The organism is Microbulbifer taiwanensis (assembly GCF_014904815.1).
GTDB lineage: Bacteria > Pseudomonadota > Gammaproteobacteria > Pseudomonadales > Cellvibrionaceae > Microbulbifer > Microbulbifer taiwanensis.
Genome location: NZ_JACZFR010000035.1, coordinates 1 through 56,324, shown reverse-complemented (window position 1 = coordinate 56,324; position 56,324 = coordinate 1). Strand labels below are relative to the sequence as shown.

Genomic DNA, 56,324 nt, shown 5'->3' with positions numbered 1-56,324 from the left:
CGGAAGTTGGTCGCGTTCAGGTAGGGGAAGAGATCGCTGTAGAAATCGGCACCTGTCTGCTGGTAGAAGCGCAGCTTGCCCTCGAAAATCCACTGGTCCTTTTCCTCCAGCGGGTGGGTGTAGCGGAATTCGATATTGTCGGCGACTATGCCCCAGCTGTCGGCGTAGTGGCGGTATTCGCCCTTCAGCGCCGCCCTATAGGGCAGGCGGTATTTGGTGCGGATCGCCACGGCGTCGCTGTTGCGGGTGGTCGGGTAGAGCTCCGGCTGGTAGCTGAAGCCGCTGCCGGAGGCCGGGTCCAGGTAGCGCACGCTGCGATAGGGATTGTTGAGGAAACCCTCATCGGCAACCGTCTCCACGCTCAGCTCGGCGATCAGCTTGGTGGTCAGTATCTGGTTCCAACTGAGGGAGTAACGGCGGTGTTCCGCCTGGGCGGCGAAGTTGTCGTCGCCATTGCGGAACACATCGTCGTTACCCATGCTGACACGCAGGTCCAGGGTACTGAGATCGCCGAAGAAAGCCTGGCTGACAGCGAAGGAAACCGTCTCCGCTTCGTAATCGTTCTCGGCGCTGTTGGTGTAGCCGAGGCTGAGGGTGGTCTTGTCCACCAGGTAGTCGGCGCCCAGGGAGTATTCGTCGCGCTGTTCGGAGTAGCGACTGGCCGTGGCCTCCACATCGATGGAGGCACCGGAAATCATGTCCACGTAATAGTTGGCGGAAAGCGACAGGTTGCTGCCGACATTCTTGCGCACCAGCACTGAAGGGCCGTCGATGGTGACACCGCCGCCGCTGTAGGAGTGGTACATGGTGTCGGCGCGCTCTTCCGGCAACACAGCGGCAAGAGCGGCCAGCGGTGTCAGAAGCAGCAGGGCGCCGGCGCAGCGGCGCAGGGTGTTAGTTACAGCCACAACCGCCTCCGCTTCCGCCCTCGGCGCCGCGGGCCGCCTCGCGGGCCTCGTAGACGTGGTTCATATAGCCGGCCGCAACCGGATCCCGCTCGAAACCCATGATCGGGTCGGCCAGGTAGTGGCGCTCGTAGGGCGCGACCCAGGGTGTCGCGGTGCAGCCGGTAACGCAGAGTGCTGCGCAGAGCAGGATCAGTGCGCGGGTCATATCTTACTCCCGGATCAGTTCCTTGATGATTTTCTTGTAGGCGGCCTCGTCGCCGTCGCGGTAGCCGCGATGGATCTGGCGCACATTGCCGTCGCGGTCGATAAATACCGAGCTGGGCATGGCGTCTATGCCGTACTTCTTGCTCACTTCACCGCTGCTGTCGAACAGTATCGGGAAGTCCACTGGGATCTTGCCCAGCATTTTTTCCGCGTCGGCGCGCTCGGAATCGACGTTCACACCCCAGACCTGGAAGCCGGCGGCCTCGTAGCGCGCGTGCAGCTCGTCCAGCAGCGGCATTTCCTTGCGGCAGGGGCCGCACCAGGAAGCCCAGAAGTTCAGCATGATCACGTCACCGCGCTGTTCCGCCAGGCGCAGATTGGCGCCCTTGTTGGAGGCGAGGGAGAAATCGAACGAGGGCTCTGCGGCCAGGGCAAATTGTGAGGACAGAATCAAAGCCAGACCGGCTAACAGACGAAACATCGCAATTATCCTTTTATTGTTCATCAGAAAAAGAAGGAGACACCCAGCTGTGCGGACAGGTTATTGGTGCGCTGGACCTCGCCGAAAATCTCGTGCTCGAAAACGTGATCGCGGAAGTCCAGGCGCAGCGCCAGCCAGTCGTTGGCAAGCACGCGCGCGCCAACCCCGAAGTTGTAGGTAAAGTGCTCCTCGTCGGCGAAGGAGGTGTTGCCGACGCCACCGATCAGGTAGAGGCTGCTGTTCAGGGCAAAGTCGTCAAAGATAAAGTATTCACCGGGGAACAGGTTCCAACCCAGGGACAGGTTGTAATAACTCAGTTCGCGCTGTTCGTCGGTCAGCAGCGGCGCCGAGCCGCTCAGGCGCTCGAAGCTGGACTCGCCCAGTTCCGTCTCGCCATAGGCGGCCTCCATAAACACATCTTCGTTGATGTGGTAGGCCAACGCACCGCCGTAGAGTGAGTTGGAACCGAAATCCTCCACATTGATCACGCCGCCGAAAGTCGTGAACTCGATATTCTCACTATCGATCTGCGCCTCGCGGATTTCGCGCCGCTCCAGGTCCGGGGAAATGATGTCTCCAAGCACATCGTCGCCCTGCGCCGAAGCGCCGGCGGCAAACAAGAGGGCGGCTACTGTTAAAGGTAAACGTCGAATCCGAGCTTCCACTCGACTATCTCCTGGTTTTCTTCCCGCGAGGTGAGCAGGTAATGGTTGGCGTACTCCGCGCGCAGGGCAAAGCGGCGGGACAAATAGGTTTTCACCCCCAGGCCGGTCAGCATGGCGGTATCGCGGCGATCCTCGGTGGCGACTATGGTGGCGTTGGGGGTCGTGATATTGATGCCGGTACCGAGCATAAAGTAGGGCGACAGCTTCCAGCGCGGGAACGGCTGGTGCAGCACCGCCACCTGGTAGGTCTGGCTATCGGAGAAATCGCCGACAGCCTGGGTCGCGCGCAGCTCGGCGGACAGGTTGGCGGTAAAGCGGTAGCCGAGAGTCGCGCCCATGGAACTGGCGCCGGCAAAGTCGCCGTAGGAAAAACCCAGGTGGAAATGCTGCGAATCCACATCGCTGAAATCCGGCAGCGGCACCCGCACCAGCTCGCCGTCCTCGCCGTAGACTTCCTGCAGGTCGACGATGCGCACCCAGCCGCTCTTGTCCCGGTGCGCATACACCTTGACCCAGTCGGTACGGCGCTTCAGCAGCCACAGCTTTTCCCCGTACTCGGCCACATGAAAGATCGGGTAGCCGCGCCCGGGGCCCGTATAAATATTCACATAGGGGCTGCCGACGGTTATCAGCTCCGCGTCCTCCGGCAGGTTTTCCGGCGGCTCGGGGGACAGTGCCGCAGTGCCGCTGCTGACCAGCAGCAGCACAAGGGCACAGAACGAATAAATACAGGAACGAAAACTAAACATGCATCAATCAACCGGTGCGGCGAAGGGATCGTTGTAGTACTGCGCACCGATATCCAGCCATTCGGAGATCAGCCTCAGCTCCGCCGGCTCCAGGTAGTCCCCGTGGTCCGCCCCCGTTTCAAACAGGTCAAAAAAGCGGCTGCCGTTGGCGGAGTTGCCCATCAGGCGGTCGATGTCGACGGTAACCATAACCGGAATCGGGTTGCCATCGCTATCCAGAATCAGGTTGCCGTCCTCGTCCGTCTCGAAGACGGGATTACCGTTATCGTCCCTCTCCTGCACCAGCACCGGAGTCAGAGCGCCGTCCACCAGCTCCTGCGTAGGGTTGTCGAACAGCAGCTCGACATAGGAGGTTATCCAGTCCGCATTGACCGGCGACGCCGCCGAGGTCAGGTCCAGCTGGCCCGCCGGTACCCGCAGCACACCGTCGGCATCGCGGGTAGAGTGGCAGACAGTACAGGTGCGATCCTCGATTACCGCGCCGCCAGCGTCGGTGATCTCGCGCACTTTTTCCCAGATCGGCTGAACATGTGCAGGGTAGTGGATAACGCTGCGGCAGCTGCCACTCCAGTCGTCCAGGCAGGTGGCGGGAACCGGAATCGGCGTGGTCAGGTCCGCGTAGGGAATACTGCTGCTCGGATCCTTGGCGCGCAGGGCCGGATCCGTCCACAGGTCGCTGAAATTGATATCGCCCTCGAGGCCCGCCTCGCCGGCGATGCGCGCCAGCAGCTGCGCCATGGTCTCGCCCATCTCGGCCACCAGCGCCGGTTCTGTATTCGGGAAGGGAACGCCTGAGGTGGGACTGCCTTCCCAGGCGGAGGCGGGTTCCCTGTCCGGGCGGCGGTGGGGCCCTTCGCTGTCCCCGGTGAGCCACCCATTGCAGTTGCGTACTCCACCGGCGCGCAGCTGCAGCCAGCTGCGAGGGCGGCCGACGATGCGGCGGCCGTCGGCATCGACAACGGAGATGGCCAGCGGTATATCCGCCGGCAGTTTTACCCGCACAGAGCCGTCCGGCTGAATCGGCGTATAGCCGAGAATCTCGCGCATACCATTGGCGCGATTGCGACCAAAGGCAGAGCGATCGAAATCCAGTGTGTCGTCGTCGGGAATTCCCGCCGCCTTGACCACGCGCAGGTAGCGCGCCGGACGGAATTCGGCACTGGTGATACCCGGGTCGGCGATGCTCGCGATATCGGCCCCGTCCTCTCCAACAAGAATGTCCTCGCCGTCGAAATCGTAGACGCTGCGGATATCGAGAATACCCGCGCCCTCCTGCACCAGCTTATCGTCCAGGTCTACGCCCGGTACCGGCTCGGGGATATAGGTTGGCTCGGTGCGCGGCTCCAGGGTGACACCCTCGGAGATCATCTCGCCCTCGTCGGCGACGACAATCGGCAGTTGGGTACCCTCTTGATAGTCGTAAATCCACAGGCCGTAGAGCGGGTCCGCCGGCACCACTTCTTCCTGGTTCAGCCACTCCTCGGTACAGGGACGCGGCAACTCTGTCTCCATCTCCAGCACCCGGCACTCGCTCCAGCTGACCAGCAGGCGGCTGGTGCCGTCGTAAAAGGGCCAGGCGAAAGCGAAGAGTCCGTGGGGGGACAGGCTGCCGTCGGTGATCACTTCCTCTACCGAGATGGAGGCCTGGCCCACCAGCTCGCCTTCGCCCTCCGGCTCGCTGAAAGCCTCGGTAAAATTGGCGCTGTCGATGGTCACCAGGTCACCGCCGTAACTGATGCCCTCCGGTGAGCGCAGGGTGATGAGCAGGCGGCCATCGGGCATCTCGCGGGGTTTGACGAAAGCGGCACTCGCCCTTTCGCCGTCGGCATTTTCCGTGCCCGTCTGCTGGCTGTGGTAGCCGTAGTGGAAGGCCAGGTCGGTGCCGTCCGGCTCTATGGTGTAGAGACTCAGGTTGTCCACACCGCCCATATTGTCCCAGCGGTTGAACAGTATGCGGCCGTCGTTCAGCACCGTCGGCTGCAGGTCGTGGCTCTGGTTGAAGGAGATCTGCTGTATATCGCTGCCGTCCGCTTCCATCACGTGCAGCACAAAGGCCTCGCTCTGCAGGTCTTCGCTCAGCGAGGAAAACTGCGGCTTGTTGTCGTCCAGCAGCAGTGCGCGCGAGCGGCGCTGGCGACTGGAGGAGAAGACGATGCGCCCGTCGGGCAGGAAGGCCGGCGCCACATCCTGGCCCTCTTCCGCGATCAGATCTGACTCGATAACGCGCTTCAGTTCTCTGGTTTCGCGATCGTAGAGCCAGATATTCCACGTGGGCTGCTCGTCGTCATCCGCGTCCTCGATTTCCGGCGCGCGCATCGCGAATACCAGACGCTGGCCATCGGCGGAGGTGTTCAGGTCTTTTACGTCGTAGTCACCGACAAACAGTCCCGCACTCAGCACCGTCTCCGGCGCACTGGGCGTGGCACGATCCTTCAGCACCAATTGGGCGCCGGGATTGAAATCGGCGGGGGAGTAGACATCGTCCTCCACCAGGGCGCCGTCGTCCTCGAAGGAAAGTTGTCGGCGCACGAAGGCAACGGGGTAATCGACGACGACCGGATCTTCAGCCTGGTCGCCGCCGGAGGAGGATTCGCCACCGCCGCCACTGCACGCGGACAGTAACAGCAGCGCCGGCAGTGCTCGCAAAGATTTCATTTTTATTTCTACCTGGAGTCGGCTCGACCGCGCATATGGATGCGGCTCAAAATTTCGCCACAAAACTCAATGGGTGATTTCCCTATGCGTGATATTTTTCCTGCATTGGGGGATTCTCTCAAGGCGCGCACAAAATTATTGCCAACTGCAACGCAATATTCATATGCGGTGCTGGCAATACAGGAACCAGCTTTTAGTATCTGATGTCACTACTGTTCCGCGGTGCCACCATTCAAATAATGTGATGAAAAATCAACCAATCCGACTGCGCATAGAGCGGCCCTTCGCCACCGGCGCGCTGTTCGGCGCCTGTTTCTGGGCCGCTATCGCCAGCGCCGCCCCCCAGGACCAGGCCCTGCAGATTCACAGTCGCCTGACCGGCGTCAAACCCACCGAGGGCGTGCTGCTCGACATGGCCGAGGATATCGCCAGCGGCGATCCCGATGCCGCCGCCTATACGGCGATGCAGAACGACGCCTTTTACGATGTGACGCTGAAAAACCTGGCCACCCCCTGGACCAATCGCGATCGCGATGTGTTCGCGCCGCTGAACGATTACACGGCGACGGTCATCGGCATGGTGCGCGACGATGTGGATTTTCGCGAGGTGTTATCCGGCAACATTATTTACACCGGCGATGTCTCCGGCCTGCCCGCCTACAGCAACAGCAATAACGATCACTATGAGACGCTGGAGACCGGCGGTTACTCGCTCAAGGACAATCTGGAGCGGCGCAGCCAGTCGTCGGTCACCGGCCTGCCGGCGGAGGCCACTGCCGGTGTCATGACTACCCGCGGTGCGGCCAGATCTTTCTTTATCGCCGGCACCAACAGGGCCATGTTCCGCTTCACCCTGGTGAATCACCTGTGCCGGGATATGGAACAGGTGCAGGACACTTCGAGACCACCGGACCGCATCCGCCAGGATGTGAGCCGCAGCCCCGGCGGCGACAGCCGCGTCTTCCAGAACAACTGCATCGGCTGCCACAGCGGCATGGACCCCATGGCCCAGGCGTTCGCCTATTACGACTTTACCTACGACGCGGACAACGACCCGGAGGGAGAGAACGGGCAGTTGGATTACAACAGCGCCGGCGAGACAGACCCCGCCACCGGCAGCCGCGTGAAGGCGAAGAACCATATCAACAGCGCCAACTTCCCCCACGGTTTCATACTGCCGGACGACAGCTGGGACAACTACTGGCGCCAGGGACCGAATATGCACCTGGGCTGGAGCAGCGCCCTGCCCGGCAGCGGCAATGGTGCCAAGTCGATGGGCGAGGAACTGGCCAACAGCCGTGCCTTCGCCGAGTGCCAGGTCACCAAGGTGTTCCGCCAGGTGTGCCTGCGCGACCCCGAGGATGCCACCGATCGTGCGCGCGTCGACGCTATTGCGGACGACTTCAGCAACAGCGGTTACCGGCTGAAGCAGGTCTATGCGGACGCCGCTGTTTACTGTGCGGGGGATTGATTTATGACGATTAGAAAATTCTCCGATAGATACGACTCCGTTGTTAGCTCAGTGGCGGCCCTACTGCCGGTAGCGCTTTGCGGGACACGGGCTAGGCGCCCCCCCGGTGAATCCATCCCTGGAGACTTGTCTGCGAGGTGGCCCGGCCGCTCCAAGTATTCACGGCGCCTTCGGCCCCTCTCGCAGACAGTCCCGCAAAGCGCTACCAGCATCAGCGCCTTCGCGTCAGATACTCGACTTCGCTCGAGCCTACGCAAATCCAGCCTGTTTTTCGCCGCAGCTCTTCTCGCCGCCTGCAGCGGCGGCAGCGGCCAGGACACGGAAGAGCAGCCCAATACCAATCCCGGCAGCGGCGGCGCCAACTACACAGGCCCGGCGCCGGAGACCGAGGATGTGCAGCAGTACAAGCGCTATATCTGGGACAACCTGGCGGCGAACAACCGCTGCGGCGGCTGTCATGTCGAGGGCAGCCAGAGCCCGCACTTTGTGCGCGGCGACGATATCAATGCGGCCTATGATGCCGGTCGCGCGCTGGTAAACCTGGCGCAACCGGCGGAGTCGCGCCTGGTGACCAAAGTGGGCGGTGGCCACAACTGCTGGCTGGCAAGCAGCCAAGCCTGTGCGGAGATCATCACCAACTATATCGAGGAGTGGGCCAGGGCCACCGGCAGCCTGGTCAATACCATCACCCTGACCGCACCTGTCGAGCGCACCGTCGGTGCGAGCAAGAGTTTCCCTGCGTCCAGCGGACGTTTCGCGGGTACCGTCTATCCGCTGCTGCGCACCTATTGCGCGGGCTGCCACAGCGAGGACGCCGGTACGGCGCAGCAACCCTATTTCGCCAGCGTCAATGTGGACCAGGCCTACGAGGCGGCGAAGGCCAGGATGAACCTGGACAGCCCGGTCGAGTCGCGCTTCTCCGTGCGCCTGGGCAGTGAATTCCACAACTGCTGGGACGACTGTGGGGACAACGAGGACGAGATGACCGCGGCCATCCAGGCCTTCGCCGACAGCATCCCTGTGACCCAGGTGAACCCGAATTGGGTGATCAGCAAGGCGCTGTTGCTGACCGACGGTATCGTCGCCAGCAGCGGCGGCCGGGTGGAGAACAACGCGATTGCCCTCTACGAGTTCAAGACCGGCAGCGGTACCACAGCCTACGACACCTCCGGCGTCAACCCGGCCATCGACCTGAGATTATCCGGCGACGTGGAGTGGCTGGGTTCCTGGGGCATCCAGTTGAAGGGCGGCAAGGCCCAGGGCGCGACCGCCACCAGCCGCAAGCTGTACGACACGCTGACCGCCACCGGCGAGTACACCATCGAGGCTTGGGTGGCGCCGGCGAATGTGTCCCAGGAGGGGCCGGCGCGTATCGTCACCTACTCCGGCGGCAACGATATCCGCAACTTCACCCTCGGCCAGGCGCTGTACAACTATACGCTCCAGAACCGCAGCGACAGCACCGATGCCGACGGCATGCCGGCACTGATCACCGACGATATGGCCGAGCGCGCCCAGGCCACGCTGCAGCATGTCGTCGCCACCTATGATCCGATCGACGGGCGCAAGCTGTTTGTAAACGGCGAATTCACGGGGGATGCCGATCCGGCCGCGGCAGAACTGCTCAGCACCTGGGACGACACCTTTGCGCTGGCACTGGGCAGCGAAGTATCCGGCGACAACCCATGGGAGGGGTCGGTGCGACTGCTGGCGATTCACTCCCGCGCCCTCTCAGCGGAAGATATCGCCACCAACTATGAAGTCGGTGTCGGTGAGAAGTACCTGCTGCTGTTCAAGGTGGAGGAACAGACCAATGTGCCGGACAGCTACGTGATGTTCACCGTGCAGCAGTTCGACAACTACGGCTACCTGTTCAGCGAGCCGACCTTTGTCAGCCTCGACGACAGCGCCGATCCGACCGGAATAGACATCGAGGGCATGCGCATCGGCATCAACGGCCGCGAGGCGGAAGTGGGCCAGGCCTGGGCCAATCTGTCCACAACCATCAATGGCAGTTATGTACCCGGGCAAGGACAGAAACTGTCCCGGCTCGGCACCATCATCACCCTGGACAAAGGCGCCGAGGGCGACGAGTTCTTCCTCACCTTCGAGCGCCTGGGCAGCGAGACCTTCACCCGCGTGGAGCCGACACCGGCGCCACCCGCCGAGCCGGCGGACCTGGACCCGCAACCGCGTATCGGCCTGCGCCGCTTTGAGCAGATACACGCGAGCCTGTCCCGCGCCACCGGTATCTCCAGCGCGCACCCGGATATCGTCGAGACCTGGGACAAGGTCAAGCGCCAGCTGCCGGTGGAGAGCGATATCCAGGGCTTCCTCGCCGCGCAGCAGATGGGTATTACCCAGCTGGCGGTGAAGTACTGCAGCACTCTGGTGGATTCCTCCGCGCGCGGAAGCTACTTCCCCGGTTTCAGTTTCGGCGCACCGGCGAACACCGCCTTCGACAGCGCCGCCAAGCGCGCGCAGGTGATAGATCCGCTGATCGAGAGGCTGCTCGGCCACCAGATGACCTGGCCGCACGACGGTAGCCATTTGCAGCTGGCCGCGGCGCCGGACCTGGCGGATGTGGAGACGGAGCTGAACAACCTGATCGACTCCATGACCGCCTGCGGCGGCGGCTGCGCCGGCGATCGCACCACAACCACCGTCAAGGCGGTGTGCGCGGCGGCGATGGGCAGTGCGATGATTCTGATTCACTGACAACAGACACATTGATCGCGAGAGACATCGATCGCGGCCAACGGCCGCTCCTACAGGGTATTTCGTCATTCCGGCGCAGGCCGGAATCCAGGTGCCACCAAACTGGATACCGGCCTGCGCCGGTATGACGAGCGATAGCGTTTGATTTGGAGCAGCGAATTTACAAATTGTTTTCCAGCACCTGTAGGAGCGGCCGTTGGCCGCGATTGGAATCGAAAAGAACACAGTGGCCATCGGCAGCAGGCCCGCCCGGCAACTGGAACAATCTCACCTCGGATTAAAGAAATCCGGACAGAAACTATGAGCAAGAAAAAACACTTCGACCTGGACCAGCCACTGCGCCACCCGGACCACCACCGCCCGGTAACCCGTCGCGACTTCCTCGGCCAGGGTTTCCGCGCCGGCCTGGCCACGGTGCTCGGCGGCTCCGTATTCAGCCTCTTCGCCGATCCGCGCGCCGCCCAGGCGGCACTGTCTTCTGATTTGGAGGCCCTGCGCAAGAGCAACGGCGGCCCCTGTGATGTCAGCGCCTTTGGTGCCGGCAAGATTCCGTTTATCTGTTTCGACCTGGCCGGCGGGGCCAATATTGCCGGCTCCAATGTGCTCGTCGGAAAACAGGGCGGGCAGATGGACTTCCTCAGCACTGCCGGCTACGGCAAACAGGGCCTGCCCGGCGACATGGTGCCCTCACTGACCGATGCCGCCGGCAATCCATTTATCAATACCGACCTGGGACTCGCCTTCCACAGCGACAGCGGCATGTTGCGCGGCATACTCGACAAGATTGCCACCGGCACCGCCTCGGCCACCAATGGCGCAGTGATCCCGGCGCGTTCGGAAAACGATACCGGCAACAATCCGCACAACCCCATGTACGGCATCAACAAGGCCGGAGCCAATGGCTCCCTGCTGGCGCTGATCGGTTCCAGTTCCAGTGAGTCCGGCGGCAACTCCCTGGCGCCCATGGCGATGATCAACCCGGAAGTGCGCCCGACCAAGGTGGACAGACCCACAGACGTCACCGGCCTGGTGGACGTCGGCGACCTGGTCGGCCTGCTCAGCCAGCAGGATACCGTTGCGGTGATGGAATCCATGTACCGCATTTCCAACTCAAAGCTCGGCCGCGTCGACACCCGGGTGATTGCCGACGCAACCATCAAGGACATGGTGCGCTGTGGCTATATGAAAAGCGCCGACCTGGCGGACCGCTTCGGCAATCCCGCCCAGCTGAGCCCGGAGGCCGACCCGGATATCGTCGGCCCCGGCGGTATCTTTACCAGTGCCGAATTCAATAACGACCGCGAATTCCAGAAAACCGCCTCGGTGATGAAACTGGTGATCAACGGCTACGCCGGCGCCGGCACCGTGACCATGGGCGGCTACGACTACCACACCGGCGACAGGGCCACCGGTGAGATCCGCGACCTGCGCGCCGGCCGCTGCATCGGCGCCTGCCTGGAATACGCCGCGCGCAAAAACCAGCCGCTGATGATCTATGTGTTCAGCGACGGTTCGGTGTTCTCCAACGGCATGATCGACGATTCTGCAGAGGGGCGCGGCAAGGGCGTCTGGACCGGTGACAACCAGCAGACAGCCGCCTCCTTCTTCCTGGTCTATAACCCCACCGGGCGCCCGCAGCTGCTCGGAGGCACCGCCGACGAACAGGCGCGACACCAGCAGCTCGGCTATATGCGTCCGTCCGGCGATGTGGAAACCGCGTCCAGCCCGGCGGCGAACAATGTCAATCTGCTGGTCGAAACAGTGGTGCTGAACTATATGGCGCTACACGGCGAGCAGAGCAGATTCGGTAACCCCGAGTATTTCCCCAACCACGGCCTTGGCAACGCCAGCCTGATGGACAGCATGACCGCCTTTGCACCGATTGTCTGATGAGCAGAATTTTTAAAACCTTGTTGCTGTGCTGTGCCGCTTCGCTCTATGCGACCCCGTCGCTGGCGGAATGGCACTACGAAGAGCAGGCGATCATGGGCACCGAGGTGACGGTGCAGCTGTGGCATGAAGATGGCAGCAAAGCCGCGCAGTTGATCGAACAGGTGATGGCAGAATTCCGCCGCCTCGACGACCAGCTGTCTCCCTACAAGGAGGACAGCGAGCTGTCGCAGGTCAACCGCGAGGCCGCCGTTGGCCCGGTAGCCCTGTCCGGCGAGCTGGCCGTGTTGATCGACAAGTCCCTCTGGTACAGCCAGCTGACCGATGGCGCCTTCGATATCAGCTTTGCCACCCTGGGCAAACACTATGTTTTCCGCATGAAACAACAGGCCGACGAGCAGGTGACCGAAAGCCTGCTGGAGGCGCTGAACTACCGTCACCTGCATTTCGACAAGCGCGCACAGACTCTGCGCTTCGGGCACGATAAGACCAGAGTCGATCTCGGCGGCATCGCCAAAGGCTATGCGGTGGACAAGGCGGTGGAAATCCTGCAAGAGGCCGGCGTCTGCTGCGCCAGCGTCAGTGCCGGCGGCGATGCGCGCATGCTCGGCGACAAGCGCGGCCAGCCGTGGCTGGTGGGTATCCGCCACCCGCGGGACAAAAGCAAGAACGCGGCGGTGATACCGCTGGCCGGTAGCGCCATCTCCACCTCCGGCGATTACGAGCGCTACTTTATCGACGATCGGGACGAGCGGGTGCACCATATTTTCAACCCGGCCACCGGCAAGCCGGCAGACACCACCGCCGGCGACAGCGACAAGTTGATCAGCGTCAGTATCATAGGGCCGCGCGGTTTCGATACGGATCCGCTCTCTACCAGCGTCTTCGTGCTGGGCAAGAAGAAAGGGCTGGCGCTGATAGACCGCTTGCCGGGATTCGAGGCGGTGGTGATCGACAGCAACAGGCGGCTCTACTTCAGCCGCGGCCTGGATAATCTGCAACCAGACAACTCAAAGTAGTAACTCCACTGTCATCATAGAAAAATTGCCAACCGGATCACATCAGATACATGATCCCCTGAGATAATTCATAATAATCGGCTTCCCCCGACACCAAACCCAATCGAAAGGCCGCCCCATGCGACGCTGTATTCAATTCCTGATTTTCTCTCTCGCAATTGCCGCGAATACGCCGGCACTGGCTGAGGGCGAGGCCTTCCCGGCGGACAAGCTGGAGTCACTGAAGCGCGACGTACTGAAACTGAACCGCGACCTGCTGATCCTCGAGGAGGATCTCCTCTACCCGGCGCAGAGCCAGGTGGCCTTCTATGTATCCATGGATGTGGGCGAGTACTTCAAGCTGGATGCGGTCAAGCTGCATATCGACAACAAGCTCTCTGCCAGCCACCTGTATACCGAACACCAGCGCGATGCGCTGATTCGCGGCGGCATACAGCCGCTGTTCAAGGGCAACCTCAAATCCGGCAGCTACACCATCTCCGCCTTCTTTACCGGTTTCGGTCCCCAGGGCCGCGAGTACAAGCGCGCGGCAACCCTGGAACTGGAAAAGACCGACGAGCCGGCGGTGATCGAACTGCGTATCGCCGACGCTACCGGCAAGCAGCAGCCGGAATTCGAACTGGTCGAATGGCCGGCGCCCTGATCCGCGATGCCGTACCGTCCATTGTCCTGCGCATTCTCCCTGACGGTGGCCCTGCTGGGTTCCGCCGCGGCCCCACTCGCCGCTGACGATCCAAAGGAAAATGCGCCACAGAAGTACCGCCAGGCGCAGGATATGGCCTACGGTGCCGCGCTCTATGACTATTTCCAGGGCAATTACTTCGATGCCCTCAGCACCCTGCTGGTCGCCGGGCAGCGCGACGCCATCCTGACCCACCGCGACAATGCCGCCCTGATCGAGGGCGGTATCAGTCTCGGCTTCGGCCTGCGCCGGCACGCGGCGGAGTTGTTTGAACAGCAGCTGCAGCAGAGTGACGGCGACAGTGAGGCGGAAACCAGGCATCGCAAAGTCGCCTGGCTGAAACTGGCGGAGCTGAACTACCTGCAGGGAGACTGGCCACTGGCCGCGGAGCAGCTGCAGAAGTCCGGCGCCGCCCAGGAGTCCGCCCTGGCGCTGAACCTGGCGCTGCGCAGCCAAGATTTTTCCACCGCGGCAACACTGCTGCACCGGGAGGCATTGCCGCCCGAGCAGCGCATACTCGGCTATATCAACCTGGCCGCGGCGGTGGCGCGGGAGGGGCAACTGTCCGCGGCGGCGCTGCACTACCGCAAAGCGGCCGAGCTGGCAGCGGCACAGGAAGATCCTTCAGCAGAGATACACGTGCTCGCCGACAAGGCGCATATCGGTGCCGGCTACGTCTACACCCTGCAGCAGCGCTACCACGAGGCGATGGAAGCATTCCGCCAGGTACGCCTGCAGACGCCCTGGGCCAGCAGGGCATTGCTGGGGCTCGGCTGGTCGGCCTTCAACAGCGATCAGTATCAACCGGCGATAGACGCGCTGCAGTTCCTGGTAAACAGCGATGGCGACTCGGCCGCTGCGCGCGAGGCGTTAGTGGCCCTGCCCTACGGCTACGAAAAACTGCAACGCCCGCATGCTGCGCTGGCCGCCTACCGGCGCGCCGAGGGACATTACCAGTCGGTCCTGGTCCAGCTGCAACAGCTGCAGCGGGATATCGAGGCCGAGGAATTTGCCCCCAATAGTGACGACACCGCCCAGCGCTACGGCTGGCTGCAGCTTGCGGAAGCCCCCCAACTGATGCACGACAACCGGCGCTACCTGCAACCGATACTGCAGAGCGACGACTTCCAGTTGCGCCTCTCCGAACTGCGCGACCTGCGCCAGCTGGCGCAGGTCATCGAAGACTGGCAGGGGAAACTGCCGCAGTTGGAGCAGCTGATCGACGAGCGCAAGCAGCGCCGCAGGTCGATCGTGGAAAATTACCACAGTGCCCAGTTCGACCAGCAGGTGGAGATCGCCGAGCAACAGTACCGCGAACTGGAGACATCACTGGCGCGTATCGAGCGCCAGCGCGATGCCCTGGCACTGATGGCTGCCCGTCCCGGGGATAGTGAGAGCGGCGAAATGCTGTCGCTGCTGCGGCGCGCGGAAAATCGCTACCAAATGTTGAACGATCTCGGCAGGGCCCGCGCATCGCAACGGAAAACCCTGCAGCGCGCCCGCGGCCTGCTGCTGTGGCAGGCGAGCGAGCAGTACCACGACAACCTGTGGCAACAGCGCAAACAGCTGCGAACACTCGACGAGCAGTTGCGGGAAGCAACACACCAGCGCCGCGAAACCGACCTGGTCGCCCGCCGCGCGCCGCAATTGAACCAGCTGCGTGCAAAAATAGCCGCGGCCTCGCCACAACTGGCCGCCCGGCACAGCGCCATAACCCGGGCCGGCAATCTGATTGAGGAATCCATCCGCAGGGATGTAATCGCCGAGCTGGCTCGCGAGCGCAACCGGATCCGCCAGTATGTTGCACACAGCCAGCTGGCCATGGCGCGCCTGCAGGATGCCGCCATGCAAAATGCCCTCGCGCCGGGGCAAAAGCAGGCGGCCGGCGAAGGTGAGGGCGGTGCCGATGAGTAAGCTGATCCGCCGGCAGAATTTCGCCGGGAAAAAGGCGCTGGCACTGGCAGTCTGCTGTATCGCCGCCTCCTGCAGTAATCATTCCGTACAGACGCTGGCAGACCTGCCGCCGGCAGCCCTGCCGCCGGAACCGGGCCCCGCAATCGAGGCTCCACAGCCGGATGTCACCGCACTGCAGCAGAGCTATCGACAGGCGCTGGCGAGTAACGAAAATCCGCACACCCGCCGGCAGATACGCCTGCGATTGGCCGACCTGGAAATGGAGCGGCTGGAACAGCAGCAGGCGGACAACCCCGAGACGGCCGTTTCCTATGCCAGCGCCGTGCAGCAGTACGAGCACCTGGCCGCTGAGACACCAGGGGATGACTATATTCTCTACCGGCTGGCGCGCGCGCGATCACTGGACGGCCAGCCGCAGGAATCGCTGCAGGCGCTCGAGGGCATAGCCGCCTCCGCACCGGAATCGCCGTTTCTCACCGAGGTGCTGTTCCGTCGCGGTGAGGCGGCCTTCAATCGCAGGGACTACGGGGCCGCGGCCCGCGATTTCCGCGCACTGCTACAGCAGGGCGACAGTCCTTTTGCCGACAATGCGCGCTATATGCTCGCCTGGTCCGAATTCAAGTCATCCAATTACCGCGATTCCACCCGGACCTTCCTGCAGCTGCTGGACCAGCTGCATCAACGCGCGCCCTTCGAAGAACTGCCCCAGGGGCAGAAACGCCTGGCCGACGACAGCCTGCGCGGACTGGCACTGGACTTCAGTTACCTGGGCGGCGCCGAGGTTATTGAGTCTTTCAATGCGGAGGGCGAAGCCCGCCCCTACCAGCATCATCTGTACCGCGCCCTCGGCGACTGGTACCGGGAAAAGGAGCGCTACCGGGACAGCGCCGATACCTACCTCGCTTACGTCAAACACTACCCGCAGAGTCCGGAAGCACCGGCCCTGCACCTGGGCGCGGTGGAGACGCTGCAGAGCGCCGGCCTGCACGACGAAGTGCTGCCGGCCAAGCGCGAATTTGTGCGGCGCTACGGAATCCGCAGCCAATACTGGCAGCTGGCGGATGAGGCGCAGCGGCAGAAACTCGGCGGCTGGCTGCGCCCCTGGCTGGAAGAACTGGCCAGATACGACCACGCCCGCGCCCAGGCACTGGCGGCACAATCGGGAAAAATCCCCGGGGAAAAAGTGCGCGTAAAGCGGCAGCTCACAGAGGATTCCCGCCGCGCCTACCTGGCCGCGGCGGATCTCTACCGCCAGTACGCGGATACCTTCCCCGAGGATCCAAGCACGCCGCCGCTGGTATTCCTGATGGCGGAGTGCCTGGAGCAGGCCGGCGATCACGTCGGCGCCTGGCAGGCCTACACCCAAGTGGCCTGGGAATATCAGGATAAAACCCACGGCGCCGAGGCCGGCTATGCGGCGATACTCACCTCCGACCAGGTGCACAGGCAAATGGCCGGCAGCGGGGATGTCGAGGAAAGGAACCTGTGGCAGGAACGCAATATCACCTCCAGCCTGAATTTTGCCGACGCCTGGCCCGGCGACAAGCGCGCGCTGCCCGCACAATTGACTGCCGCCGACAAACTGCTGCAGCTGTCCCGCTATCAGGAAGCGGTGGTCGCCGCGGAGCGCGCGGAAAAATGGCAGCCGCCGCCCAACCGTCGGCAGCAACTGAATATCGCCATGATCATTGGCCACAGCCAGTTCGAACTGCAGGATTACACCCTGGCCGAACAGGCCTACAGCCGCGCTATCGTCCTGGCCGGTGCGGATACTGCTATTCGAGACAGCGCGCAACAGAGACTGCAGGCGGCCATCTACCGCCAGGCGGAACTGGCGCTGGTGGAGGGCCCGAGCGAGGAGGGCCTCGCTCACCTACTGCGTATTCGCGACAGCGGCCGCACCGGGATTGCCGCCACGGCCCAGTACGATGCCATCAACTACCTGATGGAACTGCAGCAGTGGCAGAGGGCCAGCACCGAACTGGCAGATTTCCGCCGCTTCTACCCGACTCACAAACTGGCACCGACCCTGGCCGCCAAGGCGGTGGTGATCTTCCGCGCACTGGAAATGCCCGCTGCCGCTGCCGGCGAACTGCTGCAGCTGGCGCAGGGCGACCCGGACAGCGAAGTGCGCCGCCAGTCTCTGTATATGGCCGCAGAGAGCTTCCAGCAGGCCGGCGAACACCAGCGGGCCATAGACGCCTACCGCCGCTACAGCGAGCAGTGGCAGCAGCCGGCGGAGCAGCGCCTGGAGGCCCAGTACCAGCTGGTGCAGCTGTTTGCGGAGACAGAACAGCAGCGCGAGCGCAACCGCACTCTGCAGCAACTGGCCGACAATAAGGTGGACGCGCCCCGCGGTCGCTACCTGGCCGCCTATTCCCAGAGCGAACTGGCGGAACAGAGCTACCGGACATTCGCGAGCCTGCCGCTGCGCCTGCCACTGAAGAAAAGCCTGGCCACCAAGAAGCGCGCGATGGATGCGACGGTGGCGGACTACCGCAGGGTGCTGAAGTTCAATATCGCCGAATTCACCACCCAGGCAAACTTCCGCCTGGCGGAAGTCTACCGCCAGCTCAGTCGCGACCTGATGGAATCCCAGCGGCCGACAAACCTGGACGAGCTGGCGCTGGAGCAGTACGAAATCCTGCTCGAGGAGCAGGCCTACCCCTTCGAGGAAAAGGCGATAGAACTGCACGAGGCCAATATCCAGCGCACCGGTGACGGTATCTATGACGATTGGGTAAAGCGCAGCTTCGACTCCCTCGGCAAGCTGCTGCCGGCGCGCTACCAGAAACCGGAAAAGGTCCTGGCGTGGAGCGAGGCACTGCACTGACATGAATACGAAAAAAATGACAAACAGCGGCATCCGATCCCTGCTGTTGACCGCGGCCATCTCAATCCTCGCCGCCTGCTCCTCCACCGGCACCCCCGACCAGCCCGTGGAGGGAAGCGGGGGCGAGCGCCTGGTGACTGCCAATCCCTACCTGGCGCAGGCGGGCAGGGCCCCGGCGGCGGCGCGCGAGGGAATGGAAATTGCAAGACAGGCCTTCGAGGCCGGCGATGTCGCCACCGCGGAGGCGGAATTGCAGAAACTGACAGAATCCTGGCCCAAGCTGTCCGGCCCCTGGTTCAACCTGGGTATCGTGCAGAGCCGCGCCGGCAATACGGAAACAGCGGAACAGAGCCTGCGCCAGGCGATCGCCGTCAACGACAGTAATGTCTTTGCCTGGAACCAGCTGGCGGCACTGCTGCGCGATGCCGGTCGCTTTGACGAGGCCTTGCAGTGCTATCGGGAAGCACTGGCGCGCTGGCCGGACTACGGCGATGCCCACCGCAACCTGGGCATACTGTTCGATCTCTACCTGCAACAGCCGCAGAAAGCGCTGCAGCACTATCGCGCCGCACAGTCGCTGCGCCAGGAGCCGGACAAGCAACTGGCGGGCTGGATCGTCGACCTGGAGCGCAGACTGTGATGAAAAAAATTCACCGGTTGCTGGCGGCCCTGTGCATCGCTGCCCCCGCGGCGGCGGAGGAGATTGTCACCCTGGAATCCACGGTGATCGGCAGCCAGGAACAGCCCAAGGTGCTGTACATCATTCCGTGGAAGCAGGCGGACAGCCTGCAGCGGCTGGACAGCGTACTGCCGCAGACGGTTGGCGATGTGTTCAGGCACCAGGAGTATTCAGAATTGCAGCGGGAAATGAAACTGCTGCAGGAAAATAGCAAAAAACAATAACCGTAGGGTGCGCCGTGCGCACCCTACGGATTCGCACTTTTAACAGTCACAAATACCTTATTGCGGAGAATGCATTATGGAATTCACCCAGGCGCTGCTGCGCTTCTTTCAAAACGGCGGTCCTTTTATGTACCCGATCGCGCTGGTGCTGGTCATCGGCCTGGCCATGGTCGTGGAACGCTGGATCTTCCTGTCCCGCGCCAAGACCGCCAATCGCCGCGCCTACCAGCAGGTGCTGCCGATGCTGCAGAAGCGCAACTACCAGGGCGTAATGCAACTGGCACGCGAGAGCAAGGCGCCCATGGGGCGCATCGCCGCCGCCGGTATCGGCACACTGCAGTACGCCAAGCGCGACGAGAATATCGCCCTGGCGATCGAGGAGGGCATCCTCGAGGCGGTGCCGCGCCTGGAGAAGCGCACCAGCTACCTGGCCACCCTGGCGAATATCGCCACCCTGTTGGGCCTGCTCGGCACCATCATGGGCCTGATCGCCGCCTTTACCGCCGTGGCCAGCGCCGACCCGTCCGAGAAGGCGAGCATGTTGTCCACCAGTATCTCCGTGGCCATGAACACCACCGCCTTCGGCCTCATTTCCGCGATTCCACTGCTGCTCTTCTACTCCATGCTGCAGAACAAGACCAACGAGATTATCGACAGCCTGCAGATGGCCGGGGTCAAGTACCTGAACCTGCTGACCATGGGGCGCGCGCAAGCGGCGGAACAGAAAGCGGCCAGAAACTGACGGTAGCAGCATGCTCAAACTGAATATTCGCCGGCGCAGGCACCAGGAGGGCGAACTGGACATCACCTCGTTTATGAGCCTGATGACCATTCTGGTTCCGGTGCTGCTGCTCAATATGGTGTTCTCGCACATCTCGGTGCTGAAGCTGAACCTGCCCGGTCTCAGTGACGCCAGCGCCGCCAGCCAGGAGGAAAACCGCCAGCTGGAACTGGTGCTGCGCGAGACCCATATCGATATCAACTACCCGGCCGGTATGCGCGTCAAGCGCATTCCCCATGTGGAGGGCGAAGCGGATTTCGCCACAGTGTCGACAGTGCTGCAGGAAGTGAAACGACAGCTGGGGGAGAAATCCATCGACAAGAAGGACCTGGTGATCCTCTCCGAGACGGGCACTCCCTACAAGACACTGGTCACCGCGATGGACACGGCGCGCAGTTATCGCGCGGTAGTCGCCGCCTCGGTGGTGGATGCGGAACTCTTCCCGCAGATCTCCCTCGGCGACGCCCCCCGGGAACAGTTGCTGCAGACGGCAGCAGGGCAATAGTATGAATTTGAATGTAGCCGCCAAGCTGCAGGAGCGACGGCAGCGGCAGAAGCAACAGCAGTCGAAACTGAACCTGGTTTCGCTGATGGATATCTTCACCATCCTGGTGTTCTTCCTGCTGGTGAACTCCTCCGATGTGGAAGTACTGCAGACCGACAAGACCATCAAGCTGCCGGAATCCACTTCGCAGCAGAAGCCGGAAGTGACCACGGTTGTGCGCGTCAACAACGAGCAGCTGTTTGTCGGCGACCGCCTGATTGCGCGTGTCGATGAAATAGATTCCGAAGCGGACAATATCGCAGCCCTGCGGCAGGAGCTCGAGTACCGCGCCGAGCGCGCCGGTGAACTGCCCGAGAACAAAAAGGCCCTGGGTCGCCCGGTGACCATCATGGGCGATGAGCAGGTGCCCTACCAGCTGCTGAAACAGATAATGCAGACCTGCGCCGCGGCGGATTTCCGCGATATGTCCTTCGCCGTCAGCCAGTCGGCACCGGACGACGCCGGGCTGACCGGAGCGGGGGGCGACAGCTGATATGGCAACAACTGTCTACGCACCCTGGCAGCTCCAGGAAACGGTTCTGCCCTGGTCCGCCTCTGTTGAGGAGGACCAGCGCTTTGTCCGCTTTGTCCGCAACGGCCTGATCGCCTTTGCGATCCTCGGTATCGCCGTGGCATTGATCCCGGTGCCGGAACTGACCCGCGAACAGGCGGAGCGGATTCCGCCGCAGTTGGCCAAAGTCATCCTGGAAAAGAAAGAACTGCCCAAACCGGAACCCAAACCGGCGAAAAAGAAAAAAGCGGAGAAAAAGAAACCCGAGGAAAAAAAGCCGGAGCCGAAGAAGCCGGAACCCAAACCCGTGGTCAAGGAGAAGCCGCCGGCGGCCAAGGTGGAGCTGGCGCGGGAAAAGGCCGCCAACAGCGGCCTGATGCAGATGCAGGACGACCTGCTGGCCATGCGCGACAGTTTCGATGTGGCTGAAGTCAGCAGTGGCCAGCTGGCGGCAAGCACCGCCGCCGCCAACGATATCGATCGCAACCTGATCAGCGACAGGTCCAGGACCGCCAGCGGCGGCGTCAATACCGGCAATACGAGTCGCGACACCGGCGGTATCGCACTGGCGGCGCGGGAGACCACCCGGGTGAAGAGTACCCAGGCCAGCGGCGCGGCGCGCGAAGTGGCGAAAAAGGTGCAGCGGGAGAAAACCGCGCGCGCGGAAGCGTCCATCCGCAGTGTCATGGAGGCCAACAAGGGCGCCATCTATGCGATCTACAACCGCGCCCTGCGCCGCGACCCGACCCTCCAGGGCAAGGTCACGGTGCAGCTGGTGATAGAGCCCAACGGCAGTGTTTCCGGTATCAAGCTGGTGGGCAGCGAGCTGGCAAACCCGGCCCTGGAACGCAAACTGCTGGCGCGTATCCGGTTGATCAATTTCGGCGCCGACAATGTGGAAAAAACCACTCTGAACTATTCCATCGACTTCCTGCCCTCCTGAAATGGTCGGGCCGGACATTTCGATGTCCGGCCCGAATGACGCCACCAAGCCCGGAAAGCGCCCGCCCAGGCGTTGAACTAATCTAAGCGGGAACCCACTGGAGAACTCCATGGCGGTCCTGGCTTTAATCAGAAACCCCGACGAAATTGCACCGGTCATCTCCTGGTCTGCAGAGATAGCACTGGCACGGAATCTGCCACTGGTCGTCCTGTGTTGGCACCATGCGCCGGTGGCAATCTCCCACGAAGATTTTTCCAGCCGGGAACTGACCGCGGCGGCAAAACGCTTTCTGCGCGAGCAGGATCAAGAGCAAGAAAAGGACAGGGAATCGCCATACATCCACCTGGCGGACAGCAATAACCTCGAGATACTGGAAACCGGGCACCCCGATGCCTCGGAATGCACCATCGGGCTGGCCCGCAGCCGCGAAGCGGAATTGATCGTCGCGGCCGCCGAAGACCAGGCGGGCAAGCTCGATGCCACCTATGCCGACAACCCACTGCTGCGCAACGCCCCCTGTAATACGGTCATCCTGTTCGGCGGACCGCAGCGCTGCCGCAGGCCGCAGAAAATTTTTGTTGCCGCCACCGACAGCCCCCACGACGGCGCCGCCCTTTTCCTGGCAAACCAGCTGGCGGAATCCAGGGGTGGGAGAATCACCCTGGCGCGCGCCGAAGCGGATTATGAAGAGGTCAATATTGAAGTCGGCCGGCGCGAACTGGTGCAACTGATGCGCGACACCGGCGTCGATGCCGGCGGACAGATCGACTGCCGCGTCTTCAACAAAAGGGAATACAGAAAGATCGCCGCCGCCATGGACGGCTACGACCTGGTATTGATCGGCGCCAACAGCGGGGACCTGGGCACACTGGTCGAGTTGACCGGGCACCCCACCTTCGCCGTGGTCAAACGCGGTCCGGCCCTGCGCCCCTGGCGGCATCGCAAGTCCGGCGAAGACTGGAACCCGCTGCTCAGCCCGTCGGACTACGCGGACCTGCTCGAGGGATTGCGGCGCGGATCGCAGCTGAGCCTGGACTTCCTCATCATGCTCGGGCTGGCAGCGGTGGTTGCCTCCATGGGTCTGTTACAGGATTCGACCGCCGTGGTGATTGGCTCAATGTTGCTGGCCCCGCTGATGACCCCCATGCTCGGTTGCGGGCTGGCACTGGCACAGGCGAATCCGAAACTGGGCAACGCCGCGCTGCGCTCGGTGGGGATTGGGCTGGCCCTGACCCTGGTCATCAGCCTGCTGATGGGCTTTTTAACTCCCGGCGCCGAACTGACTCCGGAAATTTTTGCCCGCGGCGACCCGAATATCCTCGATCTGGTGGTTGCGGCGGCCTCGGGTGCCGCGGCCGCCTACGCCTCGGCGCGCCCCAACCTGATCGGCTCCATCGCCGGTGTCGCCGTCGCCACCGCCCTCGTGCCGCCGCTGTGCTCCGCCGGCATTTCCCTGGCCTATTTCGATATCACCAACGCGCGCGGCGCGGCACTGCTGTTTACCACCAACTTTGTGGCCATTGTGCTGTGTGCGGCGGCGACCTTCCGCATCCTGGGTATCAGGACGGCCCGCACCGGCTCCAGGCAGCGCCGCTGGGTGGTCGGCACCGTTGCCGCCATGGCCATCGCCGGGCTGGTGTTGCTGGTGCCACTGCAGCTGGCGCTGCTGAAAGGGCTGCTGCAGGGCAAGCCACAACCGAATTACTACCCGCTGTCCCGCGCCGTCATGAATGCGCTGGAAGACTATGTCGAGGATGATCCGGATGTGGAGATTTTCGATGCGGGCCGCCCGTCGTCACCATTCCACCCCGCGGATGTGGTCCTGGTGCTGGGGGCGCCACACGATCTGGACAAGGACTATGCGGATGCGCTGATCAAAATCGTGCGGCGGGAGATGCGCAACCAGAAACTCAAGGTGGAAGTCCACCTTATCCGGGAAATGTGGCAGGTCACCAGCCCATAGCCGGTATCCTGTTTGCGGCGCTTGCCCGGCAGGGTCAATTGAGATCCACAGCGTACGCGCGCAGAATTCTCAGCGGCACAATTTCCAGGGCTTTGACATGGGTGCGCTGCAAATAGACACGCGGCGCCATATCCAGTTGCTGGGCTTCCAGCCAGCGGGCGGCGCACAGGCACCAGCGATCGCCGGGATTCAGGCCGGGAAAGCCGAACTCCTCCACCGGGGTGCTGAGATCGTTGCCGCGGCTGCGGGAGAAAGACAGAAAATCTTCCGTCACCTCGATACAGACGGTGTGGGAGCCGGCGTCCTGCTCACTGGTATTGCAGCAGCCGTCGCGAAAAAAACCGGTCACCGGATCCAGGCTGCAGGCCAGCAGCGGATCGCCGAATACATTTACCGAAGCTTCCATTTGCATCTTTTCGCTCACCCTTCATTACCGGTTTGAAACAATTCCAGATCGACCAGCTGCCAGCGCAGCCCGCGCCGCTCGAGTATCAGGCGCAGCTCAGCCGCACCGGCTTCGCCATAGTCGGCAGTCACGCGGCTGGCGCCGGTAAAGCGCCAGCCATGTAATTGCCAATCGGCTCCATCATCGAGTTCCACTTGCGGCTGTTGCCGGGTCGAGGGGGAAGACTGCCGGTAGAGTTCGCGCTCGAACTCACGCAGCTCCCGGCCGCCGCGCAGCAGCTCGCCGATACCCTCGGGGGTCACCAGCTGCTGCAGCAGTGGCGCGATAAGCAGGTTGGCGCCGGCGGCCAGAAAATCGCCAAGTTCCGCCGGAACCTCTTCGCCCATGGATTCGCGCAGCTGTCGCTGCAGCCCCTGCTGCAGATTGTCACGCAGGGCGGGAAAGTCGATATGGCGCTGCAGCTGCTCGCTGTCCTCATTGCGCGCGGCCTGCTCCAGCTGTCCGATGGTGTAGCGCGGCAGGGCGATATAGCCCGCCGCCAGCAGCGCCAATGAAATCAGGACGACGCACAGCCATTTCTTCATAGTTTCACTTTCCCGCTATTTCGCGCGGATTTTATCCCCTGGCAGGAACATCGCCTAATTTGCCTGCACTTCGGTTGGCGCGGGATTGTCCGTCGGCGGCGCCTGTGAGATAGTCCCCGGTCAAGGCTCTGTATTCAAAACAAACAAGGAACTGCGGAAGGACATCTGACGATGAGCGATATTTACAAGGCCCCGGAAGCGCAACTGACGACCGGGGAGGAGAGCGGCAGTTACGGCTCTCTGGAAAAGGGACTGGCGGGGGACTACGCCATCAACATCGGCGAGATACTCAGCGAGGCCTGGCGCCGCACCAAGGGCAATAAGGGCACAATCTGGCTGGCATTGCTCCTGTACTTCGTCGCCTATATGGCGATCAGTTTCGTCGCCGGCATCATTACCGGCTACTCTGCCTTCGACCTGGAACAGCAGGCCAATGCCTCCGCAGGCTCCGCTTTGCTGTACAGCCTGTTGGTCAATATCGTCGTGGCGCCGATGATGGCTGGCATGTTGATGATCGGCATTAAAATCGCCCGCGACGAGAAGACCTCCGCTACCGAGATTTTCTCCTACTTCGACAAGCTGTTGCCGATCGTCGTGGCTTACATCCTGATGACCATCCTGATAATGATCGGCTTCGTGCTGCTGGTACTGCCGGGCATCTATCTGGCGGTGGCCTACATGCTGGTCCTGCCACTGATCGTGGACAAGGGCCTGGGGCCCTGGCAGGCACTGGAGACCTCGCGCAAGGCCATCACCAAACACTGGTTCCCCTTCTTCGGCTTCCTGATCGTCGCCATACTGCTGTACATTGCCGGCGCCCTGCCGCTGCTGATCGGCCTGATCTGGGTGCTGCCACTGCTGACCATTGCCTACGGTGTGATCTACCGCACCATCTTCGGCGGCGCGGAAGACTGATTGACCTGACCTGATGGGAGTGGTGGTTTGCTGGACACCACCTATAACGTCGAGACCCCTGAGGGGATAGATCTGCGCGCACAGGCCGCCGGGCCTGTGCCGCGCGTGCTCGCCTACGCTGTCGATGTTTTCTACCGCACGCTGATTCTCGCCGCCCTGGGTATCGCGCTGGCATTCGCCGATCGCGCGGGCATGGGCATCTGGCTGCTCTGTTCCTTTCTGCTGGAATGGTTCTACCCGGTCTTTTTCGAGGTGATGCGCGGCGGCCAGACACCGGGCAAGAAGGCCTTCGGCCTGATGGTGGTCAACGACAACCTCACTCCCGTTTCCTGGGGCGCATCGCTGCTGCGCAACCTGCTGCGCTTCGCCGACTTCCTGCCCTTCGCCTATGCGACAGGGGTTATCTCCATGACGCTGAGCCGCCACTTCCAGCGGCTCGGTGACTTTGCCGCGGGCACAATGGTCGTCTACCGCCAGGCGGAGAAGACGGCGACCTCACTGCCCGAGATCGCGCCGCTGGCGCCGCCCCGCGGGCTGCAGCTGCAGGACCAACAGGCGCTGATCAGCCTGGCCGAGCGTCACGAGGCGCTGAGCGAGGCGCGCCAGCGCGAGCTGGCGAACCTGCTGGAACCCATCACCGGAAAGAAGGACGGGGCCGCGCTCGACTATCTGCGCTCGGTCGGTAACTGGCTGCTGGGCAAATGAAACAGATTGACTTCGAGAATCGCTACCGCGACGGCTGGGAACAGCTGGAACAGTGGTTAAAGAGCGGCGATACCGATGGAACCGCGGCGCTGGACCTGCCCGCGGCCTACCGCGGCCTGTGCCAGCAGCTGGCAGTGGCCAAGGAGCGCCAGTACACCAATCAACTGATCGACCGCCTGAACCAGCTGGTAATGGCCGCGCATCACCGCGTCTACCAGCAGCAGACGCTGCGTAGGAATACCTGGCTCTGGTATCTGCTGGCCGGCTTTCCGCAGGCGGTGCGCGCGCAGATGCGCACGGTACTGTTGGCGACGGCACTGTTCCTGTTGCCGGCGCTGGTACTCGGTATCGGCAGCTACCACAACGATGCCCTGATCTACTCGGTGATGGCGCCGGACCAGGTGCTGCAATTCGAGTCCATGTACGACCCGCGCAACCGGGTGCTGGGGCGCGAGCGCGGCTCCGACTCGGACCTGATGATGTTCGGCTTCTATATCAAGAACAATATCGGCATCGCCTTCCGCACCTTCGCCGGCGGCCTGCTGTTCGGCCTGGGATCCATCTTCTTCCTGGTCTTCAACGGCCTGGTCTTGGGGGCAGTATTCGGACATATCACCCGGGTCGGCTTCGTGACGACCTTCTACCCGTTTGTGATAGGCCACGGCGCCTTCGAGTTGACCGCCATAGTGCTGGCCGGCGCCGCCGGGCTGCGCCTCGGGCAGTCGCTGGTGGATCCGGGCCGACTCCGGCGCCGGGTGGCATTGCGCCTCGCCAGCGTCGAGGCGATGAAGATCATGTACGGCACCTTTTTGATGCTGGTGATCGCCGCCTTCCTCGAGGCTTTCTGGTCATCGAGCACGGCACTGCCCATCGCGCTAAAACTCGGCGTCGGCGCGCTGCTGTGGCTGCTGGTTATCGCCTATTTCGCCCTGGCCGGGCGCGGAGCGCCGCGGCCTGATGGAGCGGCGCACCCTGAAAATAGAGGTGCAGCGTGAATCTCGAACGACTGGCCGTGCGTGCGCGCCTGCGGTCGCCGTGGGAATCCATCGACCTGGGCATAGCGCTGGCGCGGCAGCAGTGGTGGCCGCTGTTTCTGGTGTGGCTGCTGCCGGCGGCACTGCTGTTCGGCGCCTGCTATCTGCTGATTCCGGAATCCCCCAACCTTTCGCTGCTGCTGGTCTGGTGGCTGAAGCCGGTGTTCGACCGGCTGCCGCTGTTTCTGGCCAGCCGCAGCCTGTTCGGTGAAAGCGTTTCCGCACTCGCCGCACTGCGACAGTTCTTTGCCCAGAACCGCCGCGACTGGTTTGCCTGGATCAGTTGGCGGCGCCTGAGCCCGACCCGCGCCTTCGATATGCCGGTCACCCTGCTGGAACAGAGCAGTGGCGCCGCCCGCGCTGCGCGTATCGGTGTGCTGCACCGCAAGCACGCCAGCGCCGCCACCTGGCTGACCCTGACCGGCTTCCACCTGGAAACCTTTTTGCTGATCGCCCTGGTCGCCCTGATCTACCTGTTTATTCCCGAGCAGGTGCAGATCGACTGGATGCCGCTGTTTGGCGGCGACACCCAGTGGTTCGAGTGGACCGTCAACGCCCTCTACCTGCTGGTAATGGCCGCGCTGGCACCCTTCTATGTCGTCAGCGGTTTCTGTCTGTATATCGGCCGGCGCATCGAGCTGGAGGCCTGGGATATAGAGATACAGTTCCGCAAGCTGCGCGACAGGCACCAGCGCGAACGCAAGCATCGGGAAAAGAGCAAATCCCGCGCGCCGCTGGCGGCGCAGCTGATGCTGCTGTGCGCCCTCGGTATCGCCGCCGGCGCGGCGCCCGAGGTTCGCGCGGATTCGGTCGACACCCCACAGGAGGCGCGCGAGACCATCGACGAGGTGCTCGCCGGCGAGGACTTCCACCAGCTGGAGCAGGTCAGCGGCTGGCGCCTGAAGGAGATCGACTGGACCCAGAGCGAATTCCCCGAGTGGCTGATTGCGTTGCTGGAGTGGCTGGAAAATCGCCCCCGCGACACCGATCAGGAGTCGGGCTGGGGTCCTTTTGTCGGCCTGCTGATCGAAATACTGCTGTGGCTGGTTGTTGCCGGCCTGGTGATCTACCTGCTGTGGCGCTACCGGGAGGCGATTGTGCGCAGCCTGCAGTTGCGCAAAAAAGCCGCGCCGAAGAAGGCCACACCGGAAACCCTGTTTGGCCTGGACGTGCGCCAGTCGAGTCTGCCGGCGGATGTCTGCGCCGAAGTACTGCGCCTGTGGCGCGCCGGCGACCAGCGCGACGGACTCGGCCTGCTGTACCGGGCGACCTTGTCGCACCTGATCGAGGACTACCAGTTCGAGTTCGGCGATCACCTGACCGAGAGCGAGTGCGCCCAGTTGGTGCAGCAGCGCCAGCGGCAATCCGAAAAGGCACCGCAGCCCGATGCGGCACCACAGTCCGGGGAGGAAGCCCGCAGGCCGGTCAGCGCGCCCCTGAGCGGCTTCGTACACCAGCTCACCGCCAGCTGGCAGCAGCTGGCCTACGCCCACCGGGCGCCGGAAACCACACGGGTGGAAACCCTGTGCGGACAGTGGCGGGAGGCCTTCGCCAATGGGCATTAAACGCCTGCTGCTGGGACTGCTACTGCTGCTGGTCGCCGCTGTGGCGGCTCTGCTGTTTGTGTTTTTCGAGCGCTACTCGGAGGAGGTGGATCGCGGCTGGGGGGCCGAAGCCTGGCGCAATCCCTACCTGGCGGCGGAGCAGTTCCTCGCCGCCGCCGGGCTCAGGGTCCGCCGCGCGGACAACATCTCGGTACTCGCGGAGATAAGCCCGCAGGACACCCTGTTCGTGGCCAGCTCCACCCAGGTGTACAACCCGCAGCGGGCCCGGGAACTGCTCGATTGGGTGGGGCGCGGCGGCCACGCGATAGTAATTGCCCACGCCAGCGGTTTCGACGGCGCCGAGCGCGACTGGCTGCTGGAGCAGCTGGAAGTCACCCTGGATGAGGGGCGCGAGGCATTCAATTTCGAACACCCCTTCCGGCAGCTGCTGGGCGAGGATGCCGATCAGTACCGCGGCAAGAGCGCCAGCGAAATGCTGCGCGAACACAATCGCAAACTCAGGGAAGGAAAGGGCACGGACAAGGGCGCGGAAGAGGCGTCGGACGAGGAACCAGTGCCGCCGCGCAACCCGGACGTGGACCCGGAGGACCTGGTCACCCTGGTCGCCGACGACGGCAGCGATTACCAGCTGCACTTCGACGCCAGCCAACTGCTGCACCATCCCGCCCTCAGCGATGAAGATGAAGCCGCCGACGTGCCAGTGTTCTGGGCCAAGATCTGGCGCGGCGATACGGGCGTGCCCTTTATACAGTTCGAGCGCGGCGAGGGCCTGATCACCCTGCTGGCCGACGGCGGACTCTGGCGTTCCGAGCGTATCGGCCACTTCGACCACGCCTACCTGCTGCAACTTCTCGCCTCCGATGGCGAATTCGTATTCCTGACCCAGCCGCGTTTCGATTCCCTGCTGGTGCTCGCGCGCCGCTACGGCTCCGAATTTTTCCTCGCCGGTGCCCTGGCACTGCTGGCCTGGCTGCTGCTGCGCGCGCGCCGCTTCGGCCCCCTGGCGGCGGAGCCGGAAGCGGCGCGGCGCTCACTGCTGGGGCACATCTCCGCCTGCGGCCACTCCTACTGGCGCCCCGACAAATGCGAGCGCCTTTTGACCGAACAGCGCAGACAGCTCCTGCGCCGCCTGGGGGGCGACAACGCCGGCACCGCGGTCAGGCGCCAATTGTGCACCCGGCTCAGCAGCCAGACAGGCCTGAGCGAATCCGACATTGCCGCCTGCCTGTGGGGCGATCCGCCCCGCAGCGAAGAGGCGTTTACCGAAAGCATGCGCAAACTGCAGCAAATCGAGGCAGCCCTATGAGCGACACCACATTTGAATCTGAACAACAGCGCAGCGAACAGGCGGCGGGGCCGGACTGGAAAGCCGCGTCCGACCAACTGGCACTGCTGCGCGGTGCCATCAACCGGCTACTGATCGGCCAGGAAGCCGTGGTCGACCAGGTGCTGATCGCGCTGCTGGCCTCCGGCCACGTGCTGCTGGAGGGCGTGCCCGGCCTCGGCAAGACGCTGCTGGTGCGCTCCCTGGCCAACTGCTTCGGCGGCAGCTTCCGCCGCATCCAGTTCACCCCGGACCTGATGCCGGCGGATGTCACCGGCCACGCGATTTACCATATGGGCGAGAGCCGCTTCGAGGTGCGCCGCGGTCCGGTGTTCACCAACCTGCTGCTGGCCGACGAGATCAACCGCGCCCCGGCCAAGACCCAGGCGGCGCTGCTGGAAGTGATGCAGGAGAAGCAGGTCACCATCGACGGCGAGGCACTGCCGGTACCTCGGCCCTTTATGGTGCTGGCGACCCAGAACCCGATAGAACAGGAGGGTACCTACCCGCTGCCGGAGGCGGAACTGGACCGCTTCCTGCTCAAGGTACTGATCGACTTCCCCAGCCTGGAGGCGGAGCTGAAACTGGCCGCTGCCGCCAGCAGCGGCCACATAGAGCAGCAGCTGCAGCGGGCGCCGGCGGGGCAGTTGACCGTAGAACAGCTGCAACAATTGCAGGCGACAATTCCGCAGGTCGCACTGGACCAGCAGGTACTCGACTACGCGGTGCGCCTGGTGCGCGCCACCCGCGAATCCGCGCAACTGCGCCGCCCCGCCGGCCCCCGCGCCAGTATCGGCCTGCTGCAGGCGGCCCGCGCCCAGGCACTGCTCGCCGGGCGCAATTTCGCACTGCCGGACGACGTCAAGGCGATGGCGATTCCGGTGATGCGCCACAGGGTCGGACTGTCGCCGGATATGGAAATCGACGGCGAGACGCCGGACTCGGTACTGGCGCAGATTATCGATACCGTCGAGGCGCCACGGTTGTGATTGAGGACGCCGCGGCGCTGAGCAGAGCCGCCGCCAGCGAAAGCATCGGCGTCGAAGCGGCCGGACGGACCAGCGGAATCGGCCCCAGCCGCCGCCTGGTCGCCCTGCTCGGCTACTGGTGCCTGGCGGCGCTGCTGATCAGCGCCGCGCGCATCTGGCAGCCGCAGGCTGCCGCTGCACTGGAAAACATCTGGTGGGGCGCCGGCGCGCTGCTGCTCGGCGCCGCACTGCTGGATCTTCTCACCGGGCGCCGGGTCCGCGGCCTCGACGGCGCGCGGCAGCTGCCGGGCAACCTGGCCCTGGGCGTGCGCAACCGGGTGCGGCTGACACTGCACAACGCCGGGCCGCGCGCGCTGGTGCTGAACGTCTGCGACAGGGTCCCGGCACAGCTGTCCGCCGAGCAGCTGCCGCGCCGCGCGCAGCTGCATCCGGGACAGCGCGTCGAACTCGACTACCCGCTGGTCCCGCACCGCCGCGGCCAGGCGGATTTCGGCGGTATAGAGGTGCTGGCGGATTCCCCCTGGGGCCTGTGGCAGACCCGGGTTCTGGTCGGCGAGCCGCAGTCGGTCAAGGTGTACCCGAACTTTCTCGGCATCTCCTCGCTGCAGGCCCTGTCCACCGAGCAGAGCCTGCGCTTCCTCGGCCTGCACCAGCAGCAGCGCCGCGGCGAGGGTATGGATTTCCGCCAGCTGCGCGAGTACCGCGAGGGCGACAGCCAGCGCCAGGTGGACTGGCGGGCCAGCGCGCGGCTGCGTAAGCTGATCAGCCGCGAGTACCAGGACGAGCGCGACCAGGAGATCGTCTATATGCTCGACTGCGGCCGCCGCATGCGCGCCAAGGATGGGGAGCAGAGTCACTTCGACCACGCACTGAACGCGCTGCTGCTGTCCGCCTATGTGGCCATCAAGCAGGGCGGGGGGGGGGCCCCGCCCCCCTCCCCCGCAGACGCCGGTGGCGGCCGGCGCCCCCCCGCCCGGCTGCCGCCGGTCAAGGGCGAGGGTGGCATCAACCTGCTGCTGAATAGCGTCTACGACCTGCACTCGGGCACTGCCAACGCGGACTATTCCGGCGCCGCCCAGCAGCTGCTGGCCTCACACCCGCGCCGCGCACTGGTGATACTGGTCACCAATCTGCGCGACGAGGACAGCGATGAACTGCTGGCCGCGGTGCAACTGCTGTCGCGCCGGCACCTGGTCATGGTCGCCAGCCTGCGCGAAGCCGCCGTGGACGAGCTGCTGCAAAGACCGGTGGAAACTTTTGGCGATGCCATAGAGACCGCCGCGGCAAGGGACTTCCTGCAGCGCCGCGCGCGACTGCTGCAGCAGCTGCGCGCGCGCAATGTGCTGGTGGTGGACTCGGCACCGGACAAACTGCATATGGCGCTGGTGGAGAGCTACTGGCAACTGAAACGCAGCGGAAAAATTTAAATAATCGCAGCCGATTCGACGGCCAAAACAATAACTATGCTCCAGCTGAATCAACTCAGGTCCACCGCGGTCAACACCGAGCCCTACCCCTATTTTTACCTGGCGCGTTCTGTCGGTTCCGAACATATCCAGTCTCTGATCACCGATTTCCCGACGCTGGAAAAAGGTGGCAGTTTCAATATCGACGATTTGGAGATGTCGGAGAATTTTCGTCACTTCGTCGAGCAGTTCGACAGCGACGAATTCCGGCGCATTATCGGCGAGAAGTTTTCCGTCGATGTGATGGACAAGCCGATGATGGCGACGCTGCGCGGATTTTCCCGCGCAAAGGACGGCCGCATTCACACCGATTCCAGGACCAAACTGGTCACCATCCTGGTCTATCTCAACGAGGGTTGGGAAGCGCAGGCAGGTCGCCTGCGTATCCTGCGCGGCGGAAGCGACATGGACGACTTTGCCGAGGAGCTTTCACCGGGCCCCGGCGCCATGGTGGCCTTCAAGGTGACCGACAACTGCTGGCACGGCTATCCCAGTTTCGAAGGCAGGCGCCAGTCCATCCAGATCAACTTCCTCACCGGCGGCGGAGCCAGGGCCAAGCACCGGTTTTTCCACCGGCTGAGCGCCCGGCTGAAATCCCTGCTTCGCTGAGTAACTCGCCACGGCGCCAAAAGGCAAGGAATTGCGTTATATTGTGCCGGACGACACTCCGATAAGATCAATGGCACAGCGCAAACGGCACCGTTATCGATGTTATGCGCGCCTGTCCCGGTGGCAGGCGGCGCTGCTGTTGTGCCTGTTTCTCGCCGTACGCGGCCTGGTACCAGCAGGCTTTATGCCGGCACCTTTCACCGCCGGCACCCCCTACGGCCTCTGCCACGGCGACGGCCGCAGCGCGCTGCTGCTCAATGCACTGGCGCAGTGGGAGCACGCCCATCACGGCCACAGCGGCGATCACAATCACGACGCGCTGACGGCGCAGACCTTCGCCGACAATCACTGCAGCTTTTCCGCCGGCACCGGCATAGCAACCGCACCTGCGCTGGCGCTGCCGCCTTTCTCCGCCAGTGGCAATCGAGCGCCGGCTGCCAATACACTGGCCCCGACGCGGCAGCGCAGCTACCTGCTGCCGCCGACGCGCGCACCTCCCGCTTCCCATAGCGCATAGACACCAGAATATTTTCGATTCGCGACAGTTATCCCTGTCCGCGCCTTCAGTTTATCGCGGCCGCCATTGAGCGGCGGCCGCGCCGCCATGGGAAAAAACAATGAAAGCATTCCAGAAAACCCTGCTGGCCACTTCCGTCTGTCTGGCCGCACCGCTGGTATTTGCCCACGACGACACCCCCAATTACCTGCCCGAAGGGCACGCACCGGCCGGCGTTATGGCCGACCACCTGCACGCAAAGGGCGAGTGGATGTTCGGCTACCACGCCATGCGCGAAGAGTACAGTGATGTGTACAGCGGCTCCGACAAGGTCGGCGCCATGGAACTGGGCATGGCCGGCTACTCGATGATACCGACGGGCATGACCATGGACATGCATATGCTGGATATCATGTACGCGGTATCCGACGACCTGACCCTGATGCTGATGCCGCAGTACATGACCATGGACATGTCGATGGAGATGATCGCCGGTGGCCACGGCCACATGGGCGATATGCACGGTGACCATAAGATGGGCGGCCACCGGCACGACGTATCCGGTGTCGGCGATACCGTCGTCGGCGGACTCTTCCGCCTCGCCGACACCCGGGGCTATCGCCTGCACGCGACGCTCGGCCTGAGCGCACCCACCGGCTCGGTGGACGAGAAGAATGCCGACGGCGCCTTCACCCACTACGGCATGCAACTGGGGACCGGCACCTGGGACCTGCTGCCGTCAATCACCTATACCAGCGCGCTGGAAAGGCTGAGCTGGGGCGCGCAGCTGTCGGCGCGGCTGCCGCTGGAGGACGAGAACGATTCCGGCTTCGCCTTCGGCGAGCGCTACGGCGCCACCGCCTGGAGCGCCTACCGGCTGGCGGACTGGATCAGCCTGTCGGCGCGACTGCAGTACGCAAAAGAGGGGGATGTCGACGGTCACTACAATGGTCCGCACAACCACTCCAGCCCGGCAGACCTGCAGGGCAACTACGGCGGCGAACTGCTGGACTACGGCCTGGGTGTCAACCTGGTGGGCCAGCAGGGTGCGCTGGCGGGGGTGCGCCTGGGGCTCGAGTGGATCGGCAATATTTCCGCCGACTACAACGGCTTCCAGCTGGCGCGGGAGGATGGGTTGAATATGAGCCTGAGTTACGCCTTCTGAATTCAGTGGGAATAGCCGAATCGATCACGGCCATGGGCCGCTCCTACAGGGGCTTGTAGGAGCGGCGGGGCGGCCGTCCGCCGGTGGCCGCGATCAATATCAGAAACGGTAACCGAAATTCAGCGTCAACGCGCGCAAATGCCCCAGGTCGTACTCGTAGGAGGTCGGCCTGTCGACGTCGTAGTAGCTGTACTCGACTGAGGTGTCGAAAGAGCGGGTCCAGTTGTAGCGGTAACCGACACCGGCATTCCAGTAGTTGTCGTCGCCGCTCTGATCCACGAGAACAAACTCCCCGCCGCGCTTCACCCTGTCGACGTCAAAATCGCCGTAGTTCCAGCCCGCCATCCAGTAGAGACACTGCACATCGCAGTTGAGGGTAAAGTCCACCTTGAAATTGACGCCGTACTGGTCGACGGAGATATTGCCGTCGTCGAAATTCGAGTAGCGCAGTTCCACCTGCCAGACCCCGATGGCCGGGGTGATGCCGATACTGGCCTGGCCGAAGGTATCGCCATCTTTATTGATCTGCTGCTGGGCGGTGCCGGCGCCGAAGTTGGCTACCACGCGGTACTCGCCGGCACAGATACCTTCGAAGGGATTGTTCCACGCCTGGGCACCGGCCCCTGCCGAGTAGAGCAGGGCGAGAGCGAACAGAAACTTCTTCATTACAACCTTCCTTGGAACTTTGTTGCAGACAATCAGGGTTCGGCTTTCGGGGAACTGTGGGCATGGGCCACATCGATGATGGCCCAGATACCGCCGGCGAAGGCGGGGTTCTCACGCAGGATATCAATATCCCCCGGCGGCGGCGGCGACTCGCCGGCTGCGCGCACTTCCTCCAACCGCTGCAGAATGGTCTCCGCCATCTTCTGCAAGGTTGTGTCCAGTGTATCGGCGTGGCAGTGACAGTGAGGCAGGTCCGGCGCAATGGCACCGAAGCCGGCGTATTCGATATTGTGAACCACAACCGGATAGCGCATCGGGAGCTACTCTTATGACATTAACTCACCAAGCGTAGACGGAATTTATTTTTTCGTGGCCGGAAAGGCAAAAAATGGCGCGCGGGGAAATAGCGGAAGGGAGAATACGTTCGCAGTTTTTGCGGACAGCGGTAATTGATTTCCTCAGCGCGGTATGCGCCCGAGCAGCGCGCGACGGGAAAAAATCATTTCCTTGTAGGTCTGTTGTAATGACACATCCAGATCCGAACCGGCACTGCCCATCTCTTCCATCTGTCGCTGCAACCAGGTGATTTCCGTTTCCAGCTGCCGGCGCAATCTGCGAATCTCACCTTCACTGATATTGACATGCGCGCTGCGGAGACTGGACATGGCTCTACCCCAAGCTGGCGCCGACGGGCACCAGATTCTTCACTGGACTCAGATACTCCGCCCGGCAATTCGCGGGCGAAGTTTAGAAAGTCTAGTCGACGGGCGGTTACTTTGTGAGCAATTCGCGCCAATCGAAGGAGGGATCGCCGATCACGTAAAAGAAGGGGTTCAGTAGCGAATCCTTGGTGTTGTAGCGCAGCAGCTGAAACTGGTCATCGACCACGGTGCCGCCGGCGGCCTCCACCACCGCCTGGGCCGCCGCCGTGTCCCACTCGCAGGTGGGTGCCAGGCGCGGGTACAGGTCCGCGGCGCCCTCGGCCACCAGGCACAGCTTCAGGGAGCTGCCCATGTTTTTGCAGGCCACGCTGCCGAGGCTCGACTCGATGCGCTCCACCAGCTGGTCCACGGCACCGGCGCCGTGGCTGCGGCTCGCCACCAGCTCCACCGCCGCGCCGGCGTCCAGACGCGGCTGCAGCGGGCGCACGCGGATTTCCTCTTCTCCCCCGGCGCTGCGCTTGAAGGCGCCGGCACCTTTCACACCGGCATAGGTGATATCCAGTACCGGCACATGCACCACCCCCAGCACCGGCTCGCCCTTGTCGACCAGCGCCACATTGACGGTGAACTCACCGGTGCGGCGGATAAACTCCTTGGTGCCGTCCAGGGGGTCGACAATCCAGTAGCGCTGCCACTGGCTGCGCTCGCCAAAGGAAGGCATCTCCTGCTCTTCCGACAGCACCGGCACGCCGTCGATCAGCTGCGCCAGCGCCGGCGCCAGTACCTTGTGCGCGGCCAGGTCGGCGGCGGTTACCGGCGAGTCGTCCGCCTTGGTGTCCACCTGCAGCTCGGCGCTGCTGTTATAGACATCGAGGATCGCCTCACCCGCGCGGGTGCAGATTTCGATCACCCGCTCCACCAATGCCTTATTATCCAGTGCTCTGTCCATAACTGCTCCCATCTCTATGAGCGGGGCATTATACGCAGTTGGCGCTGCTAGGGCCTGTTGACACTAAATTGATGGCCATCAATTTAGTGTCAACAGGCCCTAGTTCCTTACACCAGAGGGCCCGGGCATCCGCTTTCGGTTTTCCGTTCAGGCCAGCCCCCACAGTCGGCGCGCCTCTTCGGCGATCACATCCGGGCGCTCCTCCGGCCAGAACAGCTTGCTGCCGGCGAGCCGGCGTACGCCCTGCGAATTGCCGAAGCTGCGATCCAGGTAATCCGGGCTCTGCGCGGAGAATATGGTATCGCCGGTACCCCAGAGGATACGCGTCGGCACACTGCATCTTTTGAGAAGCGGCTCTATGCCTTCCAGGCAGTTGCGCTCGAGCGCGATGGCATAGGCGTGCGCCAGCCCCTTGCGCCATGGTGAGCTCAGCAACGGCGCAAAATAGCACTCTATTGCTTCGTCACCCGGGTGGGCCGGGTCCGCATAGCACATGCCGCCAATACCCTCTGCGGAGCGCGCGAGCGCCTTGTCGGCGCGCCAGGGCGCGAGCCACTGGTCCACGAACACGCCCTGTTTGGACATCTCGATCACCGGCAGCAAAGCGGGCGGGGGGCAATCCATCTCCGTGTCGCAGTTGGTCAGCAGCAGGGTGCGCACGCGCTCGGGATGCCGGGTGACGAATAACTGGGCGACCGCACCTCCGCTGTCGTTCGCGACCAGGTCGACACTCGTGATCGCGAGCTGATCCAGCAGCGCCAACAGCATCTCGACCTGCGCATCGGGCGTGACGCTCTGGCCCTCGGCCACTTGTGTGTAGCCCATGGCCAGGAAATCCGGTGCGACACAACGGCGATGGGCCGACAGGCGGTCTATGGCCCCGCGCCACTGAAAACTGTTGAGTGGAAAGCCGTGCAGGAAGAGCGCAACCTCTCCGGCGCCGCGGTCGATATAGGCGATTCTGCCGAAGCGCGTCTCGGCAAAGCGCCTCGCCGCGTGGAAGGCGGCGACATTCATGGCTTCACCCACAACCCCCTGCGGGGCGACTCCACTCGCGATGCCGGACTGCCCGCCAACTGCGCCCAGCGCGAGCGCACTCGTTGTCATCTTGATGAAATCCCTGCGATGCATGTTTTCTCCTCATAATCTTTGCCGAATTGACGACGGTCATATTCGGAGGAGCAGCGCGCGCCGGCAATCACCCGGCAGATCATGTACACATGATCTCCGAGGTCATGGTTTTCAGTACAATGGCGCCGTATTATTTTGTGCTGCATGGCACTGGTTGAGGTGGAGACAAGAAATGAATACCGCCGATGCGCTTCCCAGCCAGGCAGTGCGCCCCGCGCCCGTGGGTTCTTTGCTGCGGGAATGGCGCGCGGCCCGGCGCTTCAGCCAGCTCGACCTGGCGCTCGAAGCCGGGATATCGGCCCGCCATCTAAGCTGTATCGAAACCGGCAGGGCGCGGCCCAGTCGCGAGATGGTGATGCGGCTCGCCGACGTGCTGGAAATGCCGCTGCGCGAGCGCAATTCTTTATTGCTGGCCGCGGGCTTCGCCCCACAGTACTCCGAAATCTCATTGGACACGCCGGAAATGGCGCGGGTGCGCCACGCTATCGATTTGATGCTCAGCCAGCAGGAACCCTACCCCGCATTTCTGCTAAACCGGCACTGGGATCTGCTGATGGTGAACCGCGCTGCGCAGCGCATCAACCGGTTTGTGATGCGCGGGCGCAGCAGCGCACATCAGAATATGCTGCGCCAGTTTTTCGACCCACAGGACCTGCGCGCGGCCATCGCGAACTGGGAGGAGGTTGCGGGCAGCCTGATTCACCACCTGCACAGCGAGGTGGCGGCGGCGCCGACCAATGCCACCGCGCGCGCCCTGTTGGATGAAATGCTCTCCTATCCGGGCGTACCGGCGCGCTGGCGCACACGCGAGCTGGAGATGCCCCCCTCGCCGCTCCTGGCAACCGTGCTGCGCAGGGATCAGCAGCAACTGCGCTTCTTCTCCAGCATCACCACTTTCGGCACGCCGCGCGACGTAAACCTCGCGGAACTGCGCATCGAGAGCTGTTTTCCGGAGGACGAGGCAACCGCGGAGCTGTGCCGGCAGCTCGCGCGAGAGGCCCCCTAACCGCTCTGTTTACACCGCGATCAAAGTATCGGCACCAGCAGAGAAACAGGCATGTCCTTTGCCATACAAGCTCAAGCACAATGCCGCGATGATCTGGCAGCGCTGGTATCGCTGTTGTAAACCGGGAAGATCGCCTCGCCAGCGCGGGAGCATTTCCCGGTCACCCGCCCTAACAATGCCGTGCCCATCATTCGCCCGCGATTGAAGCTGGGCATTATGCGCTGTCAGGCGGGAAAGAGATCGTCGATGGAAAGATAACGTTCGCCGGTATCGTAACTGAACACCAGCACGCGGCTGCCGGAGTCGAATTCCCCCTCGCGCTTTTTCACCGCCGCCAGGGAGGATCCGGATGAGATGCCGACAAAGATGCCCTCCTTCAGCGCACACTGGCGCGCCATCTCGAAACTCTCCTCCTCGCCGACCAGTACAGTGCCGTCCAGCACGCCGGTATTGAGGATCTCCGGCACAAAGCCGGCGCCTATACCCTGCAACCGGTGCAGGCCCTTCTCGCCGCCGCTGATCACCGGCGACTTTTCCGGCTCCACCGCAAACACCTGCAATTGCGGAAACTTCTCTTTCAATACCTCGCTGCAACCGGTGATATGGCCGCCGGTACCGACACCGGTCACCAGGTAGTCCAGCCCCTCGGGGAAATCGGCGAGAATTTCCCGCGCGGTGGTCTCGCGGTGCACCTTGACGTTGGCCGGGTTGCGGAATTGCTGCGGCATCCAGCTGTTTGCGTGCTCTTTCAGCAGCTCCTCGGCCTTGGCGATGGCGCCACCCATACCCATTTCCTTCGGCGTCAGCACCAGCTCCGCGCCCATTGCCTTCATCACCTTGCGCCGCTCCACCGACATGGATTCCGGCATGGTCAGGATCAGCCGGTAACCCTTCACCGCGGCCACCATGGCCAGGCCTATGCCGGTGTTGCCGGAGGTCGGCTCGACAATCACGCCGCCCGGCATAAGATCGCCATTGTCCTCCGCCTCCTCGATCATCGACAGGGCGATGCGGTCCTTGATGCTGCTGCCGGGATTAAAACGCTCCACCTTCATCCACACTTCGATATCGGGGCGGAACAGGTGATTGATGCGGACGTGGGGGGTGTTGCCGATGGTCTCGAGAATATTGCCTGCTTTCATACGCGATGCTCTCCCTTTTCCTTACGCGGTATCACTCTATCGTTTTTTTGCCGGCGGCGGGCGATTGCACCGCCGCAGACTTTGCCGAATACTGTCCCGGACTGAGCAAAACAGTCCGGTCACTCTTTCGAGCAAACCACAAAACCATAAAAATCGCGAGAAAACCATGAGCACCCTATCCAGCGCCCCAAACTCCACTGCCTTCCAACTGACCGACCTGCGGCTGCCCATCGCTTTTGTCACCACCGCCGCAGTCTATATGGTTCTGGATGCCGCCGGCCTGCGCGGCCCCTGGATGGCACTGCTGAAGATTGTCCCCATCGCAATCCTGGCGCTGGCCGCACTGCGCAGCCTGACCGGACCGACCCGCACCCTGACCCTGGTGGCACTGGCGTTTTCCGCTCTCGGCGACCTGCTGCTGGCACTGGAATTCCGCAACCAGTTTGTCTTCGGCCTCGGCGCCTTCCTGCTGGCACAGCTGACCTATGCCGGCAATTTCCTGCGCCGCGCCGACTTCCGCTGCAGGCGCACCGCACTGCGAGGCCTGCCAGTACTGATCGCGGCTATTGTGCTGGCGCAGTGGCTGCTGCCGGCGGCGGGCGAGCTGGCACCGGCGGTACTCTTTTACCTGCTGGCGATTGTGGCCATGGCACTCAGCGCCGCCGCCCACCGCGGCGACTCGACACTGCTGTTCGCCGGCGCTGTGACTTTTATGGCCTCGGACACCCTGATCGCACTGAACCGGTTTATCGAACCGCTGCCGCTGGCGGGCACCGCTATCATGGTCACCTACTACGGCGCCCAGATAGCGCTGCTGTACGGCATAGGGCGCGCGCGGGCATAATGGGTGTCACCAGGGCGACAACCAGGCGGGCTATTCTGTTTCCCCCACCGCCCTGAAAGAGAGGTACATAGCCCCCATGCTCGACTGGCAAGAGATAGACACAGTGCTGCTGGATATGGACGGCACACTGCTCGACCTGCACTACGACAACCACTTCTGGCTCAGCCACCTGCCCCGGCGCTACGCGGAGATACACGACCTGCCGCTGGATCAGGCACAACAGCAGATGAATACCGAAATCGAGGCGCGCCGCGGTACCCTGGAGTGGTACTGCCTGGATTTCTGGACCCGCGAGCTGAAGATCGATATTGCCGCAATACTGCGCGAGATCGAGGATCGCATCGCCCTGCGCCCGCAGACGGAGTCCTTTCTCGAGGGCCTGCAGAAGCTGAACAAGCGCGCCCTGTTGGTCACCAATGCCCACCGCCGCGGCCTGGAACACAAGCTGGAGATCACCGGTATAGACCGCTGGCTCGACGGTATCGTCTCGTCCCACGACTACGGTCACGCCAAGGAGAGCGGGCACTTCTGGAGCGCGCTGCGCGAGCAGGTCGACTTCGACCCGGACCGCACCCTGTTCGTGGACGACAACGAGAGTGTCCTCGCCGCCGCGCGCGACTACGGCATCGCCCACCTGCTGTGCATCCGCCAGCCGGACAGCCGCGGGCCCCTGCGCGAGATTGCCGAATTTCCGGCGATTCACCGCTTTGATGAAATAATGGCGATCTGACTCGAGACACGGAAAGATATTTGAGCCAGATGCGAAGGCCCTGCTGCCGGTGGGCCTTTGAGGGACTGTCGGCCGGAAGGACCCGGCCGACAAGCCCCCAGGGATGGGTTCACGGCGCGTCCCGCAAAGGCCCACCGGCAGCAGGGCCGCCAACAATCTCACTTACTAGCAATGGGGACTACCCCCGAGTGTTCATTTCATAGCCCCAAACTCCAATGGACAAAGTACGCATCGACAAGTGGCTCTGGGCCGCGCGCTTCTACAAGACCCGCAGTATCGCCAAGCAGGCCATCGAGGGCGGCAAGGTGCACGCCGACGGCCAGCGGGTCAAAGCCAGCAAGGAGATTGCCACCGGCATCACCCTGAGCATCCGCCAGGGCTGGGACCAGGTGGAGGTGGAAGTGTTGACCCTGTCCGACCAGCGCCGCGGCGCCGATATCGCCCGCACCCTCTACCGGGAAACCGAGGCCAGTGTCGCCAGGCGGGAACAGTCCCGCGCCGAGCGCCAGGCTAGTAATGCCGGCATCCAAAGCGAGAGACCCAACAAGAAACAGCGGCGACAGATACATCGCTTCCTGCGCGAACAAGATTAATCCCGGCGATTCACCCGCCATTTCGGGCCGCGCCTGCTAAACTGGCTCCACACTAATCCGATAACGACGCCGCACACGATGAAAAGACTCTTCGCCCTCGCCATCCTGATACTCGCGGTGGCCCAACCCGTCTTCGCCGACAGCCGCGAGCACGAGCAGCTCAAGCGCTCCATCATCAAGATCTACACTACCGCCGCGGCGCCGGACTACTTCAACCCTTGGGCGCTGCTGAACCCGAAACAGCTGTCCGGCTCCGGCGCAGTCATCTCGGGTAAGCGAATACTCACCAACGCCCACGTGGTCGCCAATGGCAGCTTTATCCAAGTGCAGCGCCACGGCGACGCGCAGAAATTCCGCGCCCGGGTGCAGTTCGTCTCCCACGAGGCCGACCTGGCCCTGCTGACCGTGGAGGACGACAGCTTCTTCGAGGACACCCGCCCGCTGGCCCTGGGCGAACTGCCGGACCTGCAGGAAGAGGTTACCGTCTACGGCTACCCCATCGGCGGCAAGTCCCTGTCCATCACCCGCGGTGTGCTGTCGCGGGTGGAGCACCAGTACTACGCCCACGCCGAGAGCTACCTGATGGCCGGGCAGATAGACGCCGCCATCAATCCCGGCAACAGTGGCGGCCCGGTGATCTCCAACGGCCGCATCGTCGGCGTGGCCATGCAGACCAACCAGGGCGCAGAGAACCTCGGCTATTTCGTACCACCGAGCGTCATCGAGCATGTACTCGAGGACGCCAAAGACGGCGTCTACCAGGGCTTCCCGGAGCTGGGCGCGGTGACCCAGAGCATGGAAAGCCCGTCGATGAAACAGGCCGCCGGCCTGGATCCCGACCAGGACGGCGCCCTGATCGTCCGGGTCTTCAGCGACTCCCCGGCCGCCCGCGTACTCCAGCCCGGCGACGTACTGCTGGAGGTGGACGGCTTCCCGGTGGCCGCGGACCGCACCGTGGAGTGGCGCGAGAACCAGCGCACCAACTACCACTACGCGGTGGACCTCTACCACGTCGGCGACAAGCTGCCGGTGCGTTTCTCCCGCGACGGCAAAGTGCAGACGGCCGACGTTATCCTGGCCGCGCCGCCGCCCTCGCGCTCGCTGGTGGTGAGCGAGAAGTTCGACCAGCCGCCGCGCTACTACATTTACGGCGGCGTGGTATTTGTGCCGCTGAACATGAACCTGATCAAGCGCTGGGGCAAAAACTGGCACTCCAAGGCGCCTATCGACTACCTCTACGCCCGCAACCAGTGGAATGACGAGCAGCGCCGCGAACTGGTAGTCGCCCTGAAGGTACTGCCCGCCGGCGTCAACCTGGGCTACCACGACTGGAAAAACTGGATTATTGATTCGGTCAATGGCCACGGCGTGTCGGATTTCGACGAGTTTGCCCAGTTGATGGAAAACAACCAGGCACCCTTTGTGGAATTGCGCGATCAATCCGGCTACCGCATGGTGCTGGACGCCGCCACAGCGCAGGAACAACAGCCGCTGATACTGCAGACCTACCACATCCCGAACCGCCACTCCCAGGGACTGTTCAGCACCCTGGCCCGGGATAGTGGCGAGTGATCAGTGGCCACTGAGCGGCTGACTAAACAAGGGGAGGGAACACCGTGATAAAAACAGGGATGGGAGTTATCGCACTGATGCTCGCCGCCACGGCCGGCGCCGGCGAGCTCTACCGCTGGGTGGACAAAGACGGCAAGGTGCACTTCAGCGACCGCCCGCCGGCAGAAGCGGCGGCGGAGAATATCGAGGACGAGCTGCGCCCGATCAATACCGCCGATGCCACGGCGCCGCGCGATCGCAGTGTCCGGCGACAACAGGCCAACCCTCAGCAGGAATACGAGAACCGCCAGCGCCAGCAGCAGCAGGAGCGGCAACAGAAGGTGGCCCAGGCCTGCAATCACGCGCGCCGGGAGCTGCGGATGCTGCAGGGCCGGGTGGCGTTTATCGACGGGCAGGGCAAGGAGATCAAGATGACCGAGCGCGAGCGCCAGCAGATGGCCGCGCGCCTGCAGGGGGAGATCCGCCGCGCCTGCGGCTGATCCACCACCGCAGCTACCATTTCTGGATATCCACCTCTAAAATTCCGCGGTTTCTACTACCGAGGCCATCGCCCCATGTCCGATCAGCTGGAACGCTTTATCTTCTCCAAACACGATATCCGCGGTCAGATGGTGACGCTCACCGAGGCCTACCGCGCGGTGCTGGAGAACAACCAGCTGCCGCAGCCAGTGGCACAGCTGCTGGGCGAATTCCTCGCCGCCGCCTGCCTGCTCTCCACCACACTCAAATTCGAGGGTCTGCTGGCGCTACAGGCGCGGGGTGAGGGGGATGTGCCGCTGATCATGGCCGAGTGCACCCACCACAGTGACCTGCGCGGTATTGCCCGGGTGGTAGAGGGGGCGCAGATAGACGACGGCGCCAACCTGCGCCAGCTGATCGGCAACCGCGGCGCCCTGGCGATCACCGTGGATCCCCAGGACGGCGAGCGCTACCAGGGCATAGTGCCACTGGAAAAGGAAACCCTGGCGGAGTGCCTGGAGGACTATTTCACCCAGTCCGAGCAGTTGGCCACCCGCTTCTGGATAGAGTCCAGCCCCGACACCGTCGGCGGCGTCATGCTGCAGGTGCTGCCGGGCAACAACGCCGCCTCCGAGGAGGAGAACCGCGACGCCTGGGAGACGGCCCAGCACCTGGCGGAGACGGTCACCGCCGAGGAGCTGCACTCGCTGCCCCACGACCAGCTGCTGCGCCGCCTCTTCCACCAGCTGCAGCCGGCGGCGCTGGGCACCGCCAGTATCCGCTTCAAGTGCAGCTGCTCCCGCGAGCGCAGTGCCCGCGCACTCATCTCCCTGGGCCCGGAAGAGGTCTACCAGCTGCTGGAGCAACAGGGCGGGGAATTGGCGGCCGACTGCCAGTTCTGCAACGCCCAGTACCGCTTCGACCGCGAACAGATAGAAATCCTGTTCAACGCCCCCCCACCCACGGTGCACTGAGCCGACAGGTGGCGCCCGGCTTCCGCCGGGTGTGCCGGAGATCGCCGCCACTCGAGGATTTTCGGCTCAAAATCCATAAAATCAATGTAGTAAAACTACATAATCCAAAATCCGAATATGGCAGTACAAAATTTTGCCTGACAGCGCTGTCACCGGTCAAAAATTGATCATTTTTGCTACCCGGCCTACCTGAAGTTTGCCATAATGCGCCCCCCGAATTTGCCCGGTCGCCCACTTCTGCGGCGGCCCTACTATTTTCAATTGACCAACTTTCACGGGTAATCGACGAATGGCACAGATCGACGACACCGCGCAGGTCCTCAAGAACCTGGCGCCGGCGCAACTGGTTGAACAGGCGCTGGTGCGCGGCGAGGGCAAGCTGTCCGAAACAGGCGCACTGGTCGCCGAAACCGGCGCGCGCACCGGCCGCTCCCCGGCGGACCGCTTTGTAGTGGAAGAGGCCTCCACCGCCGACAGCATCGACTGGGGCAACGTCAACCGCCCCTTCCCGCAGGACAAGTTCGACGCCCTGTGGGACCGCGTCGAGGACTTCGTCGCCAGCCACGACAGCTTCGTACAGCAGCTGCACGTGGGCCAGGACGAGGACCACTACCTGCCGGTCGTCGTGACCACCCAGACCGCCTGGCACAACCTGTTCGCGCACAACATGTTTATCCGCGCCGACAAGTACAACCCCAAGGGCAAGGAAGAGTGGCGCATACTGCACGCGGCCAACTTCGTCTGCGACCCCGAGCGCGACGGCACCAACTCCGAGGGCTGCGTGATCATCAACTTCGGTGCCCGCAAGGTGCTGCTGGCGGGCATGCGCTACGCCGGCGAGATGAAGAAGGCCATGTTCTCGGTGCAGAACTTCCTGCTGCCGGAGAAGGATGTGATGCCGATGCACTGCGCCGCCAACGTCGGCGCCGACGGCGACACCTGCCTCTTCTTCGGCCTGTCCGGCACCGGCAAGACCACCCTGTCCGCGGACCCGGAGCGCTTCCTGATCGGCGACGACGAGCACGGCTGGGCCAAGGGCGCCGTGTTCAATGTCGAGGGCGGCTGCTACGCCAAGACCATCAACCTGAGCCGCAAGAACGAGCCGGTGATCTGGGACGCCATCCGCTTCGGCGCCATCGTCGAGAACGTGGTGACTGACCAGAAGGGCACGCCCGACTACGACGACACCAGCCTGACCGAGAACGGCCGCTGCTCCTACCCGCTGGAACACGTGGAGAAGCGCCAGCTGGAAAACCGCGCCGGCGAGCCGAAGAACGTGATCTTCCTGACCTGCGATGTGTCCGGCGTACTGCCGCCGGTATCCATCCTGTCCAAGGAAGCTGCCGCCTACCACTTCCTGTCCGGCTACACCGCCCGCGTCGGCTCCACCGAGCTGGGCGCGGAGGCGGGCATACACCCGACCTTCTCCACCTGCTTCGGCGCCCCGTTTATGCCGCGCGCCCCGCGCGAATACGCGGACCTGCTGATGAAGCGCATCGAGGACTTCGGCTCCCGTGTCTACCTGGTCAACACCGGCTGGACCGGCGGCTCCGGCGACAAGGGCAAGCGCTTCCCGATCCCGGTAACCCGCGCCGTGGTCGCGGCCATCCAGAGCGGCGCCCTGGAAGGCACCGAAACCGAACACCTGGATACCCTCAACCTGGACATCCCGCTGGCAGTGCCGGGCGTGGACAAGGCCTACCTGAACCCGCGCGAAGCCTGGGCCGACAAAGCCGCCTACGACGACCAGGCCGGCAAGCTGGCCAAGCTGTTCGCCGAGAACATCGAGAAGTTCCAGGTCAGCGACGACGTCAAGGCCGCCGGCCCCCAGGCCTGATTTCGGAAATCGCTGGATTCCCCTGTAGGAGCGGCCCATGGCCGCGATCGGGCTTTCGGTTATACACCAAAATCGATCGCGGTCATGCGGACGGCCCCTCCACCGCTCCTACAAGGCCTCCAAAAGCCCCCACGGCGCAAGCCGCGGGGGCTTTTTTGTTTGTGCCTGAAGGCATCTGTATTGCGGCTATAGTGAATAAAGAGGCGCCGCGGCGCCCCCTAATTCACCGGATCCCTGGACCAGCAGTCGCGAACAGAAGTCATGTCCGCAGGCAATTCTTACTCTCCCTTCGGGACGCGCTACCCGCAGTCGCCCCCCGGCCGGCGCACCAACCGCCTGGTAGTGGCGAGCCTGGCGCTGCTACTTGTGCTGGTGGTAATCGCGCTGTGGCTCTACCTCTACCTGAAATCCCTGGAAAAGCCCTACGCAGAGCTCAAGGGCTACCGCGTCGCCACCATGCAGAGTTTCAACCGCTTCCTGCGCCGCGGCGGCAACCGCGCCAGGGTCGGTCAACTGACCCGCTTCCTGCAGGAAGAGGGTGTCGGCGAGGTTACGGCGGTACACAACCTGCTGCGCCAGGGCACCGACTGGCTGGATATCGGCGAGCCGCCCTTTGCCATCCCCCCCAGCGACCAGTGGCGCAACATGATCGCGACGCTGACCCTGCTGCGCGATGAAATCGAGCCGACCGTTGGCCCGGTCAACGTGCTCTCCGCTTATCGCACCGCCAATTACAACCGCAAGTCCGGCGGCACCAGCAGCAGCAAGCACCGCGACTTCTGCGGCCTGGACCTGATCCCGAAATCCAATATCAGCCGCAAGGAACTGGTGGAAGAACTGCGCAGCCTGCACGCGCGCCTGGGCCCCGAGAGCAACCTGGGGCTCGGCATCTACAGCAATCTACGTTTTCACATCGACACCTGCGGCTACCGCACCTGGTGAACATCGGCTTCTCTACGGACTCTTTCTATGGATATACATGAGAGCGAAGACCACGAATATGTCGACATACACATTGAGCGGCGCCGGGTCATCTGGATCAGCGCCCTGGTGCTGGTGGGGATCATCGCCCTGGTGGTCCTGACGATGGACAAGGTCCGCGAGCTGGCCGAAAGAATCGTCACCCCGGTGGAGTTCAAGCCGGTGCCGGAAATCCCGGACGTCTACGACATCAAGGGCTACGCCGCCGCCTCGGAAAAGGCCTTCGATACCTTCCTCAGCCACGGCGACAACCGGGAGATATATGCCAAGCTGGAAAACTTCCTGCAACTCAACCAGGTGGCGGAGGTGGTGCCCTCCTACGAGCTGCTGCGCCAGGGCAGCGACTGGCAGGAGATCGACGAGCCGCCCTTCGCGATTCCGCCGGAGGAGAACTGGGAAACCATGGTGGATACACTGAAGGTGCTTCAGGATGAAATCATCCCACGCATAGGCCCGGTCGTGGTGCTTTCCGGCTGGCGCACCTCCGGCTACAACGCCAAGGCCGGCGGATCCAAGCGCAGCAAGCATATGCACTTCTGCGGCCTGGACATGGTTCCGAAAAACAAATACACCCGCAAACAACTGGTGCCCATACTGCGCGATATCCACAAACGGGTCGGCCGGGAGTGGAATATGGGCCTGGGCATCTACAGTGGAGTCCGCTTCCACGTCGACACCTGCGGCTACCGGCGCTGGTAACGCGCCCGGCCACTGGTAAAGCGCCTGCGGCGACTGGTAAATAGCACCGCCTTCTGCTTACATAGGCGCCAATTCGGCGCCATATTTTCCGCTGCGCCACAACAATAACTGAGGGAACATCGGTGCAAGAAAAACTGGAAAGGCGCTCGTTTATCGTTTCACTGCTGCTGGTGACGCTGGCGTTTACCCTGCTGCTGAAACCCTTTTTCACACCCATCTTCTGGGCCTGTGCCATCGCGCTGATCTTTTTCCCGGTCTACCGCCGCCTGATGCGGCGCTTCCCCAACTGGCGCAACCTGATGGCGCTGCTGACGCTGCTGCTGTGCATCGTCCTGGTGGTGATCCCGGTATTGTTTGCGACCAGTTCCTTTATCAATGAGGGAGTCAATCTCTATCAGAAGGCCCAGAGCGGTCAGATAGATTTATCCAAGCCGATAGAGCAGGTGCGCCAGGCCTTCCCCGGTATCAACGCCCTGATGGAGCGCGTCGGCGTCGACCTGGACGAGTTGAAACAGCGCCTGCTCGGCGGTGTCATGAGCGCCGGCAGCTTCCTGGCCAAGAACGCCCTGGCCCTGGGGCAGAACACGCTGAACTTTTTCCTGATGCTGGGCCTGATGCTCTACCTGACGTTTTTCCTGATTCGCGACGGCGAAAAGCTGGTGGACCTGCTGATCCGCGCCCTGCCGCTGGGCGACGAGCGCGAGCACCTGCTGCTGGCCAAGTTCGCCGAAGTGACCCGCGCCACCATCAAGGGCAACCTGGTCGTCGCCGTGACCCAGGGTACCCTGGGCGGGCTCATCTTCTGGATCCTGGGGATACCGGCACCGCTGCTGTGGGGCGTCATCATGACCATGCTGTCACTGCTACCCGCCGTGGGCGCCGCGCTGATCTGGTTTCCCGCCGCCCTCTATCTCTACGCCATCGGCGAGCCGGTCAAGGCATCCGTACTGATGGTGTACGGCTTTGCAGTCATCAGCCTGGTGGACAACATACTGCGCCCCATCCTGGTGGGGCGCGACACCAAGCTGCCGGATTATATTGTGCTGTTCTCCACCATTGGCGGCCTGATGATGTTCGGTATCAGCGGCTTCGCCATAGGGCCGCTGCTGGCCGCGCTGTTTATGGCCTTCTGGGAAATCTTTATGCGGGAATTTATCAATTCGCCCAAGGAATCATCCGCGTAAATGCTCACTGACTCGCGGCGCCGCGCTCGGCTTCCCGCAGCAGCCGGTTCAACTCCGACATGGGCTTCTGGTCCACCAGCAGGAAGCCCTCGGTGGTCCTGTCCAGATCGGCGATCAGCAGTATCACCGTGGCGAAAGTCAGCGCCAGGGCCACTGCCACCTGCGGCGAGCCGCCGCGACTGATGCCAAACTGGAAGCCTATCGCCAGCATGGCCAGCGCCGTCATAAAGTAGAGCGCCAGCCAGATGGGGCCGGGAATGCGGTACTGCAATCCGACCACATTGCGCGAGTTGTCGAAGTTGATCACGGTATTCAGCGGCTCCACAAACTGGCGCAGGTAGCCCGGTTCATGGCCCCCGTCGATGGCCCGGTCCACCAGTCGCCACAACTCCCCATGCAGCACCCTGGAGCGCGCGAGATCCTCATCGGTGATTTCGTCCGTGCGCAGATCCAGATCCCGCAGGTCGACATATTCCAGTAGCAGGGTGCGCGCCCTGCGTGTGTCCGCCGAATCGAGAAAGCGTGCATTGAGGTAAGTGGTCTGTATCGCATTGACCTCGTTCAGCAGCAATGCCTTGCGCTGGTTGAAACGGTCTGCGGTCATGTTGAAGGTAAACGCCAGCAGGAAGGCGAGCAGCGCCAGTGTCGCAGCCACGGCACTGCCGACCGACGATCCTTTGTCATCCCCACTGTGCGCCAGGTGACGCCGGCCGAGCAGTATGCCGAGGGCGAGGGCGCCAAGCACCAGCAGCACCGAAAAGATATAGATGGCAGCCAGGGGTAGGGAGTGGAAGAAGTCGCTGAAATACATGATCAATCCTGCCTGTAGTGGCAAAGTCTGGTCCAGGCCGCCATGGCGCGCGAGCGCATCGACAATTTTCATGACAAATAAATGCCGCCAATTGGCGTAGGGCAAGAATAGCGGCAGCCAAGTGCCGATTAGCGCGACCTTATCGAGCTGCCCGGTTCGCGGGGCACTGCGCTGTCTGCCAGAATTTCCAGCAGACAACTTCCGAACAGGGCACCATGGTGGAAGAGCAGCGCTTCAGCCAGCACAAACAGATGGACTTTGAAATTCAGGCACTGCTTGGCAGCTGCTATTACGGCGGGGCTGACTGCGGTGAAATACTCAGCACCATCGATCGGATAGAGGCCGGCGATTTTGAGCAGTGGTTTCTGCAGTGGTGCTCTCTAGCGGAAAGAATCGAAAGAATTGCACACCAGTGCGCAGGGGCAGGTCATAGCGTCAGCGCGCGTCAGGCCTTCCTTCGTGCGGCCAATTACTTTTCCATCGCCAACCTGTTTATCGACGGCAGCCGGGATCCATCCCGAGGGGCAGCCACATGGCAGAGGCACTACGATTGCTGGGGGCGATTCTGCGCCCGCCTGGTACCAGCGGCGGAGAAAGTGGCCATACCCTATAAGAGTACCGCTATGCCCGGCTATCTGTTTCGGCCACCCAGTGGCGTCGGGCCCCATGCCAGCATCATTTTCAACAACGGCAGTGACGGCAGCAACAGCGGCATGTGGCACTTTGGCGTGGCCGCAGCGCTCGAGCGCGGCTACGCAGCGCTGGTATTCGATGGTCCGGGCCAGAATGCAATGCTGTGGCAGCAGGGAATACCCTTTCGCCACGACTGGGAAAGAGTGATCACCCCAGTAGTGGATTTTCTGCTGGGTCGCGGGGATGTGGATCCGGAGCGGATTGTAATTTCCGGTTTAAGCCAGGGCGGCTACTGGGTTCTGCGCGCGCTGGCATTCGAGCAGCGCATTGCTGCGGGTATTGCCGACCCAGGAGTGATGGATGTATCCAGTTCTTTCTTTTGCCATTTGCCTGCAGAGATGACGGCCCTGCTGGACAATGGCGATGAACAGGAATTCAACCGGGCAATGGAAGCCGGGCTGAGAGAGGCGGGGCGCGAAGCAGAGCAGAACCTGAAGTGGCGGATGAAACCCTACGGCGTGAATAGCTACTACCAGCTATACCGGCTAGTGCGGCAGTACAAGGTTGGCGATCTATTGCAAAAAATACGCTGCCCTATGTTTATCGCCGACCCGGAGGGCGAACAATTCTGGCCAGGGCAGGCCGCCAGAGTGGCCAAAACCCTGAAGTGCCAGAAAACCCTCGCCCCGTTTACCGCCCGCGAAGGCGCCGCCTGGCACTGTGAACCGAAGGCGCGATCCCTCTACGACCAGCGGATGTTTGACTGGCTGGCAGGCGTAGTGCCTGCCTGACCGGGGAAGCCGCAGCAGCGGCCAATGTTCGCCGACGATAGAATTTGTGCGCGGCCTGCCGTAGGATATCGGCGCTGACTCCCAGACAACCGGACCGAAATACGGAATTGAACATGGCACGCATACTTCTACTACTGCTCACCGCACTGGCCAGCCTGCCCCTGATGGCCCTCGAAGTTGGAGAGGCCGCACCCGACTTCACCCTGCAGGCCTCGGATGGAAAGACCTATACACTGGCCGACTTCAAGGGCAAAAACGCAGTCGTTATCGCCTGGTATCCCAAGGCCTTTACCAAGGGCTGCACCATCGAGTGCAAATCCCTGGCTGAGAATGGCCATATGATCCGCGAATACGAAGTCGCCTACTTTATGGCTAGCACCGACGAAGTGGGGGTCAATACCCGGTTTGCCGAAGAACAGGAGGCGGATTTCCCGCTGTTAAGCGATCCGGAAGGTACTGTCGCCAAAGCCTACAATGTTTTGATTCCAGTAATGAAAATCGCCCGTCGCGTCACTGTCTATATCGGTAAGGACGGAAAGATTTTGAAGATCGACAAAGAAATTCACCCCGCTACCAGCGCCGAGGACATTGCGCGCACGCTGGACGAACTGGGGGTTGCGAGAAAGAGCTAAGCAACAGCAAGCATGGGCCCCGGAACAATTGGGGCTCATTGCACTTCTAGCTGTTGCTTAGGATTTCGTCTTTCCAAGCTCGGTTGTTTTTGTATGGAGCAAGAATCAGATTTGCATTGTTGTCTATGATGCCCCAATTGTCTTTATCGTGACAGGCTGAACCTGAACAATACGCCTGGAAAACATAAAACTGCTTGCCTGACTTAGCCTTCAGGCACTGGTGGTTGAAATACACTTGCTCAAAGTATAGAGACACTGCTTGTTTTTTGCTGAATTTTGATTGTGCCTTGATTGTCACTTCCCAAATTCTGATGCCTTCTTCTTGTTCTGAAATATGGGCTTGAATTTCAGTATTACCACAGACCATCTCCTCGTTCCAAGTTTCAGCGAACGAAAATGTTGATAGCGAAATAAGTACTAAAGGCAGCAGTTTCTTCATTGATCTTGTGTCAGAACGCTGAATTTTGGGGAACCCACCGCACTTTTCTTCACTAATGGATAGCACTGAAGATCTTATATGCCTGCATTAACTCGCGCCCCATAATCTCTTTTTTTGATGCATTAATTTTTGACTGAAAGCAATTTATTACAGAAGCCAGCTGCTCCAGCTCTTTCTCTATGCCTGAAGATCGAATACGTCCACGCTTCAACTCGCTGATTCGAGACTCAAGAGAAATAGATAGTGCACCATATACCATACCAAAATCCCTATCATTCACGCGCGGATCGTCAATCAAAGGCAACGCTTTTTCAAAGCTAGCCAGAATGCCATTTTTCTCGTAGTCTTTCATTTGAATCTTAGAGACTCGTAACGCCTGCAGAAGACGCACAGACTACTGCGGTGGGACTTGCTGAGATTGCCATATGCTTTACTCTTTGGGCCGCAGATCTTCGATTATCTGCGCATCGATCCAGTATAAGTCTGATTGAGAGCCCGCCTTGCCGTTTGTATTTGGCACCATTCTATTAAAAAGGAGAAATTTTCCATCAGGTGTAATGTGTGGCCCACCTTCTTCCGCTCCTGTGTTGACCTTTTCGCCGAGGTTAATCGCCTCACCCAAGGAGCCATCTTTCTGGCGGAAACTGATATAAAGGTCACTGCTGCCAAAACCGCTCTCTCTTTCACCGTCCCACATAATGTAGCTCTCGTCAGGGGCGATGTACGGATGGGCATTCCATTTTCCGGTATTGATTTCCTTGGGCAGCGGCTTTGGGTCTTCCCATTTTCCATCAATGAGTTTTGAGTAGCGAATAATCCCATCACCGGCTGAACTGCCTCTCTCATCCAGAACTAGAGTACCTTTGGCTGACGCTGTCAGGCCCATAATTTCTATGGCTTCAAAGGCCGGACCAAGGCTTTTCATCTCTGACCAGCCATCAGCCGTGCGCTCTTTGTACTTCGCACGGTAATGCAGGGTCTTCCCGTCTGGCGAGTGGAAGGGTCTGCGCGTTCCAGCAGGCACCGCTATCCTTCGCCACTGATCGCCTACTTTTTTAAAAGTGACAGCTTCTGGTATTCTTGTCTCACGAGAGTGTCTCCATCTGGTGACATAAAACTCGTTCATATCGGGTGAGAAACCACCAGCGTCCCCCCATTCTTCTGTATTGACGATGCCGGGCGCAAAGGGCTTGGCAGTTAAACCCGGTGGCTTTTGCCCAAGGTAAGTCCCTTTTAGCACCGGAAGTTCATCGTGGCCATAACTTTTATTGATCATCAGGAGAATAGGAAGTAGCGAAATAATTGAAGTATATATACGCTTCATAATTTTCTCTTATCTTGAAAATAACGAATTATGTAACTTCGCTTAGTTTGGTTGAGCGAGTAGCCAATTTAAAGAATTCGGCCAAAAAATACCTGATGTCCTTATGATTTTTAGATGATTTTGTTCTGATAGCGGCAATCAGTTTAGTGAGCACCTAACGAATCTGTAGAAAAATTAATCTACTCAAATTCGCTCGAGTTTTTCTACATCCTGAATGCCTCAAGAACCGGCGCAGTTTACTGCGTCCGGCTACTTGACACTAGGCCCTCGGTTGGCCCGCTTATACTTTTCCTGGTACTCACGTCTTTGCTTTGTAATCTCATAGAGTACTATTCCTGTTGTGGTTCCAAGATTCAAACTCTCGATCATTCCAAACATCGGAATTGATACGCAAAATTCGCTAGAAGCCACAGCCTCATCGCTAATACCCCTTGATTCATTGCCAAACCAGACAGCTAGTCTCGGCATCGTATAGTCCGCCTCATGAAGGACCTCGTTTCTTTTTCCTTTAACATGAGGAGATGTTACTACGGACGTGAATCTGTTATTTTCCAAGTGTTTCAAGCACTCTTCAGTGCTATCAAATCGCTTCACGAAGCTCCACTTTATAGCTGAGACCGATGTTTTGGATAGAGATTTTCGTTCTCTCATCTCCTCCCAATCATCTGGGAGGGATTTCCGACTATCTACGATATAGGTTTTCTCAACGCCTAGAGCGTTAACGTTTCGAATCACAGTGCCAATATTCTTAATATCCATAGGATTTTCAAGAACTACAATGAGGTTCTTACAACGATATGGCTTGATTTCATCCGCCCGCTTCCGAACAGGGCTTTTATTCTCTTGCACTGTACCCTCAGTCATTGTGTAAGTCTTACACATAACGCCGCCAGCAGGGGCGACTTACTTTGTGCGCTTTTTGCGCGAAAATGGGAGCGTAGCGACCGCGCAAAAAGTGCACAAAGTAGGACGTCCCGCGGAGGGCCGAAGGCCCGGAGCATACTGCCTGGCCTTGTATGGTCCAATATCCATATCAAACCACTCTCATCGATGTTAGGTTGAAGCCCGTAGCTAGCGGCAACTATTAACTCGGCAATGGAATATTACGCTACAATGCGGGAATGAATAAAGAAGATTCTCGCAAATTACCCTCAGCGGCTCAGGCAGAAAAAC

At 62.0% G+C, this 56,324-nt stretch carries 56 protein-coding genes (1 of these 56 running past the window's edge); 37 read left to right on the top strand and 19 right to left on the bottom strand.

Going from position 1 to position 56,324, the window contains the following annotated elements; genetic code table 11:
• The 6 genes in view from IG627_RS13290 to IG627_RS13265 are tightly spaced (at most 23 nt apart) and all read right to left on the bottom strand, a layout consistent with a single transcriptional unit that may run on beyond the window.
• On the bottom strand, window positions 1–908 hold the 5' portion of the coding sequence (locus tag IG627_RS13290) for a DUF3570 domain-containing protein (RefSeq protein WP_319024571.1). It extends 256 nt beyond the left edge of the window; only the first 908 of its 1,164 coding nucleotides appear in the window; its start codon is at window positions 906–908; its stop codon lies off the left edge, out of view.
• The gene (locus IG627_RS13285) at window positions 895–1,113 is read right to left on the bottom strand and encodes a DUF4266 domain-containing protein (protein WP_193192854.1); all 219 of its coding nucleotides are present in this window, start codon (window positions 1,111–1,113) and stop codon (window positions 895–897) included. Before IG627_RS13285 ends, IG627_RS13290 begins: the two co-directional genes overlap by 14 nt.
• 3 nt (window positions 1,114–1,116) lie before the next feature.
• A complete protein-coding gene (locus tag IG627_RS13280; protein WP_193192853.1) occupies window positions 1,117–1,593 on the bottom strand; it encodes a TlpA disulfide reductase family protein in 477 nt (158 codons plus the stop codon).
• 23 nt (window positions 1,594–1,616) lie between these two features.
• Window positions 1,617–2,258, bottom strand: a complete 642-nt coding sequence (locus IG627_RS13275) for an outer membrane beta-barrel domain-containing protein (RefSeq protein WP_193192852.1) — start codon at window positions 2,256–2,258, stop codon at window positions 1,617–1,619.
• Window positions 2,228–3,007, bottom strand: coding sequence for an outer membrane beta-barrel protein (locus tag IG627_RS13270; RefSeq protein WP_193192851.1), 780 nt, complete (start codon window positions 3,005–3,007; stop codon window positions 2,228–2,230). The genes IG627_RS13275 and IG627_RS13270 overlap by 31 nt, the downstream gene beginning before the upstream one ends.
• A gap of 3 nt (window positions 3,008–3,010) precedes the next feature.
• The gene (locus tag IG627_RS13265) at window positions 3,011–5,662 is read right to left on the bottom strand and encodes an HzsA-related protein (protein WP_193192850.1); all 2,652 of its coding nucleotides are present in this window, start codon (window positions 5,660–5,662) and stop codon (window positions 3,011–3,013) included.
• A gap of 244 nt (window positions 5,663–5,906) precedes the next feature.
• Here IG627_RS13265 and IG627_RS13260 point away from each other — a divergent pair, with 244 nt between their 5' ends.
• From IG627_RS13260 to IG627_RS13195, 14 genes are all read left to right on the top strand, one after another.
• Window positions 5,907–7,133: a hypothetical protein gene (locus IG627_RS13260; protein WP_226865091.1), complete on the top strand. Its 1,227-nt coding sequence runs from the start codon at window positions 5,907–5,909 to the stop codon at window positions 7,131–7,133.
• A 264-nt stretch (window positions 7,134–7,397) separates the two neighbouring features.
• Complete coding sequence (locus IG627_RS13255; RefSeq protein ID WP_226865111.1) at window positions 7,398–9,851, top strand: LamG domain-containing protein; 2,454 nt, start codon at window positions 7,398–7,400, stop codon at window positions 9,849–9,851.
• A gap of 300 nt (window positions 9,852–10,151) precedes the next feature.
• A complete protein-coding gene (locus tag IG627_RS13250; RefSeq protein ID WP_193192848.1) occupies window positions 10,152–11,741 on the top strand; it encodes a general secretion pathway protein GspF in 1,590 nt (529 codons plus the stop codon).
• On the top strand, window positions 11,741–12,760 hold the full coding sequence (locus IG627_RS13245; RefSeq protein ID WP_193192847.1) for an FAD:protein FMN transferase: 1,020 nt from the start codon (window positions 11,741–11,743) through the stop codon (window positions 12,758–12,760). Before IG627_RS13250 ends, IG627_RS13245 begins: the two co-directional genes overlap by 1 nt.
• Window positions 12,761–12,878: 118 nt before the next feature.
• Window positions 12,879–13,403: an AraC family transcriptional regulator gene (locus IG627_RS13240; protein WP_193192846.1), complete on the top strand. Its 525-nt coding sequence runs from the start codon at window positions 12,879–12,881 to the stop codon at window positions 13,401–13,403.
• A gap of 21 nt (window positions 13,404–13,424) precedes the next feature.
• Window positions 13,425–15,356 (top strand): tetratricopeptide repeat protein, encoded by a 1,932-nt coding sequence (locus IG627_RS13235; protein WP_193192845.1) that lies wholly within the window; start codon window positions 13,425–13,427, stop codon window positions 15,354–15,356.
• The gene (locus IG627_RS13230; protein WP_193192844.1) at window positions 15,349–18,189 is read left to right on the top strand and encodes a tetratricopeptide repeat protein; all 2,841 of its coding nucleotides are present in this window, start codon (window positions 15,349–15,351) and stop codon (window positions 18,187–18,189) included. The genes IG627_RS13235 and IG627_RS13230 overlap by 8 nt, the downstream gene beginning before the upstream one ends.
• Before the next feature lie 16 nt (window positions 18,190–18,205).
• Complete coding sequence (locus tag IG627_RS13225) at window positions 18,206–18,829, top strand: tetratricopeptide repeat protein (RefSeq protein ID WP_226865089.1); 624 nt, start codon at window positions 18,206–18,208, stop codon at window positions 18,827–18,829.
• Window positions 18,826–19,092, top strand: a complete 267-nt coding sequence (locus IG627_RS13220) for a hypothetical protein (RefSeq protein WP_226865087.1) — start codon at window positions 18,826–18,828, stop codon at window positions 19,090–19,092. The genes IG627_RS13225 and IG627_RS13220 overlap by 4 nt, the downstream gene beginning before the upstream one ends.
• 76 nt (window positions 19,093–19,168) lie before the next feature.
• A complete protein-coding gene (locus IG627_RS13215) occupies window positions 19,169–19,834 on the top strand; it encodes a MotA/TolQ/ExbB proton channel family protein (RefSeq protein WP_193192841.1) in 666 nt (221 codons plus the stop codon).
• Between the two features lie 19 nt (window positions 19,835–19,853).
• Entirely contained in the window at window positions 19,854–20,378 is a 525-nt protein-coding gene (locus IG627_RS13210; protein WP_193192911.1) for an ExbD/TolR family protein, read from the top strand.
• A 1-nt stretch (window position 20,379) separates the two neighbouring features.
• Window positions 20,380–20,910 carry an ExbD/TolR family protein gene (locus IG627_RS13205; protein ID WP_193192840.1) on the top strand — a complete coding sequence of 177 codons (531 nt, stop codon included), beginning with the start codon at window positions 20,380–20,382 and terminating at the stop codon, window positions 20,908–20,910.
• Between the two features lies 1 nt (window position 20,911).
• Window positions 20,912–21,871: an AgmX/PglI C-terminal domain-containing protein gene (locus IG627_RS13200; RefSeq protein WP_193192839.1), complete on the top strand. Its 960-nt coding sequence runs from the start codon at window positions 20,912–20,914 to the stop codon at window positions 21,869–21,871.
• Window positions 21,872–21,980: 109 nt separating this feature from the next.
• Window positions 21,981–23,834, top strand: coding sequence for a DUF389 domain-containing protein (locus IG627_RS13195; protein WP_193192838.1), 1,854 nt, complete (start codon window positions 21,981–21,983; stop codon window positions 23,832–23,834).
• A 34-nt stretch (window positions 23,835–23,868) separates the two neighbouring features.
• On the opposite strand, the gene IG627_RS13190 is transcribed toward IG627_RS13195, so the two are convergent.
• Window positions 23,869–24,246 carry a DUF2237 family protein gene (locus IG627_RS13190; RefSeq protein ID WP_193192837.1) on the bottom strand — a complete coding sequence of 126 codons (378 nt, stop codon included), beginning with the start codon at window positions 24,244–24,246 and terminating at the stop codon, window positions 23,869–23,871.
• 8 nt (window positions 24,247–24,254) lie between these two features.
• Window positions 24,255–24,824: a DUF2939 domain-containing protein gene (locus IG627_RS13185; RefSeq protein ID WP_193192836.1), complete on the bottom strand. Its 570-nt coding sequence runs from the start codon at window positions 24,822–24,824 to the stop codon at window positions 24,255–24,257.
• A 171-nt stretch (window positions 24,825–24,995) separates the two neighbouring features.
• Between IG627_RS13185 and IG627_RS13180 the strand changes: the two genes are divergently transcribed.
• The 10 genes from IG627_RS13180 to IG627_RS13135 all read left to right on the top strand — a co-directional run bounded on the left by IG627_RS13180 (window position 24,996) and on the right by IG627_RS13135 (window position 35,092).
• Window positions 24,996–25,739 (top strand): hypothetical protein, encoded by a 744-nt coding sequence (locus IG627_RS13180; protein ID WP_193192835.1) that lies wholly within the window; start codon window positions 24,996–24,998, stop codon window positions 25,737–25,739.
• 27 nt (window positions 25,740–25,766) lie between these two features.
• Window positions 25,767–26,444, top strand: coding sequence for an RDD family protein (locus IG627_RS13175; protein ID WP_193192834.1), 678 nt, complete (start codon window positions 25,767–25,769; stop codon window positions 26,442–26,444).
• Window positions 26,441–27,439, top strand: a complete 999-nt coding sequence (locus tag IG627_RS13170; protein WP_193192833.1) for a stage II sporulation protein M — start codon at window positions 26,441–26,443, stop codon at window positions 27,437–27,439. Before IG627_RS13175 ends, IG627_RS13170 begins: the two co-directional genes overlap by 4 nt.
• Window positions 27,436–29,043: a hypothetical protein gene (locus tag IG627_RS13165; protein WP_193192832.1), complete on the top strand. Its 1,608-nt coding sequence runs from the start codon at window positions 27,436–27,438 to the stop codon at window positions 29,041–29,043. Before IG627_RS13170 ends, IG627_RS13165 begins: the two co-directional genes overlap by 4 nt.
• Window positions 29,033–30,349, top strand: coding sequence for a DUF4350 domain-containing protein (locus IG627_RS13160; RefSeq protein WP_193192831.1), 1,317 nt, complete (start codon window positions 29,033–29,035; stop codon window positions 30,347–30,349). The genes IG627_RS13165 and IG627_RS13160 overlap by 11 nt, the downstream gene beginning before the upstream one ends.
• The gene (locus IG627_RS13155; RefSeq protein ID WP_193192830.1) at window positions 30,346–31,356 is read left to right on the top strand and encodes an AAA family ATPase; all 1,011 of its coding nucleotides are present in this window, start codon (window positions 30,346–30,348) and stop codon (window positions 31,354–31,356) included. Before IG627_RS13160 ends, IG627_RS13155 begins: the two co-directional genes overlap by 4 nt.
• Window positions 31,353–32,783, top strand: a complete 1,431-nt coding sequence (locus IG627_RS21190) for a DUF58 domain-containing protein (protein ID WP_193192829.1) — start codon at window positions 31,353–31,355, stop codon at window positions 32,781–32,783. Before IG627_RS13155 ends, IG627_RS21190 begins: the two co-directional genes overlap by 4 nt.
• Before the next feature lie 36 nt (window positions 32,784–32,819).
• The gene (locus tag IG627_RS13145) at window positions 32,820–33,431 is read left to right on the top strand and encodes a 2OG-Fe(II) oxygenase (RefSeq protein ID WP_193192828.1); all 612 of its coding nucleotides are present in this window, start codon (window positions 32,820–32,822) and stop codon (window positions 33,429–33,431) included.
• A 70-nt stretch (window positions 33,432–33,501) separates the two neighbouring features.
• Window positions 33,502–33,948, top strand: a complete 447-nt coding sequence (locus IG627_RS13140) for a hypothetical protein (RefSeq protein WP_193192827.1) — start codon at window positions 33,502–33,504, stop codon at window positions 33,946–33,948.
• Window positions 33,949–34,048: 100 nt separating this feature from the next.
• A complete protein-coding gene (locus IG627_RS13135) occupies window positions 34,049–35,092 on the top strand; it encodes a hypothetical protein (protein ID WP_193192826.1) in 1,044 nt (347 codons plus the stop codon).
• Window positions 35,093–35,191: 99 nt separating this feature from the next.
• On the opposite strand, the gene IG627_RS13130 is transcribed toward IG627_RS13135, so the two are convergent.
• The 5 genes from IG627_RS13130 to IG627_RS13110 all read right to left on the bottom strand — a co-directional run bounded on the left by IG627_RS13130 (window position 35,192) and on the right by IG627_RS13110 (window position 38,500).
• Complete coding sequence (locus tag IG627_RS13130) at window positions 35,192–35,758, bottom strand: outer membrane protein (protein ID WP_193192825.1); 567 nt, start codon at window positions 35,756–35,758, stop codon at window positions 35,192–35,194.
• A gap of 32 nt (window positions 35,759–35,790) precedes the next feature.
• A complete protein-coding gene (locus IG627_RS13125) occupies window positions 35,791–36,072 on the bottom strand; it encodes a type II toxin-antitoxin system HicB family antitoxin (protein WP_193192824.1) in 282 nt (93 codons plus the stop codon).
• 144 nt (window positions 36,073–36,216) lie between these two features.
• A complete protein-coding gene (locus IG627_RS13120; RefSeq protein WP_193192823.1) occupies window positions 36,217–36,423 on the bottom strand; it encodes a hypothetical protein in 207 nt (68 codons plus the stop codon).
• Between the two features lie 106 nt (window positions 36,424–36,529).
• A complete protein-coding gene (gene cysQ / locus IG627_RS13115; protein WP_193192822.1) occupies window positions 36,530–37,369 on the bottom strand; it encodes a 3'(2'),5'-bisphosphate nucleotidase CysQ in 840 nt (279 codons plus the stop codon).
• Between the two features lie 147 nt (window positions 37,370–37,516).
• On the bottom strand, window positions 37,517–38,500 hold the full coding sequence (locus tag IG627_RS13110; protein WP_193192821.1) for an alpha/beta fold hydrolase: 984 nt from the start codon (window positions 38,498–38,500) through the stop codon (window positions 37,517–37,519).
• Between the two features lie 172 nt (window positions 38,501–38,672).
• On the opposite strand from IG627_RS13110, the gene IG627_RS13105 reads away from it, so the two are divergent.
• Entirely contained in the window at window positions 38,673–39,506 is an 834-nt protein-coding gene (locus IG627_RS13105; protein WP_193192820.1) for a helix-turn-helix domain-containing protein, read from the top strand.
• A 224-nt stretch (window positions 39,507–39,730) separates the two neighbouring features.
• On the opposite strand, the gene cysK is transcribed toward IG627_RS13105, so the two are convergent.
• On the bottom strand, window positions 39,731–40,648 hold the full coding sequence (gene cysK, locus IG627_RS13100; protein ID WP_193192819.1) for a cysteine synthase A: 918 nt from the start codon (window positions 40,646–40,648) through the stop codon (window positions 39,731–39,733).
• Window positions 40,649–40,814: 166 nt separating this feature from the next.
• Between cysK and IG627_RS13095 the strand changes: the two genes are divergently transcribed.
• From IG627_RS13095 to IG627_RS13050, 10 genes are all read left to right on the top strand, one after another.
• Window positions 40,815–41,492, top strand: coding sequence for a lysoplasmalogenase (locus tag IG627_RS13095; protein WP_193192818.1), 678 nt, complete (start codon window positions 40,815–40,817; stop codon window positions 41,490–41,492).
• Between the two features lie 76 nt (window positions 41,493–41,568).
• Window positions 41,569–42,222, top strand: a complete 654-nt coding sequence (yrfG, locus tag IG627_RS13090; protein ID WP_193192817.1) for a GMP/IMP nucleotidase — start codon at window positions 41,569–41,571, stop codon at window positions 42,220–42,222.
• 215 nt (window positions 42,223–42,437) lie between these two features.
• On the top strand, window positions 42,438–42,815 hold the full coding sequence (locus tag IG627_RS13085; RefSeq protein WP_193192816.1) for an RNA-binding S4 domain-containing protein: 378 nt from the start codon (window positions 42,438–42,440) through the stop codon (window positions 42,813–42,815).
• 78 nt (window positions 42,816–42,893) lie between these two features.
• Window positions 42,894–44,387 (top strand): S1C family serine protease, encoded by a 1,494-nt coding sequence (locus IG627_RS13080; RefSeq protein ID WP_193192815.1) that lies wholly within the window; start codon window positions 42,894–42,896, stop codon window positions 44,385–44,387.
• A 44-nt stretch (window positions 44,388–44,431) separates the two neighbouring features.
• Window positions 44,432–44,866 carry a DUF4124 domain-containing protein gene (locus IG627_RS13075; protein WP_319024570.1) on the top strand — a complete coding sequence of 145 codons (435 nt, stop codon included), beginning with the start codon at window positions 44,432–44,434 and terminating at the stop codon, window positions 44,864–44,866.
• Between the two features lie 75 nt (window positions 44,867–44,941).
• Entirely contained in the window at window positions 44,942–45,820 is an 879-nt protein-coding gene (hslO, locus tag IG627_RS13070; protein WP_193192813.1) for an Hsp33 family molecular chaperone HslO, read from the top strand.
• 289 nt (window positions 45,821–46,109) lie between these two features.
• Complete coding sequence (locus tag IG627_RS13065; protein WP_193192812.1) at window positions 46,110–47,657, top strand: phosphoenolpyruvate carboxykinase; 1,548 nt, start codon at window positions 46,110–46,112, stop codon at window positions 47,655–47,657.
• A 261-nt stretch (window positions 47,658–47,918) separates the two neighbouring features.
• On the top strand, window positions 47,919–48,599 hold the full coding sequence (locus IG627_RS13060; protein ID WP_193192811.1) for a D-Ala-D-Ala carboxypeptidase family metallohydrolase: 681 nt from the start codon (window positions 47,919–47,921) through the stop codon (window positions 48,597–48,599).
• A 27-nt stretch (window positions 48,600–48,626) separates the two neighbouring features.
• A complete protein-coding gene (locus tag IG627_RS13055; protein ID WP_193192810.1) occupies window positions 48,627–49,337 on the top strand; it encodes a D-Ala-D-Ala carboxypeptidase family metallohydrolase in 711 nt (236 codons plus the stop codon).
• Between the two features lie 122 nt (window positions 49,338–49,459).
• The gene (locus IG627_RS13050; protein WP_193192809.1) at window positions 49,460–50,521 is read left to right on the top strand and encodes an AI-2E family transporter; all 1,062 of its coding nucleotides are present in this window, start codon (window positions 49,460–49,462) and stop codon (window positions 50,519–50,521) included.
• Window positions 50,522–50,525: 4 nt separating this feature from the next.
• Here the strand turns inward: IG627_RS13050 and IG627_RS13045 are convergent, their stop codons facing one another.
• Entirely contained in the window at window positions 50,526–51,404 is an 879-nt protein-coding gene (locus IG627_RS13045; protein WP_226865085.1) for a bestrophin-like domain, read from the bottom strand.
• A 143-nt stretch (window positions 51,405–51,547) separates the two neighbouring features.
• Between IG627_RS13045 and IG627_RS13040 the strand changes: the two genes are divergently transcribed.
• Complete coding sequence (locus tag IG627_RS13040; protein ID WP_226865083.1) at window positions 51,548–52,756, top strand: alpha/beta hydrolase family protein; 1,209 nt, start codon at window positions 51,548–51,550, stop codon at window positions 52,754–52,756.
• 113 nt (window positions 52,757–52,869) lie between these two features.
• Complete coding sequence (locus tag IG627_RS13035; RefSeq protein WP_193192808.1) at window positions 52,870–53,388, top strand: peroxiredoxin; 519 nt, start codon at window positions 52,870–52,872, stop codon at window positions 53,386–53,388.
• Window positions 53,389–53,434: 46 nt separating this feature from the next.
• On the opposite strand, the gene IG627_RS13030 is transcribed toward IG627_RS13035, so the two are convergent.
• The 4 genes from IG627_RS13030 to IG627_RS13015 all read right to left on the bottom strand — a co-directional run bounded on the left by IG627_RS13030 (window position 53,435) and on the right by IG627_RS13015 (window position 56,000).
• The gene (locus IG627_RS13030) at window positions 53,435–53,827 is read right to left on the bottom strand and encodes a hypothetical protein (RefSeq protein WP_193192807.1); all 393 of its coding nucleotides are present in this window, start codon (window positions 53,825–53,827) and stop codon (window positions 53,435–53,437) included.
• Window positions 53,828–53,879: 52 nt separating this feature from the next.
• Window positions 53,880–54,179 (bottom strand): hypothetical protein, encoded by a 300-nt coding sequence (locus tag IG627_RS13025; RefSeq protein ID WP_193192806.1) that lies wholly within the window; start codon window positions 54,177–54,179, stop codon window positions 53,880–53,882.
• Window positions 54,180–54,257: 78 nt separating this feature from the next.
• Entirely contained in the window at window positions 54,258–55,151 is an 894-nt protein-coding gene (locus IG627_RS13020) for a TolB-like translocation protein (protein WP_193192805.1), read from the bottom strand.
• Between the two features lie 249 nt (window positions 55,152–55,400).
• On the bottom strand, window positions 55,401–56,000 hold the full coding sequence (locus IG627_RS13015) for a TrmH family RNA methyltransferase (protein ID WP_319024569.1): 600 nt from the start codon (window positions 55,998–56,000) through the stop codon (window positions 55,401–55,403).
• Between the last annotated feature and the right edge of the window lie 324 nt (window positions 56,001–56,324).

What these genes read in the sequence shown, in the direction of transcription:
- IG627_RS13110 (WP_193192821.1), bottom strand. Translation starts at nt 38,500, where the DNA reads ATGCATCGCAGGGATTTCATCAAGATGACAACGAGTGCGCTCGCGCTG.
- IG627_RS13225 (WP_226865089.1), top strand. Translation starts at nt 18,206, where the DNA reads ATGACAAACAGCGGCATCCGATCCCTGCTGTTGACCGCGGCCATCTCA.
- IG627_RS13170 (WP_193192833.1), top strand. Translation starts at nt 26,441, where the DNA reads ATGAAACAGATTGACTTCGAGAATCGCTACCGCGACGGCTGGGAACAG.
- IG627_RS13280 (WP_193192853.1), bottom strand. Translation starts at nt 1,593, where the DNA reads ATGTTTCGTCTGTTAGCCGGTCTGGCTTTGATTCTGTCCTCACAATTT.
- IG627_RS13025 (WP_193192806.1), bottom strand. Translation starts at nt 54,179, where the DNA reads ATGAAAGACTACGAGAAAAATGGCATTCTGGCTAGCTTTGAAAAAGCG.
- IG627_RS13195 (WP_193192838.1), top strand. Translation starts at nt 21,981, where the DNA reads ATGGCGGTCCTGGCTTTAATCAGAAACCCCGACGAAATTGCACCGGTC.
- yrfG (WP_193192817.1), top strand. Translation starts at nt 41,569, where the DNA reads ATGCTCGACTGGCAAGAGATAGACACAGTGCTGCTGGATATGGACGGC.
- IG627_RS13230 (WP_193192844.1), top strand. Translation starts at nt 15,349, where the DNA reads ATGAGTAAGCTGATCCGCCGGCAGAATTTCGCCGGGAAAAAGGCGCTG.
- IG627_RS13095 (WP_193192818.1), top strand. Translation starts at nt 40,815, where the DNA reads ATGAGCACCCTATCCAGCGCCCCAAACTCCACTGCCTTCCAACTGACC.
- IG627_RS13155 (WP_193192830.1), top strand. Translation starts at nt 30,346, where the DNA reads ATGAGCGACACCACATTTGAATCTGAACAACAGCGCAGCGAACAGGCG.
- cysQ (WP_193192822.1), bottom strand. Translation starts at nt 37,369, where the DNA reads ATGGACAGAGCACTGGATAATAAGGCATTGGTGGAGCGGGTGATCGAA.
- IG627_RS13085 (WP_193192816.1), top strand. Translation starts at nt 42,438, where the DNA reads ATGGACAAAGTACGCATCGACAAGTGGCTCTGGGCCGCGCGCTTCTAC.
- IG627_RS13270 (WP_193192851.1), bottom strand. Translation starts at nt 3,007, where the DNA reads ATGTTTAGTTTTCGTTCCTGTATTTATTCGTTCTGTGCCCTTGTGCTG.
- IG627_RS13245 (WP_193192847.1), top strand. Translation starts at nt 11,741, where the DNA reads ATGAGCAGAATTTTTAAAACCTTGTTGCTGTGCTGTGCCGCTTCGCTC.
- IG627_RS13260 (WP_226865091.1), top strand. Translation starts at nt 5,907, where the DNA reads ATGAAAAATCAACCAATCCGACTGCGCATAGAGCGGCCCTTCGCCACC.
- IG627_RS13205 (WP_193192840.1), top strand. Translation starts at nt 20,380, where the DNA reads ATGAATTTGAATGTAGCCGCCAAGCTGCAGGAGCGACGGCAGCGGCAG.
- IG627_RS13180 (WP_193192835.1), top strand. Translation starts at nt 24,996, where the DNA reads ATGAGCGATATTTACAAGGCCCCGGAAGCGCAACTGACGACCGGGGAG.
- IG627_RS13215 (WP_193192841.1), top strand. Translation starts at nt 19,169, where the DNA reads ATGGAATTCACCCAGGCGCTGCTGCGCTTCTTTCAAAACGGCGGTCCT.
- IG627_RS13240 (WP_193192846.1), top strand. Translation starts at nt 12,879, where the DNA reads ATGCGACGCTGTATTCAATTCCTGATTTTCTCTCTCGCAATTGCCGCG.
- IG627_RS13190 (WP_193192837.1), bottom strand. Translation starts at nt 24,246, where the DNA reads ATGCAAATGGAAGCTTCGGTAAATGTATTCGGCGATCCGCTGCTGGCC.
- IG627_RS13020 (WP_193192805.1), bottom strand. Translation starts at nt 55,151, where the DNA reads ATGAAGCGTATATATACTTCAATTATTTCGCTACTTCCTATTCTCCTG.
- IG627_RS13060 (WP_193192811.1), top strand. Translation starts at nt 47,919, where the DNA reads ATGTCCGCAGGCAATTCTTACTCTCCCTTCGGGACGCGCTACCCGCAG.
- IG627_RS13040 (WP_226865083.1), top strand. Translation starts at nt 51,548, where the DNA reads ATGGTGGAAGAGCAGCGCTTCAGCCAGCACAAACAGATGGACTTTGAA.
- IG627_RS13065 (WP_193192812.1), top strand. Translation starts at nt 46,110, where the DNA reads ATGGCACAGATCGACGACACCGCGCAGGTCCTCAAGAACCTGGCGCCG.
- IG627_RS13055 (WP_193192810.1), top strand. Translation starts at nt 48,627, where the DNA reads ATGGATATACATGAGAGCGAAGACCACGAATATGTCGACATACACATT.
- IG627_RS13135 (WP_193192826.1), top strand. Translation starts at nt 34,049, where the DNA reads ATGAAAGCATTCCAGAAAACCCTGCTGGCCACTTCCGTCTGTCTGGCC.
- IG627_RS13140 (WP_193192827.1), top strand. Translation starts at nt 33,502, where the DNA reads ATGGCACAGCGCAAACGGCACCGTTATCGATGTTATGCGCGCCTGTCC.
- IG627_RS13265 (WP_193192850.1), bottom strand. Translation starts at nt 5,662, where the DNA reads ATGAAATCTTTGCGAGCACTGCCGGCGCTGCTGTTACTGTCCGCGTGC.
- IG627_RS13250 (WP_193192848.1), top strand. Translation starts at nt 10,152, where the DNA reads ATGAGCAAGAAAAAACACTTCGACCTGGACCAGCCACTGCGCCACCCG.
- cysK (WP_193192819.1), bottom strand. Translation starts at nt 40,648, where the DNA reads ATGAAAGCAGGCAATATTCTCGAGACCATCGGCAACACCCCCCACGTC.
- IG627_RS13035 (WP_193192808.1), top strand. Translation starts at nt 52,870, where the DNA reads ATGGCACGCATACTTCTACTACTGCTCACCGCACTGGCCAGCCTGCCC.
- IG627_RS13185 (WP_193192836.1), bottom strand. Translation starts at nt 24,824, where the DNA reads ATGAAGAAATGGCTGTGCGTCGTCCTGATTTCATTGGCGCTGCTGGCG.
- IG627_RS13200 (WP_193192839.1), top strand. Translation starts at nt 20,912, where the DNA reads ATGGCAACAACTGTCTACGCACCCTGGCAGCTCCAGGAAACGGTTCTG.
- IG627_RS13120 (WP_193192823.1), bottom strand. Translation starts at nt 36,423, where the DNA reads ATGTCCAGTCTCCGCAGCGCGCATGTCAATATCAGTGAAGGTGAGATT.
- IG627_RS13130 (WP_193192825.1), bottom strand. Translation starts at nt 35,758, where the DNA reads ATGAAGAAGTTTCTGTTCGCTCTCGCCCTGCTCTACTCGGCAGGGGCC.
- IG627_RS13105 (WP_193192820.1), top strand. Translation starts at nt 38,673, where the DNA reads ATGAATACCGCCGATGCGCTTCCCAGCCAGGCAGTGCGCCCCGCGCCC.
- IG627_RS13285 (WP_193192854.1), bottom strand. Translation starts at nt 1,113, where the DNA reads ATGACCCGCGCACTGATCCTGCTCTGCGCAGCACTCTGCGTTACCGGC.
- IG627_RS13045 (WP_226865085.1), bottom strand. Translation starts at nt 51,404, where the DNA reads ATGAAAATTGTCGATGCGCTCGCGCGCCATGGCGGCCTGGACCAGACT.
- IG627_RS13030 (WP_193192807.1), bottom strand. Translation starts at nt 53,827, where the DNA reads ATGAAGAAACTGCTGCCTTTAGTACTTATTTCGCTATCAACATTTTCG.
- IG627_RS13125 (WP_193192824.1), bottom strand. Translation starts at nt 36,072, where the DNA reads ATGCGCTATCCGGTTGTGGTTCACAATATCGAATACGCCGGCTTCGGT.
- IG627_RS13160 (WP_193192831.1), top strand. Translation starts at nt 29,033, where the DNA reads ATGGGCATTAAACGCCTGCTGCTGGGACTGCTACTGCTGCTGGTCGCC.
- IG627_RS13080 (WP_193192815.1), top strand. Translation starts at nt 42,894, where the DNA reads ATGAAAAGACTCTTCGCCCTCGCCATCCTGATACTCGCGGTGGCCCAA.
- hslO (WP_193192813.1), top strand. Translation starts at nt 44,942, where the DNA reads ATGTCCGATCAGCTGGAACGCTTTATCTTCTCCAAACACGATATCCGC.
- IG627_RS13145 (WP_193192828.1), top strand. Translation starts at nt 32,820, where the DNA reads ATGCTCCAGCTGAATCAACTCAGGTCCACCGCGGTCAACACCGAGCCC.